The sequence below is a fragment of the uncultured Gemella sp. genome, assembly GCF_963525165.1.
GTDB lineage: Bacteria > Bacillota > Bacilli > Staphylococcales > Gemellaceae > Gemella.
Genome location: NZ_CAURJN010000013.1, coordinates 1 through 49,495, shown reverse-complemented (window position 1 = coordinate 49,495; position 49,495 = coordinate 1). Strand labels below are relative to the sequence as shown.

38 protein-coding genes are annotated in these 49,495 nt (G+C 28.6%); all 38 read right to left on the bottom strand.

Going from position 1 to position 49,495, the window contains the following annotated elements; translation table 11 throughout:
- Nucleotides 1-1,978, bottom strand: a 1,978-nt coding sequence (locus tag RWQ74_RS04060; RefSeq protein ID WP_314397015.1) for an NEAT domain-containing protein, incomplete at its 3' end; no start/stop codon positions are given.
- Between the two features lie 222 nt (nt 1,979-2,200).
- Nucleotides 2,201-2,827: a thioredoxin gene (locus RWQ74_RS04055; RefSeq protein WP_314160470.1), complete on the bottom strand. Its 627-nt coding sequence runs from the start codon at nt 2,825-2,827 to the stop codon at nt 2,201-2,203.
- Nucleotides 2,828-2,848: 21 nt separating this feature from the next.
- Nucleotides 2,849-5,110, bottom strand: a complete 2,262-nt coding sequence (gene recJ / locus RWQ74_RS04050; RefSeq protein WP_314397014.1) for a single-stranded-DNA-specific exonuclease RecJ — start codon at nt 5,108-5,110, stop codon at nt 2,849-2,851.
- Nucleotides 5,111-5,142: 32 nt separating this feature from the next.
- Nucleotides 5,143-5,418, bottom strand: a complete 276-nt coding sequence (locus RWQ74_RS04045) for a DUF1049 domain-containing protein (protein ID WP_314397013.1) — start codon at nt 5,416-5,418, stop codon at nt 5,143-5,145.
- Nucleotides 5,418-7,409, bottom strand: a complete 1,992-nt coding sequence (ligA, locus tag RWQ74_RS04040; protein ID WP_314397012.1) for an NAD-dependent DNA ligase LigA — start codon at nt 7,407-7,409, stop codon at nt 5,418-5,420. Before ligA ends, RWQ74_RS04045 begins: the two co-directional genes overlap by 1 nt.
- Nucleotides 7,410-7,415: 6 nt before the next feature.
- Nucleotides 7,416-9,599, bottom strand: coding sequence for a UvrD-helicase domain-containing protein (locus tag RWQ74_RS04035; protein ID WP_314397011.1), 2,184 nt, complete (start codon nt 9,597-9,599; stop codon nt 7,416-7,418).
- A gap of 349 nt (nt 9,600-9,948) precedes the next feature.
- Nucleotides 9,949-11,088: a recombinase RecA gene (gene recA, locus RWQ74_RS04030; RefSeq protein WP_314397010.1), complete on the bottom strand. Its 1,140-nt coding sequence runs from the start codon at nt 11,086-11,088 to the stop codon at nt 9,949-9,951.
- Nucleotides 11,089-11,104: 16 nt separating this feature from the next.
- Nucleotides 11,105-12,019: a fumarylacetoacetate hydrolase family protein gene (locus RWQ74_RS04025; protein ID WP_314397009.1), complete on the bottom strand. Its 915-nt coding sequence runs from the start codon at nt 12,017-12,019 to the stop codon at nt 11,105-11,107.
- 131 nt (nt 12,020-12,150) lie between these two features.
- The gene (gene uvrC, locus RWQ74_RS04020; RefSeq protein WP_314397008.1) at nt 12,151-13,899 is read right to left on the bottom strand and encodes an excinuclease ABC subunit UvrC; all 1,749 of its coding nucleotides are present in this window, start codon (nt 13,897-13,899) and stop codon (nt 12,151-12,153) included.
- A 145-nt stretch (nt 13,900-14,044) separates the two neighbouring features.
- Entirely contained in the window at nt 14,045-15,940 is a 1,896-nt protein-coding gene (pknB, locus tag RWQ74_RS04015; protein ID WP_314397007.1) for a Stk1 family PASTA domain-containing Ser/Thr kinase, read from the bottom strand.
- On the bottom strand, nt 15,930-16,676 hold the full coding sequence (locus tag RWQ74_RS04010) for a protein phosphatase 2C domain-containing protein (RefSeq protein WP_314160460.1): 747 nt from the start codon (nt 16,674-16,676) through the stop codon (nt 15,930-15,932). Before RWQ74_RS04010 ends, pknB begins: the two co-directional genes overlap by 11 nt.
- Complete coding sequence (gene rlmN / locus RWQ74_RS04005; protein WP_314397006.1) at nt 16,654-17,787, bottom strand: 23S rRNA (adenine(2503)-C(2))-methyltransferase RlmN; 1,134 nt, start codon at nt 17,785-17,787, stop codon at nt 16,654-16,656. Before rlmN ends, RWQ74_RS04010 begins: the two co-directional genes overlap by 23 nt.
- Nucleotides 17,781-19,106 carry a 16S rRNA (cytosine(967)-C(5))-methyltransferase RsmB gene (gene rsmB / locus RWQ74_RS04000; RefSeq protein ID WP_314397005.1) on the bottom strand — a complete coding sequence of 442 codons (1,326 nt, stop codon included), beginning with the start codon at nt 19,104-19,106 and terminating at the stop codon, nt 17,781-17,783. Before rsmB ends, rlmN begins: the two co-directional genes overlap by 7 nt.
- Nucleotides 19,099-20,061, bottom strand: coding sequence for a methionyl-tRNA formyltransferase (fmt, locus tag RWQ74_RS03995; RefSeq protein ID WP_314397004.1), 963 nt, complete (start codon nt 20,059-20,061; stop codon nt 19,099-19,101). Before fmt ends, rsmB begins: the two co-directional genes overlap by 8 nt.
- 88 nt (nt 20,062-20,149) lie before the next feature.
- On the bottom strand, nt 20,150-20,653 hold the full coding sequence (locus RWQ74_RS03990) for a methylated-DNA--[protein]-cysteine S-methyltransferase (RefSeq protein ID WP_314397003.1): 504 nt from the start codon (nt 20,651-20,653) through the stop codon (nt 20,150-20,152).
- A 197-nt stretch (nt 20,654-20,850) separates the two neighbouring features.
- Complete coding sequence (locus tag RWQ74_RS03985; protein WP_314397002.1) at nt 20,851-21,390, bottom strand: PBECR4 domain-containing protein; 540 nt, start codon at nt 21,388-21,390, stop codon at nt 20,851-20,853.
- 553 nt (nt 21,391-21,943) lie between these two features.
- Complete coding sequence (gene lspA, locus RWQ74_RS03980) at nt 21,944-22,399, bottom strand: signal peptidase II (RefSeq protein WP_314397001.1); 456 nt, start codon at nt 22,397-22,399, stop codon at nt 21,944-21,946.
- A gap of 13 nt (nt 22,400-22,412) precedes the next feature.
- A complete protein-coding gene (gene nth, locus RWQ74_RS03975) occupies nt 22,413-23,057 on the bottom strand; it encodes an endonuclease III (protein WP_314397000.1) in 645 nt (214 codons plus the stop codon).
- Nucleotides 23,038-23,559 carry a hypothetical protein gene (locus RWQ74_RS03970; RefSeq protein ID WP_314396999.1) on the bottom strand — a complete coding sequence of 174 codons (522 nt, stop codon included), beginning with the start codon at nt 23,557-23,559 and terminating at the stop codon, nt 23,038-23,040. The genes nth and RWQ74_RS03970 overlap by 20 nt, the downstream gene beginning before the upstream one ends.
- 10 nt (nt 23,560-23,569) lie before the next feature.
- Nucleotides 23,570-24,856, bottom strand: coding sequence for an asparagine--tRNA ligase (gene asnS, locus RWQ74_RS03965; protein ID WP_314396998.1), 1,287 nt, complete (start codon nt 24,854-24,856; stop codon nt 23,570-23,572).
- Between the two features lie 202 nt (nt 24,857-25,058).
- Entirely contained in the window at nt 25,059-26,909 is a 1,851-nt protein-coding gene (locus RWQ74_RS03960; protein WP_314396997.1) for an exonuclease domain-containing protein, read from the bottom strand.
- A 28-nt stretch (nt 26,910-26,937) separates the two neighbouring features.
- Nucleotides 26,938-28,098, bottom strand: a complete 1,161-nt coding sequence (locus RWQ74_RS03955; protein ID WP_314396996.1) for a CCA tRNA nucleotidyltransferase — start codon at nt 28,096-28,098, stop codon at nt 26,938-26,940.
- Nucleotides 28,099-28,159: 61 nt separating this feature from the next.
- Entirely contained in the window at nt 28,160-29,344 is a 1,185-nt protein-coding gene (locus RWQ74_RS03950) for an acetate kinase (RefSeq protein ID WP_314396994.1), read from the bottom strand.
- A 282-nt stretch (nt 29,345-29,626) separates the two neighbouring features.
- Nucleotides 29,627-31,381: a glycosyltransferase family 2 protein gene (locus RWQ74_RS03945; protein WP_314396993.1), complete on the bottom strand. Its 1,755-nt coding sequence runs from the start codon at nt 31,379-31,381 to the stop codon at nt 29,627-29,629.
- Between the two features lie 62 nt (nt 31,382-31,443).
- Nucleotides 31,444-33,201, bottom strand: coding sequence for a glycosyltransferase (locus RWQ74_RS03940; protein ID WP_314396990.1), 1,758 nt, complete (start codon nt 33,199-33,201; stop codon nt 31,444-31,446).
- 42 nt (nt 33,202-33,243) lie between these two features.
- Nucleotides 33,244-34,089, bottom strand: coding sequence for a glycosyltransferase family 2 protein (locus tag RWQ74_RS03935; protein ID WP_314397016.1), 846 nt, complete (start codon nt 34,087-34,089; stop codon nt 33,244-33,246).
- Nucleotides 34,090-34,097: 8 nt separating this feature from the next.
- Nucleotides 34,098-35,006, bottom strand: coding sequence for a glycosyltransferase family 2 protein (locus RWQ74_RS03930; protein WP_314396988.1), 909 nt, complete (start codon nt 35,004-35,006; stop codon nt 34,098-34,100).
- 55 nt (nt 35,007-35,061) lie between these two features.
- Nucleotides 35,062-35,943 (bottom strand): glycosyltransferase family A protein, encoded by an 882-nt coding sequence (locus RWQ74_RS03925; RefSeq protein ID WP_314396986.1) that lies wholly within the window; start codon nt 35,941-35,943, stop codon nt 35,062-35,064.
- Between the two features lie 34 nt (nt 35,944-35,977).
- On the bottom strand, nt 35,978-37,150 hold the full coding sequence (locus RWQ74_RS03920) for a glycosyltransferase family 8 protein (protein ID WP_314396984.1): 1,173 nt from the start codon (nt 37,148-37,150) through the stop codon (nt 35,978-35,980).
- A 15-nt stretch (nt 37,151-37,165) separates the two neighbouring features.
- Nucleotides 37,166-37,354: a hypothetical protein gene (locus RWQ74_RS03915; RefSeq protein WP_314396983.1), complete on the bottom strand. Its 189-nt coding sequence runs from the start codon at nt 37,352-37,354 to the stop codon at nt 37,166-37,168.
- A gap of 1 nt (nt 37,355) precedes the next feature.
- Complete coding sequence (gene gtfB, locus RWQ74_RS03910; protein WP_314396981.1) at nt 37,356-38,690, bottom strand: accessory Sec system glycosylation chaperone GtfB; 1,335 nt, start codon at nt 38,688-38,690, stop codon at nt 37,356-37,358.
- Entirely contained in the window at nt 38,683-40,188 is a 1,506-nt protein-coding gene (gene gtfA, locus RWQ74_RS03905) for an accessory Sec system glycosyltransferase GtfA (protein WP_314396979.1), read from the bottom strand. Before gtfA ends, gtfB begins: the two co-directional genes overlap by 8 nt.
- Before the next feature lie 17 nt (nt 40,189-40,205).
- Nucleotides 40,206-42,575 carry an accessory Sec system translocase SecA2 gene (gene secA2 / locus RWQ74_RS03900; RefSeq protein WP_314396977.1) on the bottom strand — a complete coding sequence of 790 codons (2,370 nt, stop codon included), beginning with the start codon at nt 42,573-42,575 and terminating at the stop codon, nt 40,206-40,208.
- Nucleotides 42,575-43,552: an accessory Sec system protein Asp3 gene (gene asp3 / locus RWQ74_RS03895; RefSeq protein ID WP_314396975.1), complete on the bottom strand. Its 978-nt coding sequence runs from the start codon at nt 43,550-43,552 to the stop codon at nt 42,575-42,577. The genes secA2 and asp3 overlap by 1 nt, the downstream gene beginning before the upstream one ends.
- A gap of 10 nt (nt 43,553-43,562) precedes the next feature.
- Nucleotides 43,563-45,092, bottom strand: coding sequence for an accessory Sec system protein Asp2 (gene asp2, locus RWQ74_RS03890; protein ID WP_314396973.1), 1,530 nt, complete (start codon nt 45,090-45,092; stop codon nt 43,563-43,565).
- Nucleotides 45,082-46,635 (bottom strand): accessory Sec system protein Asp1, encoded by a 1,554-nt coding sequence (asp1, locus tag RWQ74_RS03885; RefSeq protein WP_314396972.1) that lies wholly within the window; start codon nt 46,633-46,635, stop codon nt 45,082-45,084. Before asp1 ends, asp2 begins: the two co-directional genes overlap by 11 nt.
- A 15-nt stretch (nt 46,636-46,650) precedes the next feature.
- Complete coding sequence (gene secY2, locus RWQ74_RS03880) at nt 46,651-47,862, bottom strand: accessory Sec system protein translocase subunit SecY2 (RefSeq protein WP_314396969.1); 1,212 nt, start codon at nt 47,860-47,862, stop codon at nt 46,651-46,653.
- Between the two features lie 160 nt (nt 47,863-48,022).
- On the bottom strand, nt 48,023-49,495 hold a 1,473-nt coding region (locus RWQ74_RS03875), incomplete at its 5' end, for a MucBP domain-containing protein (protein ID WP_314396967.1).

Below are 49,495 nucleotides of genomic sequence, written 5' to 3'. Positions count from 1 at the left end.
TAACACCATTTCCTCCTAAGTTAATACGCTCAATATTAACTGCATTTTTGAATAAATCTTCAGGTAATTCACCCAAGTTATTACTGTCAGATGAGAATGATTTAACTCCAGGGCCCATGTGTTTTAATAAATCTAAATTATAAATTGCACCTTTATCAACTTTGCCATCAATTTCTAATGAACCAATATTGATATCACCTGTAAAGTTTTTTAATTCATCTTCTGTTACTTTACCGTCTTTGTTAGTATCTACCCCATTAGCAATTAATTTTTTCTGAAGTAGATCATCACTTTTTTTACGTTCTTCATTGTTTTTCTCAACTAACTCGAATCCATTCCATCCTTTTTTAATTTCAGGTTTGAATTTTAGTTTTACGGTTGTATATTTATCGAAGTTTCCTTTATCACTCTCAAGAGAGCCCATATAAGAAACAATAACACCACCTAAATGTATTTGGTCTAAATCTTCTACAGGAAGAGTAAATAACGCTTTATCATATTGACCTGCAGAGTTCTTCTCACCAAAGTTTTCTTTCACACCTGATGCCCATTTACCCTTATTTTGAATGGCAAAATCATATAAACCATGAGCGAATAAAGTGTTTAACATTGTAATACTCATTTTTCCATCTTTAACTACTAATTTTACATTTTTATCGAAGAAACCTTCTAACATAGAAGTACCTTGTCTTCCATCAGCATATAAAGCGTTAAATCCTAAAGTATATTCACCATCTTCTAACTTGTCAGTAAGTGAATAAGTTTTTTCTCCTTGTTTTTCTGTAGTTTTATTATCTGCTAGTTTTTCTTCGACTACTTTATTACCAGTAGTAAATGCTTTGCTTTCACTGTCATCGTTCGCTTTAAATATGATTGAATTTTCTCCATCAAAGTTCCAAGCTTTAAATGCTTTAAGGCTTTCTCCACCGTCATCGAAAGTAACAATTTGACCTTTCCAGTTTTTACTAAAAAGTGATTTGTTGAAAGTTTTTCCATTGATAATAACTTCTTTAGTGTTTTTAAGAACATCTTCTGCTTTAAATCCATCAGCTAGAGTAATGTTTAATTCATCCCCATAGCTATTCTTTTCTACATTAGTAACTAAATCTTTTTGAGCATATGAAGTATTAGTTGCTGGTGTATCTTGTTTTTCTGTAGATTTATTATCAGCTGGTTTTTCTTCAGCTACCTTATTACCAGTAGTATATGCTTTGCTTTCGCTACCGTCATTTGCTTTGAATACGATTGTATTGTCTCCATCAAAGTTCCAAGCTTTAAATGCTTTAAGACTGTCTCCACCGTCATCGAAAGTAACGATTTGACCTTTCCAGTTTTTGCTAAAAAGATTTTTGTTGAAGGTTTTTCCATTAATAATAACTTCTTTAGTATTTTTAAGAACATCTTCTGCTTTAAATCCATCAGCAAGAGTAATGTTTAACTCATCCCCATAGCTATTCTTTTCTACATTAGTAACTAAATCTTTTTGAGCATATGAAGTATTAGTTGCTGGTGTTGATGTAGCAGTACTCGGTTCTACATACCCTTCGTCTTCATATGCAGCTTTTGAACCATCTTTAAAAATAAATTCAATTTTGTGTTTCTTTTGTTTATTATAATGAGCTTCTATATCTTTATTACTAATATATACAGTATTACCATATAATGTATAATTTTTAGAAGCAGATGATTCACTATCAAAACCGAAATCTTTCCCATCGATTAATAGTTTATCAACATTTTTCCAGTATTTGTTAAATATATCATTAGATGAATCTTTACCTTCGACAGTAAATTCTAATGAACCACTTCCTCCTATTTCAGCTTCGTAGATTTTAAAACCTTCACTTTGTTCACCTTGAGCATAAGCGATATTTAACTTTGTATTTAATATAGGATTAGATATTCCCGTAGTAGTTATTGTTAAACAGATAGGAACTGCTAATCCAGCTATGAATTTGCTATTGTATTTTTTTGTCATAGAATGCCTCCAATAAATTTTATACTGATAATCAGTATCGTTTAATTATAAACATATTATACTACAACAGTAAATAAGATACAAGTAAAAAGTCAAAAAATAAAAAAAAATTAGTGAATAAATACAAGAATTCAATTTAAAAACCATTGAATTCATAGGTTTATCCACTAAAATAATTCGTACATAAATTTGTCACAATAAAAAAATAATTAATATAACTGTTTAAAATCTTTTTGTTATTAAGTTAAAATGTATTTCAATATCCTCAGGTTCTGTTGCATAACCTCTTAAATCATAAAATTCGCCTTCTTTTTCTAATACTGCTGTTGGATAAGTTTCAATTCCTAAGTTCAGTGTTTTTATAAAGTCCGAGTGAATAGGATTAGGATTTTTAAAAGCAATAGTTAATTTTAAGGCAAAATCAGAACTATCAATTTCATATTTATCAGATAATTCTACATATGTTTTCACTTCACTAAGACTTTTTCCTTCGATAAAAAATTTACATTGAATATCATAAGCAAAATTTAATAATTTTGAATTTGGTATAAATTCTTTTACAACATCCATGGCTATTGCCGGATGAACAGAGTTTAGTATCATTTCACCTTCTTCAAGCACTTTATTATATTCTTCTCCAAACTCTACATCATACATTTCAGAAATCTTTTTATTTCCTTCTTGGAAATATCCATATTCTTTAATTTTTTTGCTATTATCTCCAAAGAATAATCCACCCGAAATTATTTCAATTTCTACATCTGAATGATTTTCATAAAACTTAGTGAATATTTTATCAAATCCATAGCACCAACCACAGTATGCATCCCAAAAGTATAAAATTTTCATTTTGTTCTCCTTTTTATATAGTTACTTTTTACTGAATAATTTATCAATATTTACTATACTCTCTTTTAAAAGTAAGTTTTCCATTTCAAATATACTTTCCATCTTTACAAAACTTGGAGATTTTTTCAAATCAACAGTTTTATAATTTGGATTTAGTATTATTGTATTATTTACAAAAGTTATTAACTCTAATTCTTTAAAAATTTGAATCATAATTTTTAAACTATCTACATTTGTTTTTAAGACTGATAATAGTTTATCTAATTGCTGTGCAATATTAATTTGTTTATTAGGCGTAGATAAAATTATATTAAAAAGTTTAATCAATCTATCTTTGTCAATTAAATAAACATCAGATAATATTTGCTTTTCTTCACAAATTAAATATATTTTCTTAGGATTTAACTTAATTAATTTTTCAATATATTCCTTACTAGTAGGAATGTCTAATAAGTAGATATCTTCAATATTTTCTTCTAGTTGTTCAATATCTTTATATAAATAGAAATTGTTATCCCTGTCATCAATTTTTTTAGAAATCTTTATTGCTTTATTGTCAATTTTTGAAATATCATAGTTCATAAATCTCAAATCTTCAAATAAAAATTCCTTAATATTTATATCAATAATATGAGCCTGTAGTTTTGATCGTCCATTAAAGTTATTTTTATCCAAAGTACATAACAAATCAACAATGTCATTCTTTTCGACTTTATCAAACGCTGCAACATCTTTAAAGCTAATACATTCTAAATTTCCAACCTCATCTGCAATAGTAAGTCTTAAATATTGTTTTTCAGAACCAAAGTATGCTTTATTAAGAACCATTGCATTTTCTATTAATACATTAGGTTTTTCGAAATCCATACCATAAGGTTTTAATACATCTAAGGAATTTAAAAACTGATAACTAATATCTTCAAGTGAAGTTACTATATCAATATTCTTACTTGATTTTAATTCGTTATGTTTTTTAAATTCTTCAAATTCATTATCTAAAAATCCTTCAATTTTATCAAAATTACTCGCATCAAAAGAAAATCCAGCAGCTAGTGTATGACCTCCAAATGCAAGGAATAAATCAGAGATTTTATTCATAGCTACGTAAATATTAAAATCAAAAATACTTCGCGCTGATCCTTTAAGGACACCATCCTTCTCATTCATAATAAATACAGGTTTTTGATATCTTTCGACAATATTAGATGCCACTATACCTAGAACTCCTTCATGATATTCGCCGGATACCATAATTACATTCTTTTCTTTTTTATCAGAAGTTTCAATTTTATTTATAATATCTTTTACAATATCTTCGGTAACTTTTTTTCGTTCAATATTGTATTGTTCAATTTGCTCAGCTAATGATTTTGCTGTTACAGGATCTTCTGCCATTAGAAAAGTTAATCCTAATTTTGCACTATCCATTCTACCTATAGAATTCAACTTAGGAGCTATATAAAAACCAACTGTTTGTTCATCAATTTTTGTATCAATACTAGATAATTCAAGTAGCATCTTAAGACCTATTCGTGGATCTTCATTTAACAACTCTAAACCTTGTTTTACAAAGATTCTATTTTCATCCGTAATAGATACCATATCTGCAATTGTACCAATTGCAACTAGATCTAATAAGAAATCTGGAAATATTTCCAATAATGCGTGGGCTAGTTTAAACGCAACTCCTACTCCAGCTAATTTCTTGAAAGGATAATTACCATCTGGATGCTCAGGATGAATTATAGCATAAGCATTAGGCATAGTATCTTGAATTTTATGGTGATCAGTAACAATCACATCACAGCCCAATTCATTTGCTAAATTAACCTCTTCTACCCCTGCAATTCCATTGTCAACTGTAATAATTAAAGAAATTCCTGAATTAATTATTTTAGTAAAAGCTTCTTTATTTGGTCCATATCCCTCTTCAAAACGATTTGGAATGTATGACGATACATTTGCTCCCATCGATATTAATGTTTCGACTAATAGGACTGTTGATGTAATTCCATCTGCGTCATAATCACCATAAACAAGTATTTCCTCCTCATTTTCAATCGCCTCATTAATTCTATCTACAGCTTTTTGCATGTCATGCATTAAAAATGGATCATAACCTTCTTCATATTCATCAGAAAAGTATTTTTTGACAACGGTCATGTCTGTAATACCACGAGCATTTAATATTTTAGCTATATTTTTAGAAATACTATATGCCTCTAATTCTTTTATAAAATTTTCATCATAACTAGGATAAATCCAATTATATTTTATCCCCATTTTTTCACCCCTTTTCGTTCAGTGAGTTTACTTTATTCTTTGTTATCTTCTAATTTTTCTTTAGTAAATAATAATTTTTCTGTTCTTTCATATTTTTTAGCTAAACTTTTATATTTTTGATACCAATAAAAACTAGCTGCGATTATCCCCATAAAGAAATATACGAAGAATAGTATTGTTAAAGGTAATTTAACAGTAAAGAATATAAATGAAACTGGTACTGAATTATAGTTCATGATGAAAAATGTAATGATTGATACGAACACAATTACTATACCAAAAACTTTATACGGTAATTTATTATCCATTATTCCACCTCTCTTACCATGTTAGCAAATTGCTCTTCGTTAATTACTTCAATACCTAGTTGTTCAGCTTTTGCGAGTTTCGAACCTGCTTTTTCTCCAGCAATAACTAAATCAGTTTTTGAAGTGACACTTCCTGTAACTTTTGCTCCATTTTTTTCTAAAAATTCTTTCGCTTCATTTCTTGTTAATTCAACAAGCTTACCAGTTAACACGACTGTTTTTCCTGAAAAAATATTATCAGAGTTGACTGCAGTAACTTCATATTGAGGATTCATTCCAACGCTAATCAAATCATTTATAAATTGGATGTTATTGTCATCTGATAAATAATCTAAAATAGATTCTGCTGTAATTTGTCCTACATCATCAAGATTAATAAGTTCTTCTAATGTTGCATTCATAAAATTAGAAAGGTTCAAATATTTTTCTGCAAGTATCTTTCCTGCTTTTTTTCCAACATTTAGTATTCCAAGTGCAAAGATTACTTTATCAAGTGAGCTTTCTTTTGATTTCTCAATGGCGTTTAACAAATTATCTACAGACTTTTCTCCCATACGCTCCAATGAAATTAATCTAGCTCTATCCAAGGAGAATAAATCGATGGTATGCGCGATGATACCTTTATCATATAAAGTCGCTACCACTTTATCACCAAGTCCTTCAATATTTAGCGCTTCTCTTGAGGCAAAATGGATTATCCTTCTAATATTTTGCTCAGGGCAATCTGGATTTTTACATCTTGTAAAAGGATCATTTTCTTTCACGTAAGTTTCCTGATGGCAAGATGGACAAGTAGATGGCATTTGATATTTTGTAGTTCCTTCAGTTCGTAATTCTTTAACTACACGAACTACTTTAGGAATAATCTCGCCTGCTTTTTTTACTATGACCATATCTCCAATATGAATATCAAGTTCGTCAATAATATCTTTATTATGTAAAGATGCTTTAGATACTGTAGAACCAGAAATTACGATTGGGTCTAAAATTGCAACAGGTGTAATAATCCCTGTTCTACCTACACTAAGTTCTACATCTAATAATTTGGTTGCAAGTTCTTCTTCTGGGAACTTATATGCTGTAGCCCATCGCGGGCTCTTTTGTGTATATCCTACTTCTTCTTGAACTCTATAAGAATTAACTTTTATTACAATTCCATCGATATCATAAGGTAAATTTTGTTTGTTTTCTGTCCAGTAATTAATATACTCAATTACTCCATCAATGTTTTTACAAAGTTTGAAATTAGGATTTACAGGAAGTTCATATTCCTTTGCTGTGTTTAATGCATTTTCTTGAGAAACAATACTATCATCGCCTACTATTGAATAAATAAACGCGGATAATCTTCTTTTTGCTGTTATTTTTGAATCCAATTGTCTTAAAGATCCTGCTGCTGCATTACGAGGATTCGCAAATAATAACTCATTATTTTCCTCACGTTCTTTATTTAGAATATTAAAAGATTTCTTTGGAAGATAAACCTCTCCCCTAACCTCAAATGATCTATTATCTTTCAAAACTTTCGGAATAGAGAAAATAGTTTTTATATTTTCAGTTACATCTTCACCAATAGTTCCATCCCCACGAGTAGCAGCACTAACTAATTTACCATTCTCATAGTTAATAGAAATTGCAAGACCATCTATTTTTAATTCACATATATACTCAACCCTTTCATTAGGAACTAATTTTGACACTCTAGCATCAAATTCTTTTAAATCCTCTGTAGAAAATGTATTTGATAAACTTAACATCGGTACTTTATGAGTAATTTTTTCAAACTCATCAAGTACTCTGTCCCCTACTCTTTGTGTAGGAGAATTTTCTAAAATTAATTCAGGATATTTCTCTTCTAGTTTTTCTAATTGCTTATATAAAGTATCATATTCAGTATCAGAAACTTGCGGATTATCTTCAACATAATAGTCATATGAATATTTGTTTAATAAAGAAACTAGCTTGGAAATTTCTTCTTGAATTTGTTTCATAATTTATTAATCCTTTCTAGTCAGATTAGCATACTCAATTAATAAAGTTTTTACACCAACCTCACTAAATTCAACTTTTACACTGTCAGCAGATATGTCTAAGACTTTACCTTCTCCGAATTTTTTATGAAGTACAATGTCATCTACACCATAATTCGTACTAACTAAAGTCTTAGGTTTCTCTGAAATCTTAATTTTTGGACTAAGCCTGCTAATAAACTTATTAGCTTGATCTATATTTGAATCAGTGCTTTCAAAACTTCCTCCAAATGAAGATTCGAAATGCATAAGTTTGTTAGGGACTTCATCTAAGAACCTAGAACGTTTATTCATCTTGATAGAACCAAATTGCATTCGTCTGTTTGCGTACGACATAAATAATCTTTCTTTTGCTCGTGTAATAGCAACATATGCTAAGCGACGCTCTTCTTCCATCTTATTCTTCTCATCAGCACTACTCTCAGCATCTCTAATGGATGGGAATAAGTTCTCCTCTAATCCCATTATAAAGACTACTTTGTATTCTAATCCTTTAGAAGCGTGGACTGTAGATAAAACTACCGCATCTTCTTGATTTTCATCATCTGCATCTGAAGTTAAGGACATTTCCGAGATAAAATCAATAAGACTATCATTCATGCTTGAGAATTGTTTAGCAGAAGAAACCAACTCAGAAATATTTTCAATTCTACTTTCTGCATAAGGATCATTAGATTCTTTTAACATACTTTCATAACCTGAATCTTTATAAATTCCTATAATTAATTCATCTATTGAATATTTTCCTACTTCTGAATATTTCTCAATAAGATTTGTTAGTAATTGGATATTGGTTACTATTTTTTTAGACACTCCTATTGCTTCAATATTTTTTAAAGCTTCAAATAAAGAAATACCATATTGTTCAGCATATTTATCAATTTTATCTATTGAGCTAGCGCCTATACCTCTTTTAGGAACATTGATTATCCTTCTCAGACTAAATTCATCAGCTCTATTTACAATTACATTTAAGTATGAAAGTAAATCACGGACTTCTTGACGTTGTAAGAATTTAAGTGAACCTATTAATTTATAAGGAATACCAAAAGATAAGCAAGAATTTTCCATTTGACGAGAAAGATAGTTTGCTCGATATAAAATTGAGATATCTTTATAAGATATACCTTCTTTTTTCAATTCAACTATTTTTTTTGCTATATCATCTGTTTCATCTTTGTCATTAGATGCTGCATAAACAGAAATTTTCCCTCCGCCTTTATTTTCAGACCATAGAGCTTTTTCTTTCCTATCGGTATTATTTTTAATAACTGCATTTGCTGCATCAAGAATTGTAGAATTAGAACGGTAGTTTTGATCAAGGAACACTAATTCAACATTGGTAAAATCTTTTTCAAAGTTTATTATATTATCACTACATGCACCACGCCAGCTATAAATACTTTGATCATCATCACCAACAACACATACATTTTTATGTATTTCTGATAACATTTTAATTAATCTATATTGAATAACGTTTGTATCTTGGTACTCATCAACATGAATATATTGAAATTGATTTTGATAAATCGCTAAAACTTCAGGGAATTTTTTAAATAAAACAATTGTTTTAAGCATTAAGTCATCAAAGTCCAATACGCTATTTTTCTTTAAATAACTTTGATAGTGTGCATATATCTCTGCTACATTTTTCATAAAACCAAAACGAGATTGTTCTCTCATTTTTTTTACTGAAACTAAACTATTCTTAGCATTTGAAATTATTTTTAATACGTTGGCAGGTTGATATGCATCTTCTGATAAATCTAGAGATTTAACAATATTCTTTATAATACTTTTTTGTTCACTTGTATCAAGTATCGTGAAGTTTTTATTATAGCCTAATAGTTCAATGTGTTGACGTAATATTCTTACACACATAGAGTGGAATGTATTTATCCAAATATATTTTGAAGTTTCCCCAACAAGAGCGTATATTCTTTCTTTCATTTCTTTAGCTGCTTTATTCGTAAAAGTGATAGCCAAGATATTATTTTCTAAGATGTTTTTTTCAGAAATTAAATAAGCTATTCTATTTGTTAATACACGTGTCTTCCCACTACCAGCCCCGGCTATAACCATTACAGCTCCTTCTGTTTTTAGTATAGCCTTTAGCTGATTTTCATTCATATTTTGTACTAAATTCACTATTATTTCTCCTATTCTTCTCTAATAATATTTTATCATATTTTCAAAATAAAAGGGAGTGACTCAAAAATCGTGATTTCAGAGAAATCGATTTTGTCGAGTCACCCCCGCATAGTTTATAAGATATCTAAAAAACTTTTATAAACGAATTTTGATATCGATAAACCACTGCGTCAATGAGTTCTCATATAAATTTCTTTTAAAATTTATGACTTTTGGGGCAACCCCTTTTATTTAGTTTGTATATAGATTACAAGAACATAGCTATTGCAGAAATAAACCCACTAGCTAATATAATGAAAATCATTAACCATAATACAATTTTAAATATTTTTTTATTCATATATTACTATTCTACCTCACCTAAAGTCTCTATCCCTAAATCAAGTTCGTCAGCATCATCATTTACTTCATCTTCATCTACTGAGATACTTTTTTTCCCAGTTTTATTCATCATCTCTTCCCTTACAAGAGCATATATTTCATTATATAATTCTTCATTTTCTTCAAAGACTTTTTTAACATTTTCACGTCCTTGACCTAAACGTTCACCATTATATGAGAACCATGATCCAGATTTATTAATAATATCTAAGTCAACTGCAAAATCAAGAGTTTCCCCGATTTTTGAAATTCCTTCACCAAACATAATATCTACTTCAGCAATCTTGAACGGCGGAGCTACTTTGTTTTTAACAATTTTAATTTTAGTTCTGTTACCTAAAATTTCACTATCAGCACCTTTAATAGCCTCTCCTTTTCGTACATCTATACGCACTGTAGAGTAGAATTTTAATGCACGTCCACCTGTTGTTACTTCAGGGCTTCCAAACATTACTCCTACTTTTTCACGAAGTTGGTTAATAAATAAAGCGATAGTATTAGCTTTATTTATTTGACCAGTTAATTTACGAAGTGCTTGCGACATAAGACGAGCTTGTAATCCAATATGATTAGCTCCCATTACCCCATCAATCTCTGCTTTTGGTACCAATGCAGCTACTGAGTCAATTACAATTATATCAATCGCACCAGATAAGATAAGTTTTTCAGCGATATCAAGTGCTTGTTCCCCACTGTCAGGTTGCGATAAGAAGAATTTACCAGGAGTAAAATCAACACCCAATGCTTTTGCATATTCAATATCTAGGGCATTCTCAGCATCTATAAATGCAGCGATTCCACCAGTTTTTTGAACTTCTGCGATTGCGTGAAGTGCAATTGTAGTTTTCCCTGATGATTCAGGTCCATAAACTTCAACAATACGTCCTTTAGGATATCCACCTATACCTAAAGCTGAATCGATTGCTAGTGATCCAGACGATACTGCTTCCACTTTAATTGGATTTTCTGATGAAATATCCATAATTGCACCCTTACCGTATTCTTTTTCAATAACTTTTATAGCTTCATTAATTGCGGCTTGACGTGCTTTTAAATCATCTTTTTCAATATGTGTAACTTGTTTATCTTTTGCTTTCTTTGCCATGATTTTTCCTTTCTACTTAGTCTCCAATAACCGTAGTTAATGTACCAATTCCTTCAACAGTAATTTTAATTTCATCACCAGGTTGTAAGTATTTTGGTGGTTTTTGAGCAGAACCAACCCCTGCTGGTGTACCTGTAGCAACGATATCCCCAGCTTCTAAAGGAACGATTTTACTAACTTCTGCAAGAACATCATCAATTCTAAATAGCATTTCAGACGTCATTGCATTTTGTTTAATTTCACCATTAACTTTTGTTACAATATTCATAGACTCAGGAGAACCAACTTCATCTTTAGTTACAAGATACGGTCCAACTGGAGCTGATTTTTCTAGTGATTTCCCTAAGAAAAATTGTCCGTGTTTATATTGTAAGTCAGCAGCTGTTATATCATTCATTATTGTATATCCAAAGATATAATCTAAGACTAGAGGTCTTAATATATTTTTACCTGGTTTTGCTATTACTACAGCTAGTTCTCCTCCGAAATCTAAGCTATCTGTAATATTTTTATGAGATGGCACTACTTCATTATTTCCAGCTAAAGCTGTTGTAGCTTTCGTAAAGATAAGAACATCTTTAGGAGTTTTTGCCAACTCGTCGCCAAGCTCATTAACATGTGCTTCATAGTTGTGTCCAACACAAAGAATATTTTTCGGTGTTCTTGTAATAGGTGAACGCCAAATTATTTTACTAAATGGTACTTTATAGCTATCGGCATTACTACTTTCCTCTACTAATTTTAGTACTTTTCTAACTTTTTCTATAAAAGATACACCATACACTTCAATCGCTTCTCTTAAAGTTTGTGGTATAGTTTCATTATTATCAAAATCTTCTAGTACTTTAATTAAGTCCCATGCACTTTCTTCGCGTTTTACTTTTACTCCATATAATTCTTTATCGTTATAACTGAATGATAAAAATTTCATAGTTGCCTCCTCGACTTTTTAAATTTCTTTAAGTTATTATACCATACTTTTAGCAATATTACTATAGATTTATTTAAAAAAATTAAGTTATCCGTATACTTTATTTTAAAAAATATGGATAACTTAATAATTTATAATTTTTCCTTTAGGTTGCTTATAACATCTTTCGGAATACCAAGCTTCAACAACTTGTCATCCGATGCAGTTTTGATCTCCTCTAGTGAAGAAAATGATTTTAGCAATAGATTTTTCCTTACCTTACCAATTCCTTTAATATCATCAAGACTCGATTTATACATATTTTTATTTTTTGTCGCCCTATGATATGTAATAGCGAATCTATGAACCTCATCTTGTATTTGCTTTAAGAATAAATATTCTGCCGAACTCTTTGGAAATTCTATAATTTCATAATCATCAGTAATAATATATTCTGTAATGTGCTTTTCATTTTTTGCTAAACCAATGATTTTAATTTGAGATAAACCTAGAGTTTTATGGACTACATCAATAGCAACATTAAGATGATTCTTTCCACCATCGACTATTAATAATTCCGTATTGGTTTTTTTATCTTTATAATTTCTATAAAGAACTTCCTTCATAGTTTGTACGTCATTAATCCCCATCGATTCATCAATTTTGAATTTTCTATAATTGTAAGTATTCTTTTTACCATTAGTAAAATTTACTTTTACAGATACTGCATCAACACCCATTATATTAGAATTATCAAAAGCATCTATACTATTTATAGACTGCACCCCTAATTTTTCAGCAATATTATTAAGTGTGACCTGTAGTTTTCGCTCTTTAAGTTCTTCGATGGCTAAATTATTGTTTAAGTAATACGTTGCATTTTCTTTTACAGTATCTAAAATTTTTCTATGATTTCCTCTTTTTGGAATTATAATCTTACAATCCACTACATCAGAAAGTAAATTCTCATCAACGTCATCAATGTATATTTCTTTTGGAAGTTTATTTAATGCGTAATATTGTAATAAGTATGAATATAAAATTTCCTCCGGGCTATCATACAAATTAAAATATTCAACCTTACGTTCAATTATATTACCTAATCTTGATAAAAATATTTGGATACAAATATATTCGTCGTTAAATGAAAATCCTATATAATCTCTGTCCACATTAGTACTATCCGCAACAACTTGATTTTGAACAGAAACCTCTATTGACTTAATATAACTATGGATTTGACCAGCAGCTTCAAATTCCAAATTTTTAATATACTCCTGCATCTTTGTTCTCAAATCTGATAATATTTCTTTAGTATTACCCGTTAAGAAAGATTTAATTTTAGAAATTTGTATCTTATAGTCATCAATAGTAATTTTTTTAGCACAAGGTCCTATACATTCTCCAATTTGATAATACATACACGGTCTCTTTTCGACCGGATTACATTTTCTTAATGGATATATTTTATCTAATATCTTCTTAACCTCTGTAGCTGATTTTATATCAACATAAGGTCCAAAATAGATATTTTTATTATTTTTTTTATACTTTCTAGTCATTAATAATCTAGGATGTTCTTCTTTAGTTATCATTAAATACGGATAACTTTTGTCATCTTTTAATCGAATATTAAAGTAAGGTCTATATTTTTTGATTAGATTATTTTCTAATAATAGCGCCTCTTTTTCGGAATTAACAATTATATATTCAAGGTCTTCTATCTTAGATACTAACGTCTGAGTTTTTTTATTATGCGTCCCTGTAAAATAACTTTTAACTCTATTTTTTAAATTTTTTGCTTTACCTACATAGATAATTTCTCCAATATTATCTTTATATAGATAACATCCTGGATTATCCGGGAGTAATTCTAGTTTTTTTTGTAATGTCAAATTCATATTAATCACCATAAAATAAATTTATAACTTTGTAAAAAGCACAGTTGAAATAAATGGCTATTTTACATATTCGAATAAACACTTTTATGTTTCGAATTTAGTGTAAAACCAATAAATATCTCTTCTGTGCTTTTATTGAAAATAATTAGCTATTGTTAGTTCTGTTATTACTATTATTACTAGAACTATTTCTTGTTGAGTTATTTCTTGAGCTTCTATTATCGTTTGATCTTGAATCAGTACTTGAATCATCACGAGATGAAGTACGTTCTTTTCCTTTAGAAATAATTATTTCTAAAGTTTCTTCGCTCGGTACTATATTAGATCCTGTTCTAATACTTTGCGAAATAACAGTTCCAGCATCTTTATCTGAGTACTCCTCTTTATAAGTAACATGCTTAAATCCGTAAGATTCTACAGTACTTTCTACAGTTGCACTATCTTCGCCTACTAAATTAGGCATAGTCACTTTCTTTTTACCAGTAGAAACTTGAATAATTAACTCTTTATCTTTCGGAACTATTTCTGAACCCGCTCTTATATTTTGAGAAACAACTTTTCCGGTATCATAATTATTACTTTCCACTTTTTCTACTGTAATATTTTTAAATCCTAATTTTGAAGCATTTTTCTTAACAGTTTCTTCATCCATACCTACAAAATTCGGCATATCTACTGTTTTCTTCCCTGAAGAAACACGTAAATCAACTTTTGAACCTTTTTTAACTTTTTTACCTGCTTTAGGATCACTATCAATAACAGTTTTTTCTTTTACATCATCACTTGCTACTTCAGTTACATCTCCAACTTCTAAACCAACTTTAACAATTAGAACTTTAGCTTCTTCTACTGTTTTATTTCGGACATCTGGTGCAGATACACTATTAGAACCTACAACATAATTATAGACGAAAAATGTACCAACAACGATAGTAACCATGGCTAAAATTGCAAGGAAAATATGTTTAGCCTTAGATGTCTCTTCTTTTTCATCTCTATTTTTTACACTATTATAATTATTTTTTGGGAGTTTTTTAGATTGATAACGCTGATTATTATTTCTATTGTCTTCTTCATAGTAATAATCATCTTCATCATACGTATTTTCCTCAGGATAATCATATTGAGAATCATTATATTTTTTATCAATGTACTGAGTTTGATTATAATTTTGAACAGGTTGTGTAGAGATCTTAAATCCAGTATATTTATTTTCATACAAACGCTCTGGATTAAGCACAGTACTTAAATCATCAGATAACTCTTTAGAACTAATATATCTTTCATTAGGATTCTTCATAGTCGCCTGTAAGACAATATTTTTCACACTTTGAGGCACATTTTCTCTATACTTATCTATATCAGGCAGTTCCTCTTGCAGATGTTTTAAAGCAATCGCTACAGCAGATTCACCTTTAAAAGGTATTTGTCCAGTAATCATTTCAAATATTAAAATTCCTAGTGAATAAATATCACTTTGAGCTGTTGCAACATTCCCACGCGCTTGCTCTGGTGATAAATAGTAAACAGTTCCCAACATCTGATTTGTTTGTGTAAGAGTAGTATCACCATAGGCTCTTGCTATACCAAAATCAGTTATTTTGCATGTTAGATTTTCATTCATTAAAATATTTTGAGGTTTAATATCTCTATGTATTATCCCATTTTGATGTGCATGACTAAGACCTGCAGCAATTTGCTTAGCAATATGAACTATTGTTTCAATAGGAATACGAGGATTTTTAATCATGTAATCCTTTAACGTCATTCCTTCTACATATTCTAAAATAAGATAATAAAATTCACCTTCATTTTCTACATCGTAAATTGACACTATATTAGGGTGAGACAAGCTAGTTACCGCTTTGGCTTCCCTATTAAATCTTTTTACCGCATCTTCATCATTCGCATCAATTTTAAATGTTTTAATCGCTACCTGTCTATCTAAAATAGTATCATAACCTAGCCAAACTGTAGCCATACCTCCAGTTCCTAGATGATCCAAAATTTTATATCTATTACATATAATTTTATTTATCATGGTTGTCACCCCTTAGATTTTTAATTATTGCTACTGATATATTGTCTACTCCCCCGCGTTTAACACACTTATCAATTAAATCATCAACAGCAAATGTCAATTCATTATTTCTAACGATATTTTGAATTTCTTCATTTTCTACCATATTCGTTAAACCATCAGAGCATAATAGTAAATAATCATAGTTATTCACATCATCTATAAATGTATGCAAATCAATATTTTCTTTAGTTGCTATTGCCTGTGTCAGTACATGACGCTCCGGATGATTTTTAGCTTCTTCTTCAGTTATAGCACCAGCACTAATTAAAGCACCAACAAAAGAATCTTCTACAGTTAATACATTCATCTCATTATCCCTAGTAAGACCATATGCGCTACTATCACCAATGTTATAAACTACAACTTGATTATCAAAAATTCCAACAGTAACAATCGTAGTTCCCATTTTCTTATTTTTTCTTTGTGATTTTTCGAACAATTCTTTATTCAACTGCTCAATTTTCTCATATAACCAATTTTTCATATTGTTAAAATTAGCAAATGTTAAATCATGCCATTCTTTTTCTAAAGTTGCCACAATATAGTTGCTAGAATACGCTGCATTACTATGGCTTCCTACTCCATCACAGACAACTGCAATTACTGCTCCTTGTTTGTTCTTTGATACACTAATTGCATCTTCATTTTTTTCTTTTCTACCTTTATTACTATTATACGAATATACTAGTGGCATCTGGAATTCCTCCTTTTACCTCATCCTTACGTTCTTTAGCACGAAGTTGTCCACAAGCAGCATCAATATCATCACCTTGTGTTCTTCTTATTGTTACATTAACCTTATTTTTCTTAAGAACTTTTTCAAAAGCGAAAATATCACTCTTACTAGTTCTAACATAGTTACGTTCAGGCACATAGTTAATCGGAATTAAGTTGACGTGGCAGTTTAAACCTTTTATAATTTCCGATAATTTCTCTGCGTGTTCTTTTTGATCATTTACTTTCCCCATTAAACCATATTCGAATGTAATACGACGATTAGTAGTTTCTTGGTAATATTTTAAAGCCTCCATAAGCTTATCAATATTATATGCTCTGTTTACAGGCATGATTTTACTACGTAATTCGTTAGTTGGGGCGTGTAATGATACCGCAAAATTAATTTGAACTTTTTCATTCGCAAAATCATAAATTTTCGGCACAATACCAGAAGTTGAAACAGTAATATGACGAGCACCTATATTAAAACTTTCATCACTATTTACGATTCTAATGAAGTCCATCATTTCATCATAGTTTTCGAATGGTTCACCGATACCCATAATTACGATACTTGAGATACGTTCATCTTTTTTATCTAATTCTTGTTGTACTTTTAATACTTGAGAAACGATTTCCCCCGCTTCTAAATTACGTTTTAAACCACCAAGTGTAGAAGCACAGAACGTACATCCAATTCGACAACCTACCTGTGTAGTTACACATAGTGAGTTACCGTATTTATTTTTCATAAGTACACTCTCAATAGTATACTTATCTTGTAGCTCAAATAGGAATTTCATTGTTCCATCAGCTGATTCTTGCTTAATAATTGTTTTCAAAGTTGTAATCTCGAACTCTTCAGCAAGTTTTTCTTGTAGAGACTTAGGAACATTTTTCATTTCTGAAAAATCTGTAATTCTTTTTTTGTATAACCAATCAAAGATTTGTTTTGCTCTAAATTTTTTCTCACCGATACTTACAATATATTCTTCCAATTGATCAAGCCTTAAAGAATATATCGACATTTTCTCGAAATCTTTTAACCATCTAGACTTTTTATAGCCTTTAAAATCTGAAATTAACATTTTACCTCCATTTTTTTAAGTTTTGCGATAAAGAAGCCATCGCAACTATACTCATCAGGTAGTATTTCTAATACACCATTTTCTCTCGTTTTTACAATACTATTATTTAAAGAAATACTCTCTAAACTAAAATCTTTATTCTCATTTAAAAACTTCTCTATATTTTCTATATTTTCTCTCTTATCTATCGTACAAGTTGAATACATAAGAATTCCATCTTGTTTTACATATTTTTTGCTATTCTCTAAAATATCGTATTGAAGTTTGGCAATATCTTCAACATATGAATTTGTGATCTTATACTTAATCTCAGGTTTATTTTTTATAACCCCTATACCTGAACACGGAACATCACAAATAACAATGTCAAACTTGTCGTTAAATGAAGTATTCTTCAAAGTAGCATCTTGTTCTTTAACCTCAATATTAGCAATTCCAAGTTTCTCTTTGTTGTCTTCAATTAATTTAAGCTTATGTATATATTTATCACATGAAATTAAACTAGAATTAAAATACTTACTTGCTATATGTAAACTTTTCCCACCAGGAGCAGCACAAGTATCTAATATTTTATATTCTTTATCTACTGGCAAGCCAATTGACGATGCAACCAGAGCACTAGCCTCATCTTGAATAATATAATATCCTTTTGTGAATAAACTACTATCCAAATTTAATTTGTTTAGTATTAGACTATCTTCACAAATCTCACTTTCACTAACAGCATCACCTAGCTTATCAAGCAACTCTTCTTTAGTGGTTTTTAAAGGATTATATCTAATACTATTTTTGCTCTTTTCATTAAAAGACTCAACTATTTTTTGAGCCTTTTCAACTCCGTATTGTTCTTTAAGTATATTGTACAATTCACTTGGACAGCTATTTTCTATACAGAACTGCTCTGTTTTATTTTTATACTTAAGTCCTAGGTCACTTGCATTTCGCTCAATATTTCTAAGAATACCATTAACAAATTTCCCTGTTATATTCCCTGCTATTTTCTTGCTTAATTTAACAGCTTCATCAATAACTGCAAAATTTGGTGTCTTATTCATGTAAAGCAATTGATAAATACTCATTAATAAAATAACTTTAACCTTAGGTTTTACTCTACCTTTAGAATAAGATTTAAGAATATGTTCGAGATACAGTTTATTTTTTATAGTTCCATATACTACTTCACTAATAAATCTCTTATCTTGTTCTTCTACCTTATACTGATTAAAATATTTATTTAATGTGATATTACTATAGCCATCTTCTTGAAAAATAGTGTACAGAACTTCATAAGCAATACGCCTAGCATTAATGCTACTCATTTTCTTCACCTAATACTGTTCCTACATAATCCTTCTTATTAGATAAGAAATTAACTACAGGCATACGTTTTTTACCAGAAACTTGAAGTTCATTTACTTTTAACACAGTCCCATTACCACATAGAATATAGATATTTTTCTTATCTTGTTTAATAATAGTTCCTACTTTGTCGAACTTAACTTCAACGTCTAATTTAACTTCTTCACTAGACCAAATTTTCAGTACATTACCTTCTAAATATGTAAAAGCACCTGGGGTTGGATCTAATGCACGAACTTTGTTAAATACATCTCTAGCTGAAGTGCTCCAATCAATCTTCTCATCTTCTCTTAAGATATTGCGAGCAAATGTCGCTTCTTCGTCATTTTGTTTCTCCGGATTAATATCTCCACTAAAAATTTTCGGTAAAGTTTCATTTAATAAATCACGCCCAGCGACTGAAAGTTTATCATGTAAAGTTTCATAGTTATCGCTATCCAGAATATCAACCTCTACTTTTGAAATCATATCTCCAGCATCCAGTTTTTTAACCATGTACATAATTGTTATACCCGTTTTTCCATGATCTTCTAGTATTGAATACTGAATAGGAGCTCCACCACGTAATTTCGGTAATAAAGACCCATGAACATTAATACATTTATGTTTTGGAATCTCTAATATTTTTTCAGGTACAAGCTGTCCATACGCTGCCGTAACAATAATATCCGGATTCAACTCTTTTAATATACTATAAGTATCTTCGTCTATTGATATTTTTTCAGGCTGTAGCACCTTAATATTATTTTCTAAAGCTACGACTTTCACCGGAGGCGGAGTTAGTACTTTCTTTCTTCCAACTTTTTTATCAGGCTGAGTAATTACTAAATCAACACCATAATTTTCTATTATCATTTCTAAAACAGGAACAGCAAACTTTGGAGTTCCCATAAATACTATTTTTTTATCGTTCATTTATTTCTCCTAATAAAAAATTTAATCTAATTAATTATACCATATTTTCGTATATTCTTCTATTGTTGGGTGATATTTCAGCCTTTAATTAATAATTATTATTATCGGATTCTAGATTTAATAGAAATTTCTTATTTTCTAGACCTGCTACATATCCTGTTAAGCTTCCATCTGCACCTATCACTCTATGACAGGGAATAAATATCAGCAGTGGATTATGCCCAACTGCTCCTCCAACAGCCTGCGCTGACATAGTTTTTAAACCTTTAGTTTTAGCAATTATTTCTGCTATATGTCTATATGTAACTATCTCCCCGTAAGGAATTTCTTTAAGTACTCCCCATACTGTATTTCTAAATTCAGTTCCATTAAAATTCAAGGGGAGTTCATCTATACTTGGATTTTCACAATTAAAATATTTTTCTAACCAGGCTTTAGATTTTACAAATATAGCTAGTTCTTCATTTAAAAGATAGTTATCAATATTATTAGGAAAATACTTCTGCCCTTCTAGATAACAACCACTAAGACTTTTACCGTCTGAAATTAAATATAAAAGCCCTATTTTGCTTTCATAAGTACAATAATACATTTAAAACTCCTTTATATTTATACTAATATAATCTTATTATAACAAAAAATGGAAGTGACTCAAAAATCGTGATTTCTTAAGAAACAAGATTTTGGCGAGTCACCCCCACACAATTTATTAGATATCTAAAAAGCTTTTATAAAGCTAATTTAGATATCAATAAACCACTGCGTCTATGAGTTACCATATACACTTTGTTAAATTTTAGGACTTTTGGTCGTCCCTAACCATTTAATATTATTTATCGTTGTTTGTCTACGACTTTTATATATTGCAGTCCCTCTACCTTCATATAAAGTAGTAGGAACAAATACATTATTATAGATTTTTCTTAATCCAAATACCACATATTTATCCTCATCTTCTTTATAAAATACAACAGATAAATTCATGGTGTTTTTATTCAAATCTTTATCTAATACACAATAATTATACTTTTTATCAATAAAAATTTCTGAAATAAAGTTGTAATTATTAATTCTATCAACCACTTCATTAATTTTTTTATAATTTCTATATTTTATTAAATCTAACTCATTATTCTCTAAAAGTTTTATTGTTTTACTAGCACTGATTTTTTCAAGTTTATGTATACCAAATAAATGATGTAAATCTAAAATATTGAATTTGACTATAAATTCACTTAATTTTTTATAATTAATCTCTACTTTACAAGAATTATTATGAAAATTATTTTTATAGTCATCATACAATTTTTTCAAATCAACATTATCCATTTTCACTCCACAAAATAAAACTAAGCACGGGTTAGAAAAAGACTCTACCAGGTCTTACGATTAGTCAAAGTGGTGATCGACTAACTCCTCATTGTGCTTCTTAGGCTCGTCGCCGAGGAACAGTTCTTAAGCTCTGCCAAGCAGTGTAACGTGCTTCTATTACACCTCTATATCACTATAGATTATTTACGTTTAAACGAATCGAGACTGGAAAGGAGATTAAAAAGGCTTCTTTCTATCTCATAACTTATTCTAATATAAACTCTCTTTTTTGTCAACTTTTCCTGCTGTTTCATAGGATGTGACTCAAAAATCGCAATTTCGGAGGAATAAGATTTTGTCGAGTCACCCCCACACAGTTTATTAAATATCTAAAAAACTTCTATAAAGCGAATTTAGATATCAATAAACCACTGCGTCTATGAGTTCTTATATATATATAAACCTTGTTAAATTTTAGGACTTTTGAATCTTCCCCATTAGATATTCATATCTTCTTTACTAGGCATAATTTAAAAATGAGAGCATGACTTAAAAAGTCCGCTCTCTATTATTATTTCTCTTCTTCTTTATAGATCTTAAATAGTAAAAATACTACCCCTACACAAATAAAACAATCCGCTAAATTAAATATAGGAAAATCATATCCGAAAATTCTAAAATCAAGAAAATCAACTACCTCATGTCTAGTTAATCTGTCAATAAAATTACCAATTGCTCCACCATATATTAAGGCAAAAGTCCCTTTATCAAAACTAGATAAAGTATTTTTTTGCTTAAATAGATAGTATGTTAAAATAGCAATAAAGATAACCGTAACAACTAAGAAAAATAAACGACTATCTTGTAAAATCCCCCATGCAGCTCCTCTATTCCTATGAGATGAGATACTGAAGAAATTTGCTATAACTTCCTTACTTTCTCCTAATGAGAAATGATTAACTATAAAATTTTTACTAAGTTGATCTAGTAATATTAAAAAACAAGCTAATATAAATATAATTAACATATTCTTTCTCCTCTCATTTCAATACTAATAATTTTTCTAATTCTGGGTCAATAGTTCGCTCACCTCTTGCCGGAAGTTTATAACGACCTAGATGAATTAGTTGATGATGTATTTTCCCCCAACTTTCCATAGGGAAAATAGACATTAATGCTTTTTCTACCTGAAGCGGACTATCCGTTAATTCAGCTAATCCAAACATTTTCGCTACACGTTCAACATGTGTATCAACAGCAATAGCAGGGATATTAAATCCAACTGAAAGAACAACATTAGCAGTTTTTCTTCCTACACCAGGTAGCTTTTCTAACTCTTCTCTAGTCTGTGGAATTTTATAATCATAAACATCCCTTAGCATATTAGCCATTCCAACTATATTTTTCGATTTTGCTTTATATAGCCCTAGTGTTCGGATATACTTTTCTATATCTTCTACCCTAGCATCAGCATAATCGTCAATTGTCTTATAATGTTCAAATAATCCCACTGTTGCTCTATTTACGTATTCATCTTTACACTGTGCTGATAAGAGAACAGCAATAACCAACTCCAAATTATTAGAAAAATCAAGTTCACACTCTACATTAGGAAATACTTTATCTAAGTACTCCATAACTTTTTTTGCTTTATTCTTTTTTTGTCTATTTGTTAAACCAGTCATAACCTAAACTACTTCCACTTTCTGATTGCAAATCATTATTTACTTTATTGTTTAATATACCATTAACATAACTAATATTTTTAGATAAAGTTAAAGCCTCATCTATCTGTACTTTTGTATATTGTTTTTCGAACCAAGAAGTCACTATATCAATCTCTTTAGAAGTTAATATTCTTCCAGTAACTCGCTCTACTAATTTTAGCAATTCACGCAATGTATAAAACTCTTCTTTATTATTAAAGACAACAAATGCAATCTTACTTTCAGGTGATATAACTATGCTTCCTTTATTAATTAAATTATCAAGCATAGAAAAAATCTCATTTTCAGATTTATTCAGCTCACTCTTAAATAAATCTATTGAAAAAGGTATTTTCCCTTGATTTGTCAAATAACTTATCTGAAGAAGAAACATAGCTTCCTCTCCAGATAAGTTATGAGAAGTATAATTCATTAAAAAATCAGCATCAACTAAAAGACCTTTTATATTGATATTGATCATTTTAAAACTCCTATGGTGTTAATCTATTTAGTAAACGTGGGAATGGAGCAGTTTCACGAACATGTCCGTTACCAGTAATCCAAGCAACAGTTCGCTCTAAACCTAATCCAAATCCAGCATGTTCTACAGAACCATATTTACGTAAATCTAAATACCAACCATAAGCATCAAGATTTAAATCATGTTTCTTAATATTTTCTAACAATTTATCGTAGTCATCAATACGTTGAGAACCACCGATAATTTCACCATATCCTTCTGGAGCAATTAAATCAGCACAAAGTACTACACCTGGTTCATTTGGATCTTCAATCATGTAGAAAGGTTTAATATCTAATGGCCAGTGCGTAATAAATACTGGTTTATTATAGCTGTTTGCGATAAATGTTTCGTGGGGTGATCCGAAGTCATCACCATATTCAATATCATCAAATCCATTATCTTTTAGTAATTGGATAGCATCTTTATATTTAATACGTGGGAATTCTCCTCTCGCTTTTTCTAAAGCTTCTAGATCACGACCAAGAACTTTAAGTTGTTCCTGACATTTTTCTAATACATCAGTTAATAGGTGGTTAACAAATGCTTCTTGCAGTGCTAAACTTTCATCATGATTACAGAATGCCATCTCAGCTTCAATCATCCAGAACTCAATTAAGTGACGACGAGTTTTAGATTTTTCAGCTCTAAAAGTAGGTCCAAATGAAAATACTTTTCCAAATGCCATTGCAGTAGCTTCTAGATAAAGTTGCCCAGATTGAGAAAGATATGCTTCCTCATCAAAATATTTAGTATTAAATAATTCTGTAGTTCCCTCTGGTGCAGATGAAGTTAAGATTGGTGGATCTGTTTTTAAGAACCCTTCTTTTTCAAAGAAATCATATGTAGACTTGATAATTTGATTTCTAATAGTTAAAATAGCATGTTGTTTTTTAGAACGAATCCAGATATGACGATTATCCGCTAAGAATTCTACTCCGTGTTCTTTTGGCGTAATTGGATAATCGATTGCTTCAGAGATTACTTCAAAATCTTCAATTTCTAATTCAATACCAGAAAGTTCTCTTTCATTCTCTTTAATTAATCCAGTTACTTTTAATGAAGTTTCTTGTGATAAGTGGCGTAATTGTTGATATTTTTCTTCTCCTAAAGCTTCTTTTAAAGCGATAGCTTGAATAAAGCCAGCTCCATATCTAAGTTGGAAAAATGCAATTTTACCACTACTTCTCTTGTTCGCAATCCATGCACCAAGAGTTACTTTTTGACCTAGTTGTTCTTTTAAATTATTAATGTTCAACTTGAAGTCCCTCCTAATTTTTATTGATATAGTTTTCAAAAATTTAAAATATTCATAGTTATATAAAAAACTATTTATATTATATCATAAATTTACTATTTTTTTAATTATGAGATTTAATTTTTATAAACTAATATTTTAAAGTTTTCCAAAAATATATCCCACTTTGATTTCTTACTAGAACTCACTTTGAAAATTTATTCTAATGTTCTAGCCCTCGGAAAACAACAATACAATCAAATAAATCTTTCAAATAATATCTATATTCTAAAATATCTTTTGTAGCATAACATCTACATGCTAAGCGATTATTCTTGGCAACCTCGCTATATAAGTCGTTAAAATTATCTTTAATAGAAAAATTAAAGAATTTTATATAACTTTTTTTCTCACGTTTACTAAAGTGTAAATCTTTAGATTTATTACTTTCATAAACATATAAGACTGAACCAGTATTTTTAGCGTTAAGCCACTCCTCATCACCATTACAATATATATATCTTGCTTTTGATTTCAAATTCAAATATTTATGTTTTTTTGAATGTATAACATTAATTAATGCTTTAACTTTCTTATCATCTACTACTGTAAGTTTTAAACTATTATCTTGATCAAGAATAACAAACTTATATGTATTTTTAGAATTTGTTAATACATTTCGCAATTTTTTCATAAATTTATAAGAAATTGGTAATTTATCTTTATATTGTTTTATATCTATTAAAATGCCATCAACATCCTGCAATATAAAGCTCAAACTGTCATTATATAAAAACAGACTTTCCGAAACATACATTTCATGTAAAAATTTTACTAGACCATCAATATTATTTCTTAAACCTTTTATGTCTTTATTCTTCAAATCTTTAGAAATAGCAACATTAAGCTCTGTAATAATATTTTTATAAAAATAATCTTTAGTATTTATAGAATCTAACTCGCGCCCTAGAATTTTCTTATGTTCAAAAATAAATGTATGATTTTTAAACATATCACTTTCTATTAAATATTCTATAGACTCATAGTTTGTAACAATATTCTTGCAACTCTGAGCAGCTTTATTCTTTTCATCAAAATAATATGATTTCGAGCTAATAGAAACACCTTTTTTAATTCCGTCAATATACATTTTTTCTAAATAAAGTAAATTCAACTCCGAGAAATCCCCAGTTCTAGTTTCTAAAATCCAGACGTATAATTTAATCAGTAATTTATCTAAATTTAAATCCTCTTTTTTAGGGAAAAGTGAAAAGGCATTTAAAGGTATATACGAAGTTTTTTTCTTTAAAATAACAAAATCTGATACTTTAAATTTTCTAATATACTCTTCCGCATCAATTGATGAAAATAAAATATATTTTTCCCTATGATTAATAGATTTTGTCGGATAAAAAACTTTCCTAAAATTAATGCCTTGAAAGCTTATAAACTCATCAGACATATGTTCTCTACCAATAACATTTTTTCTACAAAATTTAGCAAATCTATACATACTAATATCTATTTTCTCTAGAAGGATTTCAATTTGTTTATAATTATTCTCGTTTATGCTAGCTATTTTAATCGCAATCTCTTTTAGAAGCTTAACCGTTACACTTACATCTACTGCAGCATTATGATATTTATCACCCGAATAAAGGGTGAGAGAATTTGATAAATCAGATAGCTTATAACTTACCTGTGACGGCATAAAAAGCCTAGATAATTCAACAGTATCTAAAGACAACTTAGCCTTATAACAAATACCTACATCATGAAACCTTTTCTTTAATATAACGTAGTCTGATGGTAAGCCATGACACACAAGAATATCATCTTTTATAAACTCATATAATTCTTGAGCTACTTCCTCAAAATACTCTTTATCTTTTAACATATCATTACTTATTCCGGTTAATTCAGTTACAAAAGCAGAAACTTGTTTTTTAGGTTGAATATAATAATTTATTGACGATATCTCATTAAAATTTTCATCAAGCTTTGTCGCCGCAAATTGAATAATTTCCTTATCATCAGTTAATTCTATATCAACTACACAAAATAATTTATTCATAAATTCTCTCACCCCACTTTCTTATTATCTATTTATTATCTCGCATTTTTAATAAAAAATCTAGTATATCTTTACGATTATTATTTAATCTATTTAATAGAATTTCGTGTTCTAATTCAGAAACTACAGATTTTATCCACGGTCCTGGTTTTTCTCCAATAATACTTATAATTTCTTGCGATGTAATATCAACGTCATCAAATGAATTAATAGTTAATTTGCAGTTCTCAATATTATGTCTATTATTATAAGAAAAATATTCCGCAACAAAAACAACATCTTCAAAATTATGTTTGTACAATATTAATTCTAATGGTATTTCACTCATAAAATCCACATTAATTTTATCAAATTCTTTAATTAATTTTACTTCTTTATTTGATAATTTTAAAGTTTTCAATATATCAAAGGAAATATTATTAATCTTAGATAAAATATATAAACTTTGACAAAATAAATATTTTGAAAAATCTTGGATAATCTTGATTTCTTCCAGAAAAGGAATATAATTATTAAGCTTACTATCCAATAACAATTCCAAACTTCTCAAATTTCCCTTGCCACTAAGAAGTTTCTTAAATTCATTTACTATACGTTCAATAGAAACAAACTTTATAAGCTCAGCATTTTTCTTAATAGCTTCCAGAGTATCCTTCTCTAGCTCAAAATCTAATTTCGATGAAAAACGAAAGGCCCTCAACATCCTCAAAGCATCTTCATAAAATCTCTCATTTGGATTATTTACCGTACGAATAACTCCACTAGATAAATCCTTTTCACCATTATGATAGTCAAATAATACCCCATTAGAATCTAACGCCATAGCATTAATTGTAAAATCACGTCTATCAAGATCTTCTCTTAGATTATTAACGAATTCAACCTTCTCCGGTGCGCGATGATTTGTATACTCATCCTCTGTCCTAAAAGTAGTTACTTCATAACCTTCACCATTTACTAAAATGGTAACTGTTCCATGTTGTATACCCGTATCAATACTTTTTCGAAATATTTTTTTTACTTCTTCTGGGAGAGCATTTGTCGTTATATCAATATCAGAAAACTCTTCACCAAGTAAATAATCCCTAACACAGCCTCCTACAAAATACGCTTCATAGCCATTTTTGTTAAATGTCTTTAAAATATCAATAGCATCTTTAAATTTATTCCTGAAGTTATCTATAACCATATTGTCCTTTCAAATTAATAAAAAGACTGGAGAGAACCCCCAGCCCTTGTAATCTTATATATTATTTAGATAAGTTATAAGTATCTCTAGCAATCACAACCTCTTCGTCAGTAGGAATTACGAATGCTTTAACTTTAGAATCTGCTGTTGAGATTTCTGCAACTTTTCCACGTACGTTATTTTTCTCTTTATCGATTTGTACACCTAGGAAAGTTAATCCTTCTAATACTTCTTCACGTACCCAAGTAGCATTTTCACCAACACCAGCTGTGAATACGATGGCATCTACTCCGTTCATAGCTGCAGCATATGCTCCAACGTACTCTTTAATTCTGTTGATGTATACTTCAACTGCTTCTGCTGCGTGAGGATTAGTATCCCTAACATCTTCAATATCACGTAAATCTGAAGATAATGCTGATACCCCTTTTAGTCCTGATTCAAAGTTGAAAATACGCACGATTTCTTCAAGAGATAATCCAGTTTTTTTAGCAATGTAAGGGATAGTTGCTGGATCGATATCACCAGTTCTTGTACCCATTACTAGACCTGATAATGGCGTGAATCCCATTGAAGTATCAAATGATTTACCATTTTTGATAGCACAAATTGAAGCACCGTTACCAATGTGGCAAGAAATAGTTTTTAATTCTTTAGGGTCTTTTCCTAAAATTTCAGCAACTTTTTCTCCAATATATCTGTGACTTGTCCCGTGTGCACCATATTTACGAACTCCATATTTTTCATAGAATTCTCTTGGTACTGCATACATGTATGTTGCTTTAGGCATACTTTGGTGGAATGCTGTATCAAATGTTAATACGTTTGGAACTCCTGGTAATTCTTTTTGGAATGAACGAACACCTTTAATATTCGCTGGATTGTGTAAAGGTGCTAAGTCTTCAATTGAATCAACTTTAGCTAATTCTTCATCAGTTACTAAAACAGAAGCGTCGTAGAATTCCCCACCATGAACAACACGGTGTCCTACACCTTCAATTTCTTTAACATCTTGAACAATTCCGAATTTTGTTAATTTTTCAAGTAACATTTCAATCGCTACATCGTGATTAGGAATGTCTACTGTTTCTTTATTTTTTTCTCCGTTGAATTCGATAGTGAATACACTATTTTCAATACCGATTCTTTCAACTAATCCTTTTGTAATAACTTTTTCTTCAGGCATTTCAAATAATTGAAATTTTAAAGATGAACTTCCTGAATTAATAGCTAAAATCTTTGTCATAAGTATAAATCTCCTCTTAATCTATTTGCATTATATATACTATTATCTCATTAAATATAATTAATTACAAGAGGTATTTAAAATTTTTTATAAAATAATTTACAAAAAAACTAATAACTAGAATACGTTATCTATATTTTAGTTATCAGTTTCACATGTTTTTACAAATTTTAAATGAATATGAAAATATTTTAGTCACTAGAACTCTATAATAAGAAGGTACTACTTAGACCAAAAACTGTTCTCTTTTTTAGTTCCTTACTAATATTGATATTTTAATTATTATTTATCGATAAAATACACTATTTCTGTACATCTTCTATAGATTTCGGTGTTTTCTAGACCCGCATCTTTAGCTTGCTGTAAACGCACCTCGAGACGGTCATGTAAGTTTTTCTTTTCTTCAGAAATGTCAATTCCAACAATACTTAACACAGCTATTCTTTCCAATAGTGCTTCTAATTCATTGGTTAAAAATTCTTCAGATATATTATCGCTAATACTGCCTTTTCTAATTCTATAAATATACAAATCTTTGTGAATATACGTAGTCTTACACGATTCCATATATAATTTATAATTAGTTCGAGTATCTTCTATATTTTTATCAATAGGAAACATCAAGTTCTCAAACAACCTTTTATGATATAAATTACCCCAAATCTTTTGGAATTCTAACCCTTTATTTTCAACTTGGACTATATTTTCTATTAACTCACGATTTATGTAATGTTCCTCTTTATACTCAAATACATGAATATAGTAATTATTATCTTCTTCATTAAATTCTTTGTAACTTCCTATTACGACTTCCGAATCATTTTTTAATGCAGCATAATATAATTCCTCCAAATAATTATGATCAACAAAATCATCTCCACCTATAAATGTAATGAATTCTCCTTTTGCATTTAATATACCGGTATTTCTAGCTGCTGATAGTCCAGCATTTTGTTGTTCAATATACTTAAATCTTTTATCTCTTTCAACAAATTCTAAACATATATCTTTTGAATTATCCCTAGAACCATCATTGATTAATAAAACTTCGAAATGAGGATAACTCTGATTCATAATACTTTCTAAACAAAGATTTAAATAAGGAGCCACATTATAAACTGAAACCGCAATACTTATTAGTTTATTGGGGTAAATCGCATTGTTTTTTATATCATCTAAATACTCTAAATACTCATTTAATAGAACTTTATTTGCTAAAAAGTTCTTTCTAAAATCTAATAAAGACTCTAGTTTATTTAAATAATTTATTGTAGGTAAACCTAATTCATAAATTTTCTCATGCATTTTTTTAAAGATTGAGAGTTCCTGTTCCGCATATTCTTGAGTGAATCCACTTGTCGTACTATCTTCATGAAGTCTATATACATATGTAGCTTCGTTAACAAATGAAATACTTTCAGTATTCAGATATAATCTAAAATAAAAATCTAAATCTTCAGCATATTTTAATTTATCATCAAATCTTATATCTTTAACTAGATTTCTTTTAAATAATTTAGATACAGCATTGTTAAAACAAACATTAGTAGATAACAATTTTGGAAAGTCAATCAAAAACTCATTCTTATGCATTTTATTAAAATTTAATAGAAATCTTTCTTGTTTCGTGTATGCTCTATAGAAAAATATATCTATATTATTAAATTGTTTATATGATGAGATTGCTATATCAGAATTATTTTTAATCAAAGAATTTATTAATAATTCTAAGTGATTTTCTTCTACCCAATCATCTCCGTCTATAAAGGTGATATAATGACCATTAGCATTATCTAGCCCAAAATTTCTAGCTGACGAAACTCCACCATTTTCTTTTGAAAAGTATCTAAATCTGACATCAGATTGTGCTATTTTTTTACAAATACTCTCAGTATTATCTTGTGAGTCATCATTTACTATAATAACTTCGAAATTTTCATAACTCTGTACTTTAATACTATTTAAACACTGTTCTATATATTTTTCTACATTGTAGACAGGTATAATAATACTTATTAAACTATCTTTATTACTCATTATTTTCTCTTTACCTTTTATTCTTTTTCTTACATTTTAATTTTGTATAATATATTATGTAATCATCTATCTATAAAATATAGTATTTCTTTACACTTTCTATACACTTCTGTATTTTCTAAGCCTGCATCAGTTGCCTGTTCAATAAGTCTCTTAATTCTATTATAGAAGTTTTCTTTCACTTCTGCAATACTAATTCCAATTATACTTAAAATAGCAGTTCTTTCTAATAATTCTTCTAAAATATCAGCTAATATTTTTTCATTAATATAATTAGTATTACTTTCCTTTCTAATTCTATATGTGTATAAATCATTATTGATATACGTAATCTTTTCAGATTTCAAAAATAATTTATAATTTATACATAATTCATCAAACTTTTTGTTCAGAGGGAAAAGAACATTGTTGAATAATTTCTTATGAAATAATATCCCACAACTTGATTCAAAATCTTCCCTGTATTTTTCTAATTTAAGTAAATTATTGATAATATCATTATCTATATAATGTTCTTCTCTATATGCTCCAGCGTGAAAGTAGTAATTATTATTAACCTCATTAAATTCTTTGTAACTACCTATTACAATTTCAGAATCATATTTAACAAAAGTATCGTATAATTCTTTAAGATAATTATGATCCACGAAATCTTTACCATTTATAAATGTTATAAATTCGCCACTGGAGTTTAGTATTCCTATATTTCTTACATTAGAAAATCCAGCATCTTTTAACTCAATATATTTGAATCTATTATCTTTATATACGAATTCTTGACATATCTCTTTGGAACTATCTGTAGAGCCATCATTAATAAGAATGACTTCAAAATATGGATATGATTGATTTTGAATACTATTCAAACATATTTCTAAACACGATGATACATTGTCAATAGGAACAATAATACTGATTAATGATTTTGGAAAATTACTCTTATAAGATTCTATTTTTTTCCTTAATTCTACTATACTATTAACATATAACTTTGAGGATTCATGCATTTTAGGAACAAAATCTCTGAGATGATAAGTTAAGTGCAATATACTAATTTCTTCAGCTAAGATTTTTGCTTCTAAAGAACAACCAATAAAATTATTTCTGTAAATTTCTAGTATTTCAAAAATATCTAATTTTTTATTTGAGAATTTTGTATTTATTATTGATCCTTCTCTTACTCTATAACCGTATATAATTTCTGGTATTTTTTTCCATTTCTTTGAATTATTTATCAATGTTCCCATAACGGCTAAATCTTCAAAAATTTTCCCTTCCGGGAAAAAATTTAAAGTTAATAATTTTTTATTTATTAATTTAGGAAAAACCGAAGTCCTAATAGAATCATTTAATTGGTTCATTAACTTTTCTTCAATTGTTTCTAAAACAAAAGTGTTATTATTACTAGTAAAAGTGAACTCCGGTACATCATATTCATCAAAAAAATAAAGATTAGCTTCAATAATATCTGCTCCCTCTTCAATATTACTAACTAAATATTCTAAGTAATCTAACGACACTACATCATCACTATCAATAAAAGAAACAAAATTACATATATATTCTTTATCTATATATATAAAAAAGTACTCGATACCGGTATTTCTTGCCCCACTTAAACCTTTATTTTCTTGATTTATTAAAATAAATCTACTATCCGATAAATATTCTTCAGCAATCATTTTTGAAGTGTCTGTAGAACCATCGTTTATCATAATACAAATAAAGTTTTTGTATGTTTGGTTTTTTATACTATCTAAACATTGTCTAAGGTATTTTTCAACATTATAAATAGGTACTATTAATACTATTTTTTCCATAGTTCCACCTTATATTAATCCTTTAATATTTATTTATATAAATTATCTATTTAAATAATATTCAATTTCTTTACATCTTCTATATATTTCTGTATTTTCTAAGCCTGCTTCTTTAGCTTGTAAACAACGGGTTTGAAGCCTATCTTTTAACATCTCTTTTTCTTGAGAGATATCTATTCCAACTAAACTTAAAACAGCTATTCTTTCCAGTAATGCTTCTAAAATATCTGTTAATAATTTTTCAGTCATGCTGTTTATTAAGCTACCCTTTCTAATTCTATAAACATACAAATCTTTATGAATATAAGTTGTTTTACAAGATTCCATATATAATTTATAATTTGTACGGGTATCCTCAATATTTTTCCCTACAGGAAACAGAACATTTTCAAACAATCTTTTGTGGAATAAAGTTCCCCAACTTGTTTCGAATTCTATACCTCTTCTTTCAATTTGGGCTATATTTTCAATTAATTCACTATATTCATAATGCTCTTCCCTATAATCAAATATATGAATATAGTAATTATTATCCTCTTCATTGAATTCTTTATAACTTCCGACAACAATTTCAGAATCATTTTTTAATGCAGTGTGATATAATTCTTCAAGATAATTAGACTCAACAAAATCATCTCCATCTATAAATGTAATAAATTCACCTGTTGCATTCAAAATCCCCGTATTTCTAGCTGCTGAAAGTCCAGCGTTTTGTTGCTCAATATACTTAAATCTCTTATCTCTTTCAACAAATTCTAGGCAGATATCTTTTGAATTATCTCTAGAACCATCATTGATTAATAAAACTTCAAAGTGTGGATATATCTGATTCTCGATACTTTCTAAACATAATTGCAAATAAGGGTATACATTATAGATAGGAACAATGATACTGATTAATTCTTTAGGATAAGTAATCTTTTTTCAATCTTTTCTAGAAACTCAACATATTCATTATATAAATCTCTATTATCTAAATAATCTTTTCGATAATCTAATAGATTTCTCAATGTGTTCACATAATGAATAGTAGGAAGTCCCAATTCTTCTATTCTCTCATACATTTTTTTATAAATGGCTAATTCCTGTTCCATATGCAATTGCCCAAATTTACTAGAAGATCTCTCATCATGTAATCGATATACATATGTCACTTCATCGATATAGGAAATACTATTAATATTATTATATATCTTAAAGAAGAATTCCAAATCTTCCCCATATATAATAGATTCATCAAATCTAACATCCGTAACCAATTCTTTTTTGAATAATTTAGATACCGCTACTTTATAACTATTATTAGCAAGTATTAATTTGGGAAGAATTACTAAAAATTCTTCTCTATTCAATTTATTATAATTTAACAAGTATTTTTCTTGATTTGAATACATTCTAAAATGAAAATTATTTGACATATCAAACTTTTTGATAGAAGAAACCGCCATATCAGAATTATTATCTTTAATATTATTGATTAAAACTTCTAAATGATTTTCATCCACCCAATCATCGGCATCTATAAATGTAATATAATCTCCTGTAACATTATCCAGTCCAAAATTTCTTGCAGAAGAAGCACCACCATTTACCTTTGTAAAGTACTTAAATCTAGTATCAACTTTTACGAAATCCATACAAATTGATTCAGAATGATCTATTGAACCATCATTAACAAGAATCACCTCAAAATTTTTATACGTCTGATTTTTTATACTATTTAAACATTGTTCTAAGTATTTTTCTGCATTGTAAACAGGTATCACAATACTTATTAGAAAGTATTCTTCGTTTATAATTTCCATTTTTTCTCTCTTTCTTCTTATAAATGTCTTTTCTCATAAACAGTTGAGCAATTCTTTAAATAATATGATTCTTTTTTAATTCATCTATTTTATTTTGAAGAATGACTTTTTCCTTTTCATACCCATAATAGTCTAACTCACCGACTCTCCTATTCAATACATATTCGTACATTTTATAGGTTTTCTGTATATCAATTCCTTCAATATTTTTTGTTTCCTCGATTCTTTCTTCCAAAGCGTCAATATAATCTAAATGACTTAAATTGAAATTTAAACTTAACCCTTCATAATTTTTCCTATATGCATATATCGTATGATTAGAAACTGCTATTTTTTCAGCTGCTAAATATAGTTTCCAAGTAGTAAATTGATCTTCAGCATATTTTCCTAAAGGATATCGAATACTCTCAAACAAACTGCTCTTATATAGCTTTCCCCATGCTGTTGAATAACATAAGAATGGAGCATCGGATAGGTCGTCCATTTGATTAACCGCAAATTCCTTTTCTACAATTGTAATTGGTAATGCCCCAAAAACATTTCTATCAAACAGATAAAAACTTGGATTGTCAAAATAACAAAAACCACCTACAACTAAATCAGATTCTCCTAACAGGGCAGTAGCATGTAATTTTTCAAGTGCTAAATCCATTAAAAAATCATCTGAATCTACAAATGTTATATATTCTCCTGTCGCTCGTTCAATCCCATAATTTCTTGCATCAGATAATCCACCATTTTCTTTTTCGAAATAATAACAACGCTTATCTTTATGAAGATATTCTCTGCATATTTCCGCAGAAGAATCTGTAGAACCATCATTTATTAATAAAAGCTCTATTTTTCTATAGGATTGACTTAAAATACTTTCTATGCATTTTCTTAAATATTTCTCTGTATTATATACAGGAACTATGACACTAATTAAATCATTCATTCTTCCTTTTACTCCTACCATTATTTTAAAGTTATTATATATTTTTTAAATGCTCTATCATTTCTTCTATCTCAGAAAGATCAAATACTTTATCTGTATAATATTCATTTGCAGTGTTTTCAAATGATAAAATTAATTTCCCTGCTTCTTTTACATTTTCAATAACTTCTTGATTTTTTTCTCCATGATTAATATCTAAATAAACATCACATTCACGAATTAAACGATTAATATTCCACTCTAAAAGTGCAGGATGTAATCGTACATTTTCATATTTTCGAAGATTGTTTAACTTATCACCCATTAAAGTCAATGCCATAATATTGAATGTAAATTCTGGTAATTGTTCAACTAATTTTTCAATTTGTTCTAATTCTTGACTGTGCGTCATAATTAAAATTGATTTGATTCTTTTCGGAATTTCATGGGCAATTATTTCTGACCAATCCATTAATGAATACTTCCACCAAACATCTCTTAATCTAGAAAAAGAAAACAAATTCCAAGGTTTATCTTCAGATAAATAATGAATAATTGCTGGTAAAGGACTTAGAGATTTTTCTAAAATAAAGTATTGTTTTCTTTGTTCTGCAAGACGATCATACCCTATTTGAAAATTATATGTATCATCTAAAACAATATAGCGGTGTCCACATAATCGATTTAATACAGTTTGATCCGCTTCTGGAAGGGTTTCGTGCTCACTGTTAGTAATATCAATACATTGTTTTTGAATATTTTCTTCTTTCCATAATTTATTATTAATTAATAAAACTCCTGCATTAAATCTGTCTTCCAACCCAAATACAATTTTCGCTGCAGCTACTAGATTATTATCTAATTCTATTTCAAATAAATCATTTAAAGGTCGAGTTACAATAACATCCGAGTCCAAGTATAATACCTTCTCTTCCTCTACAAATTGAGGAATAAAATAACGTGCAAATGTCATATAATTTATATGCCCGCCATCAGGTGCCATTTTCCACTCTTTAGATATAGCATCCCCAGTTAATTTTATATCTACTAATTCACTATTTTTACATTTTAATCTTTTTCTAATGCCAACAAACCACTCTTGAGGTATGTCTCTATTCATTATATATACTTTACAATTATCATGATGATAACAAACTGACTTCAATGTAGCTTCTAAATATCTAAGGTACCCATAATCAGCAGCTAAAACAAATACAGGTCTAGTCATAATAGTCACTCCTCTCTAAAACAATTTTACAAATGAGTATATTAATCCTACTATTACAGATAGCCCTAACATTATCATAATAATTTGATTAATATAACTCCCACGGTCTTTATTTTTTTCTTTCTTTTTTCCTTTATTTTGTTTTCTTATTTCTTCAATTTGAGTTTCTAGTATATTCTTTAATAATTTATTATCTTTTTTCATATTATTCTTCCCCTAAATTATTAAAAACTTGTTTATAAATATCTTTGTCAACACTACCTGCTTTTTCATACTGTTTAGTAATAATTTCATCTACTAACTTACTATTAGATTTAATTTGTTTCATTAAATCAATCATTTTAGCATAATTATTTTCATTATATATACAGTCATCTATTACATATTTTTTATTATGTAGTGTTGATTCGAATCCTAATATTACCATATTATTATCAAATGCAGTACGGACAGCATTTAAAATTTCTCCGTGATGATTTATATCGAAATAAAAACAACATTCATTCCATAACTCTGTCAATTTATTACCTCTAATATTTGGATAAAGCCTTACATTAGAATATAATCCAAAATTCATTAATTTATCCGACATTTCAGTAAGTGCTACAATATTAAACTCAAAGTCGCCTAGTTCTGAAATTAGTTCTTTCAATTTCTCAATTTGATCAGAATTTGTAGCAATTAGTATCTTATTGCTATATTTGATTTCTCTTAATGGTTTATAAATTTTCCCTAATAAATGAATACGATTTTTATATTGCTCATCTATAATATTCATTATTTTTTCGTAATTTTCTTTTTCTGTTACCATAACTTCAACATGTCGACTTTGATTTGACAATGCAGCCAACATATTTCCAGGAATCTCACTATTAATATTTTCTTGCCAAACTAAATAATCTGTTCCTGGTTCATTATAGTAATAAGTCATAAGAAATGGTAACGACAATCTATTATATAGAAATTTTGATGTATCTAATTTAGCTTTTTTAAGAAAATAATGTAGAAATTCTATTTTATTAGGAAACATTTTATTCCCTTCTTCTTCGGTTAATACAATACTACCTGTTAAATGATTTTCTACTATTGCTTCTCGTCCACTAACATGATAGTATGTAGAAAAGGTTGAAATTTGATTAACATCATAAACTGTATGAGCATATTTTCTTCCATGTTTATTATAATATTCAACACTTCTAACTTTACCGTTAGTGTCTTTCCATTCTACTGTTCGTACTAAACGTTTTTCTTTAGGTTCAACGTAAAAGATACTAGCTTTTTCTATATTATACTCAAAAACAGAACCTTGTGAATTTGAACTTTCTATTTCCCATAAATCCGGTTTATCAATTTGATTAAAATATCTTGGTTTAAGAGAATTCTCTTCTTCTCCCATAAAGTATTGATAAGGTGATATTACACCATCCACTAAGTGACCATTATCATCAAGTACTACAGTAGGATAATCAAAACCGGCTAATTTAAGAGAGTTATGTAAATCTTGTGTTTCATCATCATACTTATCAAATATATTAATCATTTAAAGCCTCCTTGATAACTTTTTTCCATTTATTTTCTACTTTTTTAGATAAGTATTTACTAGCAATTTTATACGAATAATCATGAAAATCATTCAAATTGTTACTATTAAATAAATGTACTATAGAGTCTACTAGCTTATTAATCAACTCCTCATTAGTCTCATCTTCACCTTTTTTTATAAGGACACCATTATGATTATTCTTTATAAATGTAGGATTACCATATGGAACATTGAAACCTATCATAGCCAAACCAGAACCCACAGCCTCTAGCAAGGTAAGTCCAAATCCTTCACTCATTGAAGCAGAAATGTAACATTCATAATTTTTATATACTTCATCTAAATTTTGATGTCCTTTTAAATTTATATAATCAACAGCATTATTTTGCTCAATTAGTTTTTCTAATAGTTCTAACTCTCCACCAGTACCATAAATATCTAATGATAACTCTGGAATTTCTTGTTTAGCTCTAACAACAGCAGGAATTATAAGCTCGATATGTTTTTCTTTTGCTAACCTTGAGGCTGTTATAAGTGAATATTTCTTTCTCTTTTCAGTAGGTGTTTTTAATTCTTTTATACTACCAACTGGGACAGTGGTAGTTTTCGGAGTGAAAGATGTATATTTTTTAAATTGTTTAGCAAGCAACTTACTCTGTGCATCTGTTGAAGAAATAAAGGCATCTATATGATTAGCATGACTAAATTCATACTCATAATAATTATTCCAAAGTATTGTATCATCATCAACTCTATCTGCACTATAATGATCGGCATGTACAACAGTTAAGACTTTTGATTTTCCTTTATTTCTAAGTATTGGTTGCCCTATTTGTGTTGCCCTATCTATTATAATTACATCATTCTCAGTAGTATTTAATAATTTTACAAAGTGTTCACAAAATTGTTCATAAGAATACAAGATTTTATCTTTAAATTTAAAAACACTATTTTTACCATCTATAATTTCATCATAAGCTGTTGATCCATCCTCATTGTAAAAACGTCTAAGATATAAATAACAAGCATTATCTTTTGGTGAATAAAACTCACTAAACACTCTAACATATGAATAATAATCTTTTCTTAATAAGTTCCCCTTTATAACAAATTCAGCTCTATCAACAAAATTCTCATTTTCTCTTGTTAAATACATAACTACATATGAGTCGCCTTCAAAATAAAACTTCGCAGATTTACTACTACGTTCTTCTTTTATCACTTTTTGATTCCATTCATTCAGAACATCTTTTATTGTGTATGTTGTTTCGCTTAATTTAATATCTGAAAAATATTGATATAACCAAATTATCTCTTCATCTTTAAAACCGATATTTCTAGTTAAATGAATAATATTTTCACTTTTAATCATTTCCATAAATATAAACTTTGCATCTAGACCTAAATTTCTAAATACTTGTGATCTATAGGTTTGGGCATATTCAACTCCACTACTTGCCCAACCTATACCTAGATTGAAATTATAAATTGTCATTCTGACCTCCATTTTTACTATGGGAAATATATTGTTAATTCACCATTTTCATTTCTTTCTATATGACTTTTAGCTATATTTCTAATTGTTGATTCTTTAATTCTATATCTCATCTCATTATAAGATTCATAAGCTTCTCTTGCATATTCATAAATCGGATTTTTCTGAGCGTATGTTCTCCCGCTAACAACAGCACTAAGTATTGATAAACTATCAATTTGGTCAACCCAGTGTTCATCTATTGCTTTTAATATAGACACTCTAATAAAGTCTTCCTCTTCTTGTTTATTTTCAAATATACTTCTTACTTTTATACATTCATCATGTATTATACTATTTAATTTTACTGAAATTTCCTTTTTCGATTTTAAATTAATAAGTTTCTCTATTTTTTTATTAGAATAATTTAAATTATCAGCTAGAAACGTTGTAATGTCTAACATTGAAACTTCTTTCTTTTTATTAAGGAATTCAGATACAAGCAGTTTAATAGTTTTATTCAAATCAAAATTCATTTCTTCTTCTAATAATAATGAATTTCTAGCGTTATATACTTTTTTTCTTTGAATCTTTACACTTTCGTCATATTGCGCAATAGTACTCCTACTTTGTTTTCCGTTATCATCACTAGCTTGTTGAGCAAATTCAACAACACTGCCGAATTTTCTTCTACTCAATTCTACGGGAATAACTTCATCAATACTATTATATTTTTTATTTCTATATTTTTCTAACCAACGTGGTCCTTGTTTAACTAATAACTCGTCTTCTAACGATACGAAAAATTGACTTAATCCAGGTTCTCCTTGTCTTCCTGAACGACCACTAAGTTGTTGATCCATTCGCTTACTACCCATTCTTTCAGTACCAACAACGACAAGCCCACCTAGTTCTAACACTCCTTCACCTAATTTTATATCGGTTCCTCGACCTGCCATTGAAGTCGCTACTGTTACATTATTTAACTCACCAGCCTCACTAATTATCTCAGCTTCTTTTACAGCATTATGAGCATTTAATACACTATGAGCAATACCTTCGTTCAATAATAGCGTAGAATATAACTCTGTAGCTTGTACGCTACCTGAAACGATTAGAAGTGGCTGCCCTGTGGCATGAATTTTCTTTACGAATTCTAAAATTGCGATTATTTTTTCTGGTAATGTTGCATAAATTTTGTCTTTTCTATCAATTCTAATTACCGGCTTATTAGTAGGAATACAAATAACTTTTAAATTATATGTTTCGATAAACTCTTGTTCTGCTACTTTTGCTGTTCCGCTCATACCTGAAATTTTTTTAAATAATTTAAATAAATTTTGATAAGTAATTGAAGCGATAGACCTGTTTTCGTTTGATAAAGGAACATTCTCTTTTGCTTCAAGAGCCTGATGTTGTCCATTTTTTAATGTTATTCCCTCTAGTATTCGTCCTGTTTCTTTATCTAGTAGTTTAATTTTATCATCTTTAATAACGTAATCTTTATCAAGAGTCATATTAACATTTGCTTTTAAAACTAAATTTAATATTTTTACCAAATAGTAATGAGAATCATCATAGAGATTTTCTACATTAAAGTATTGCTCACTTTTACGAATACCTTCATTTAGGTACCATACATTATCATCTTCATCTTTTTTATAATCAATACCTTCTTCAAGTGTCTCAACAAACTTTTGGACTACTGGATATAGATTTGATTGAACCTTTGGGCTACCCGCTATTATTAGCGGCATTTGTGCACTATCGAGTAATACTGCATCTATCTCATCTATAATTGCATAATTAAACTCTCTTAAAAATTTATTTTCTTTACTATTTGCTAAATTATCAAATAAATAGTCAAATCCAAGAGCACTTTGGGTTGTGTAAACTATGTCATGATTATATATTTCACGTTTACTAATATCATTTTCATCATCCTCTAATCCAGCACATATGCTCACCCCCATAAAATTAAACACCCCTTGCATTTCCTTAGCATCTCGTTTTGCCAAGTACTCATTAGAAGTAATAACAATCACTCCTTTACCTGTCAAAGCATTAAGATATGTAGGGAAAATTGCTGTTAATGTTTTTCCTTCACCTGTCTTCATTTCTGCAATATTACCATTATGCAAAGTGATTGCTCCGATTATCTGTACATCATAAGCAAATAGTCCAAGTACACGGAAAGCCGCCTCTCTCATTGCAGCAAATGCTTCTGGTAACAAGTCATCAAGAGTTTCTCCCCAAGATAAACGACGTTTGAAATCAGCAGTTAAAGATTTTAACTTTTCATCAGATAACCTTTCCATATAGGATTTATAGCTATTAACTTTTTTTAAAACTTTTTTCATTTTTATAAGTTCTAAATTGTTGCTACTAAAAACTGTATTCAAACCCATTATTTTCTCACTTCCATTTTTTCTAATATATTACTTCTGTCATATATTTTAGCAAATCTTTTATCTATTTTATTATTAATTAGATATATCTCTAATTTAGATTTATCAATATCTACATTATCATTTTTACTTATACCTATTTTCTCTTTTAATGAATATTTCTTTATTATATTATTATATTTATCGGAGTTTAACCATTCATTTGTAATCTTAGCATTACTGTCATCTATATAATGTGAATAATAAACCGCAGAAAAATTACTAATTGGTCCATATCCAACAAATCTAACATTACTTATTTCGTATTTTTGCTTCAGATTTTTAATAGTATTCATTAAGTATTCTTGAAAATCAGGTTCTAAATACAAATGAGCATCTAACAACGAACTATTTACTATTATTACGTCTTTATAGTTAACTATATATTTATTATTTATAATTTGAATTTCTCTTGGAATCGGTTCAGAAAATATAACAGTTAACTCAGTAGAATCATCCGTATAGTTTTTAATATTACTTATTGTATATCCAGGTATATCCTCGATAAATTCATCAGTTGATAATATTATATTTTGAAAAACAAAACTACTTACTCCATTATTTACTAATATAATACTATAATAAGCAGCTGTTTTAGGATAAATAAAACTATCTACTCCATAAATAATTTTGAAATCCAAAAGATCATTAAATCTATTGTAAAATTCAACTTTTATATACACCGATTCATTTTCTTTTAGTTTAACATTTAATTTTATCCAGTATTGCTTTTCAAGCGAGAGTATCGGTAGTATATTCCCCATTTTATTCCATTGAAAATTCATTTTACTTCTCCAAGTCCGTATATCAGTTCCCGGAGGTAGAAGATTATTGTCAAATTCAACACAATCTGGCGCTATATAATTAATATTTGAACCAAATAGATAACTATCTCCAGTTTCATAATCCCACGTAATCACATAATTTTTCAATATCATCACCCTCTCTTTATTTATTATTTAAAAGCAGTTTATATTGATTAATAAAAAAGTTAACTATTGCATCAGTATTATCATTATGTCTTCCATTTACAGCTTTGCTAATAATTTCAATATCTTTATTAGAAACGTTATTCATTAAATCATGAAAAGCAGTATTATCATAATCATCATGTTTCATATAACCAATAATAATTTTAGAATTTTTAAAGTCTGCATCATTAAATATTTTCCATAGATGTTCTTCCAATTGTTTATTAGATTCTATATTATTTTTAACTTTTATTGACTCAATAATATCAAGAATAGTACTAAATATTCCCGGTCTTATTGTTTGTATATTTTCTGCTATATTTTTCAAACTAAAAAGTGGTTTACCTAAAATTATTCCCTTAGCAGAAAATATTGAACCATAGTATAAAGCTCCAAATGTACCCATAGAAAGACCTGAAGTTATAACTTCATTTTTATCGAACTTAAGTTTATCAAGATAATAGCTTATAACTTCTACAATTCTATTCTTAATTTCAGGAGATCTTAGGTAAAAACTCCCACCTTCGAGACCACTATCAGATATTAATAGAAACGGTTTACCTAAATTTCTCATCATATAAAACCCTTCAAAACCTTCTCTACTATGGTATCCTGAAAAATATACATTTAACGGTGGTGTTAAATCACCAGGATGGAAATAAAATAACATTTCATGCATATTTGAATCTAAAAAACTCTCTCCTCCTGGATAAAATACACCGTGTTCTTCTCTCGATTGCCTGAAGTGTAAATCTCCTAATTTTATTGTACCTCTTCCTCTAGCGTATAAAGAAATAAATAATCTAGGATTATATTGATTTTCAAAAATCTTAATAACCGTCTTCAAGTCTTTTTTAGTGAAAACTTCTCTTCTACTAACTCTTTTTACTTCTCCATCTGGAATATAATTAATTACTAGTTGAATATCACATTCACCTTCAATATCATGTTCAAGAAACATTTCCCAAATTTGATTTTTTGAAACAAACTGATATCCACTTCTCCAGGTAACAAGAGGAGTGAATTCATCTCCAAATTCTCCTGTTAATTTAATACTATCAAAACCTACGTAAGAAATTTTCCCATGAAAAGATGGATTTACAGTAATTGATTGAATATTCATCTTATCTCCATAACTTTGTGAACCATAATAGCTAAAATATGCTGTTTTTAAAAAGTCATAAATATTTGAGGAGCCAATTCTTTTTGCCATTTTTTTATTTATAAAATATTCTATTTCTTTTTTATAATCTATATCTTTCTCACTAGTAAAATATACACGATAAGGATCTACATAATTATCTATAAGTAATATAGCGGGTACGCTATTTATATTTTCAATAATTACCAAATCAAAATATATATTTTGATTTTCTTCAGTTAAATTATTAAAGTTTTCCTCAAACTTATTATATCCTAAGTGAAATATTTCATAATTTTCTTGTAATTTTGAACTATTTAAATTATTAATATCATTTATATATAATACATTAAGTTTATTTGTCATTAGTATCACCTAATTTATCTTTCCATATTGAGTATATTTGTTCCCCTGTAAAGTAGTTAATTTGTTCAATAGAATATATCAAAGCTTTATTCCATTCAGATAATTTTCTTGTATAAAATTCTATACTTTCTTCTATTTCTTCCAGATGTTTAAGAATCCAACCATTTTTCAAATGTTTTACATAAGAGCTATTAACTATATTAATTTGTGGTATACCAGCGCTTATCGCAGCAATTTGCGTAAACAAATTCGGTTCTTCGCTAACATCAATTACTACTCTTACTTTTTTTAATAAAGTAATAATCTCTTCCTCAGATCTAACTATTTTAACATTTATACGCTGTTTATCCTTTGCTATTTCTTCAGTCATTCCAATTTTATTATTAATTCCATCATCTAGTATATTTTTTTGTTCATTGTTCTTTTTATCAATAATTTCAGAAACCTCATTGTGTATATTATCGTACCCTGTAACAAATAATAATTCAATTAACTTATTCTTCTTACTAATCTCAATGGTTTTATTTATTAATTCATTTCGGTATTCATCTGAAATATTGTCTAAAGAAATATATAAAATCATCATTTTTTCTCGTTGGCTAAGTCCTAGTTCAAGCCTTGTATCATAAGGTGTTACTTGTAACAATTTTTCAGAATAAATATTATTTTCATCTAGAATATTTTTTACATTATTAAACATATTTTGTGTATCAACCACTAACATATCGACTAACATAGCTTCATTTACAAAGTCAGTTGAATATATATTATATCTATTTAAAAATAATGACATAGCTACTTTACAATTTCTAAATTCTTCTAATAGTAAACGATTATGCTTATTATTAGCGGCAATTATTAGAGAAAATGGTTTTAATGAAATAACATCGTTAATTTTACGTAGAGCAAAAGAAATTAATTGCTCTATAGAATCGAAAGAGTTACTACCAAATCTACTACATTCTGGATTAATTTCAATTTTATTTTCATTAATATGGTGTTTAAATTGCCATATTCCAAACTGATTCATATATTCAATATAAGATATTTCACCATTAATATAATATTCAATACTTGAAACAAAACCTCTGTCATCTACAATAATCTTCTCACTAATAATGCCGTTTTCATAATATTCTATCCAAGCTAATCTACCTTCAGAATTATATTCAACAGCTGCATATAATTCTTCTCCTCTATAAACACTCAGCGCAAAGAATGTGAATATAAATTCTACATCATCAGGCCAATCAAAATCTGTATAATCAATACTTTTACTATATTGTAAATTAATATCTTGTAAATAATCAAATACAGATATATAGTATGTATTTGATAATTCAAATCTATCTAAAAAATTTCTCAAATACGGCATATATTGTAGTAATAATAAACTAACTTTTTCATTATTTTGGTTAAATATTCTTATTTGACTTATAGTATCATCAAAGTCCATTTTTAAAATCCCATAATACCAAGGAATTAAATCTTGCGACCAAGAATTTAAATTTGACGAATACCATGATGGTACAAAAATATACATAAAATCATTCCTCTCTTAATCAAATAAATCTTTATATTTCGAAGTAATTCTAAGCACATATAGCTCATCATAAATAAAAAGTACCATCCCAACACTAATCATTAATGAACCAGGTAACATCATTAAATCAAACAACTCTGTGTTATACAGTCCATATAACAACGGAAATCCTGCGATTATTAAGGTATAAATAGCTCCGATTAATCCCATATTTAGTACTACATTTTTTAAATAATTATATGTAGGTTTACCAGGTCTTTTAAAATTAATATAATCTCCTGAATATTGTAATTTTTTCGTAATATCTTCTGGATTTACATTAACAAAAGAAAAACCTAGAGTTAATGTAAATAACATAATTAAATATATACTTACACCAAGTTCAGATTTAAGATCCATATTTTCAATAAAAAATTCTATCCATTTTTGATTTGGAAACATATAACCTAAAACTCTAAATAATAGTTGTGGTAAAACAGTAAATGTCATAGCATACATAAATGCCATACCTCCTGATGGATTTAACTTAACTGCAATATATGATTTATCATACATCTCATTATTAGTTAAAATAGAATTTACTTTAATACGATATTGCGCAGTATCTAGAATAACACTTGATAATAATAAAAATATAGTAAATATAATTATATAAATAAAAATTGAATTATTTATCAAATTATCATTTGATATTAATGTATAAGCTCTACTAGCACTACTATTCATAATACTAATTAGAAGAAAAATCATATAATTACCTAAACCAAGTTCACTATTCATATTACCTAAAAAGACCATAATAAAAGCCCCAGCAACAACAAATAGCAATAAAATATAAAACGTTTTCCAATCTTCCATAGTTGAAAAAGTAGAAACATTCATTAGTGACAAAACAACTATAGAGCCTTGCATTAATGAAATTAGTAATATTAAAAGATGTTTTTGAAAATCTGCTCTTTTTTTAGGTGTTTTCTTTAAATTAACAACTTTTGTAATTGTCAATACTTGCCATATAATATTCCCTGAAATTAATGGTCCAATCCCTAAAACCATTACACTTCTTCTTGTTTCATCGTTATTTGTTAAATCTAGAATTGAATCAAAAGGCATATCTCTAAGATTTTCATGAGATATAAAGGGTAATGGTATTTTTGTTCCTAGAATACTAATAAAAATAAAAACTAATGTCCAAAATATTTTTTTTAATAATAAATTCGACTTTAACATCATCCTAAATTTTTTCATATAATATAAACCTACTTTCTTCAATTATAATTATATCATATACTTAAATTAATATAAAGTTTTTTAGAAATAAAAAAAATAAGATGTAAGAAAATATTTTCTTACATCTTATTTTTTTTAAAATTTATTTGTATTCAAAGAATTATTCCTTATCTGATTTACGATTTTTTGAGAATAACCCTCCAAGTCCTAGCATTGCAGATAGAGCACCTAACACAGTTGAAGATGTTGATTCAATACCTGTATTCGCTAGTTTACCTTTTGATACTACTGGTTTTTCAGGAGTAGTTGTTGGAACTACTGGCTGACCTGGTGTAGCTGTTGGAACTGTTGGATTTCCTGGTGTCGGTACCGGAACTATTGGTTGTTCTGGTGTTGGAGTTATAGGTGATAATTTTTTGTAAACATAATCTACCTTAGTAACTCCTTCTTTAACTAAACCGTTCTCCGTACCGTTTGTTTTAACAAGTACGTAAACATCACCGTTTTCAGCGATAATCATAGTTGGCTTATTGTCAGTTGTATCGTATTTATCTCCTACTCTAGCAAGATCCGTATCAATCACAAGACCTGATATAACTTGACCTTCAGGTGTTTTTCCTGAAATTGGATTTCCTGACTCATCTACATAGTTTACAACTACCGTACCTAATTTTACTTCAGGTGAATTTGTATTTTCTAATTCGTATACATATGTTACTTTTTTAGCTGTATCTGTAACAATTCCTTTTTCAGAATCTGATCCAGATTTAACACCTTTAAGTACATAAACTTTACCATCTTTTTCAATACGCTCAGGTTTGTAGTTAGATGTTGTTGTATCGTAAGAAGTTCCTGGTGTCGATCCTTTTGGAACTACAGCTTCTGTAGGTTTTAATTGTTCACCATTTGGTGTTTCATAAGATACTGTAACATCACCAACTAATGAATTTGAATGTACTATAGAAGAACTCATTGATGTTGATTCACTAGTTGAAGTACTTTCACTAGAACTTGTTGATTCAGACGCTGAAGTACTTGCACTTGCTGATGTTGACTCAGATACTGAAGTACTTGTACTTACTGATGTTGATTCAGATACTGAAGTACTTGCACTTACTGATGTTGACTCAGATACTGAAGTACTTGCGCTTACTGATGTTGACTCAGATACTGATGTACTTTCACTTACTGATGTTGACTCAGATACTGATGTGCTTGCTGATGCTGACTCTGATTTTGATGCACTTACACTTTCAGAATCAGATTTACTTAATGATGGATTTTCACTAAATAATTTTGATTTACTCTCAGAAACTGAAGTACTTGCGCTTACTGATGTTGACTCAGATACTGAAGTACTTGCACTTACCGATGTTGACTCAGATGCTGATGTACTTTCACTTACTGATGTTGATTCAGATGCTGATGCACTTGCGCTTACTGATGTCGACTCAGATACTGATGTACTTTCACTTGCTGATGTTGACTCAGATGCTGATGTACTTGCGCTTACTGATGTTGACTCAGATGCTGATGTACTTTCACTTACTGATGTCGACTCAGATACTGATGTACTTACACTTGCTGATGTTGACTCAGATGCTGATGTACTTGCGCTTACTGATGTTGACTC

Excerpts from the sequence above, each read along its gene's own strand:
- RWQ74_RS04055 (WP_314160470.1), bottom strand. The coding sequence starts at position 2,827 with ATGAAAATTTTATACTTTTGGGATGCATACTGTGGTTGGTGCTATGGA.
- recJ (WP_314397014.1), bottom strand. The coding sequence starts at position 5,110 with ATGGGGATAAAATATAATTGGATTTATCCTAGTTATGATGAAAATTTT.
- RWQ74_RS04045 (WP_314397013.1), bottom strand. The coding sequence starts at position 5,418 with ATGGATAATAAATTACCGTATAAAGTTTTTGGTATAGTAATTGTGTTC.
- ligA (WP_314397012.1), bottom strand. The coding sequence starts at position 7,409 with ATGAAACAAATTCAAGAAGAAATTTCCAAGCTAGTTTCTTTATTAAAC.
- recA (WP_314397010.1), bottom strand. The coding sequence starts at position 11,088 with ATGGCAAAGAAAGCAAAAGATAAACAAGTTACACATATTGAAAAAGAT.
- RWQ74_RS04025 (WP_314397009.1), bottom strand. The coding sequence starts at position 12,019 with ATGAAATTTTTATCATTCAGTTATAACGATAAAGAATTATATGGAGTA.
- uvrC (WP_314397008.1), bottom strand. The coding sequence starts at position 13,899 with ATGAATTTGACATTACAAAAAAAACTAGAATTACTCCCGGATAATCCA.
- pknB (WP_314397007.1), bottom strand. The coding sequence starts at position 15,940 with ATGATAAATAAAATTATATGTAATAGATATAAAATTTTGGATCATCTA.
- RWQ74_RS04010 (WP_314160460.1), bottom strand. The coding sequence starts at position 16,676 with ATGCCACTAGTATATTCGTATAATAGTAATAAAGGTAGAAAAGAAAAA.
- rlmN (WP_314397006.1), bottom strand. The coding sequence starts at position 17,787 with ATGTTAATTTCAGATTTTAAAGGCTATAAAAAGTCTAGATGGTTAAAA.
- rsmB (WP_314397005.1), bottom strand. The coding sequence starts at position 19,106 with ATGAGTAGCATTAATGCTAGGCGTATTGCTTATGAAGTTCTGTACACT.
- fmt (WP_314397004.1), bottom strand. The coding sequence starts at position 20,061 with ATGAACGATAAAAAAATAGTATTTATGGGAACTCCAAAGTTTGCTGTT.
- RWQ74_RS03990 (WP_314397003.1), bottom strand. The coding sequence starts at position 20,653 with ATGTATTATTGTACTTATGAAAGCAAAATAGGGCTTTTATATTTAATT.
- RWQ74_RS03985 (WP_314397002.1), bottom strand. The coding sequence starts at position 21,390 with ATGGATAATGTTGATTTGAAAAAATTGTATGATGACTATAAAAATAAT.
- lspA (WP_314397001.1), bottom strand. The coding sequence starts at position 22,399 with ATGTTAATTATATTTATATTAGCTTGTTTTTTAATATTACTAGATCAA.
- nth (WP_314397000.1), bottom strand. The coding sequence starts at position 23,057 with ATGACTGGTTTAACAAATAGACAAAAAAAGAATAAAGCAAAAAAAGTT.
- RWQ74_RS03970 (WP_314396999.1), bottom strand. The coding sequence starts at position 23,559 with ATGATCAATATCAATATAAAAGGTCTTTTAGTTGATGCTGATTTTTTA.
- RWQ74_RS03960 (WP_314396997.1), bottom strand. The coding sequence starts at position 26,909 with ATGAATAAATTATTTTGTGTAGTTGATATAGAATTAACTGATGATAAG.
- RWQ74_RS03955 (WP_314396996.1), bottom strand. The coding sequence starts at position 28,098 with ATGGTTATAGATAACTTCAGGAATAAATTTAAAGATGCTATTGATATT.
- RWQ74_RS03950 (WP_314396994.1), bottom strand. The coding sequence starts at position 29,344 with ATGACAAAGATTTTAGCTATTAATTCAGGAAGTTCATCTTTAAAATTT.
- RWQ74_RS03945 (WP_314396993.1), bottom strand. The coding sequence starts at position 31,381 with ATGAGTAATAAAGATAGTTTAATAAGTATTATTATACCTGTCTACAAT.
- RWQ74_RS03940 (WP_314396990.1), bottom strand. The coding sequence starts at position 33,201 with ATGGAAAAAATAGTATTAATAGTACCTATTTATAATGTTGAAAAATAC.
- RWQ74_RS03930 (WP_314396988.1), bottom strand. The coding sequence starts at position 35,006 with ATGGAAATTATAAACGAAGAATACTTTCTAATAAGTATTGTGATACCT.
- RWQ74_RS03925 (WP_314396986.1), bottom strand. The coding sequence starts at position 35,943 with ATGAATGATTTAATTAGTGTCATAGTTCCTGTATATAATACAGAGAAA.
- RWQ74_RS03920 (WP_314396984.1), bottom strand. The coding sequence starts at position 37,150 with ATGACTAGACCTGTATTTGTTTTAGCTGCTGATTATGGGTACCTTAGA.
- RWQ74_RS03915 (WP_314396983.1), bottom strand. The coding sequence starts at position 37,354 with ATGAAAAAAGATAATAAATTATTAAAGAATATACTAGAAACTCAAATT.
- gtfB (WP_314396981.1), bottom strand. The coding sequence starts at position 38,690 with ATGATTAATATATTTGATAAGTATGATGATGAAACACAAGATTTACAT.
- gtfA (WP_314396979.1), bottom strand. The coding sequence starts at position 40,188 with ATGACAATTTATAATTTCAATCTAGGTATAGGTTGGGCAAGTAGTGGA.
- secA2 (WP_314396977.1), bottom strand. The coding sequence starts at position 42,575 with ATGGGTTTGAATACAGTTTTTAGTAGCAACAATTTAGAACTTATAAAA.
- asp3 (WP_314396975.1), bottom strand. The coding sequence starts at position 43,552 with ATGATATTGAAAAATTATGTGATTACGTGGGATTATGAAACTGGAGAT.
- asp2 (WP_314396973.1), bottom strand. The coding sequence starts at position 45,092 with ATGACAAATAAACTTAATGTATTATATATAAATGATATTAATAATTTA.
- asp1 (WP_314396972.1), bottom strand. The coding sequence starts at position 46,635 with ATGTATATTTTTGTACCATCATGGTATTCGTCAAATTTAAATTCTTGG.
- secY2 (WP_314396969.1), bottom strand. The coding sequence starts at position 47,862 with ATGTTAAAGTCGAATTTATTATTAAAAAAAATATTTTGGACATTAGTT.